The 55,382-nt window shown below is 63.1% G+C and carries 58 protein-coding genes and 1 tRNA gene (2 of these 59 running past the window's edge); 42 read left to right on the top strand and 17 right to left on the bottom strand.

Translation table 11 applies throughout. The annotated features are described in order from the left end of the window. Positions 1–161, bottom strand: the 5' end (the start) of a protein-coding gene (locus WOB96_RS06685) for a dienelactone hydrolase family protein (protein ID WP_341370508.1). Its footprint begins 1,015 nt before the window's first position; only the first 161 of its 1,176 coding nucleotides appear in the window; the start codon lies at positions 159–161; its stop codon lies off the left edge, out of view. A gap of 329 nt (positions 162–490) precedes the next feature. On the opposite strand from WOB96_RS06685, the gene WOB96_RS06680 reads away from it, so the two are divergent. From WOB96_RS06680 to WOB96_RS06610, 15 genes are all read left to right on the top strand, one after another. Then, a complete protein-coding gene (locus WOB96_RS06680; RefSeq protein WP_423229722.1) occupies positions 491–1,537 on the top strand; it encodes a rod shape-determining protein in 1,047 nt (348 codons plus the stop codon). A gap of 97 nt (positions 1,538–1,634) precedes the next feature. Beyond that, on the top strand, positions 1,635–2,495 hold the full coding sequence (mreC, locus tag WOB96_RS06675) for a rod shape-determining protein MreC (RefSeq protein WP_341370507.1): 861 nt from the start codon (positions 1,635–1,637) through the stop codon (positions 2,493–2,495). Next, complete coding sequence (mreD, locus tag WOB96_RS06670; RefSeq protein WP_341370506.1) at positions 2,492–2,962, top strand: rod shape-determining protein MreD; 471 nt, start codon at positions 2,492–2,494, stop codon at positions 2,960–2,962. Before mreC ends, mreD begins: the two co-directional genes overlap by 4 nt. A gap of 18 nt (positions 2,963–2,980) precedes the next feature. Continuing rightward, positions 2,981–4,936: a penicillin-binding protein 2 gene (gene mrdA / locus WOB96_RS06665; RefSeq protein ID WP_341370505.1), complete on the top strand. Its 1,956-nt coding sequence runs from the start codon at positions 2,981–2,983 to the stop codon at positions 4,934–4,936. Next, positions 4,933–6,015: a rod shape-determining protein RodA gene (rodA, locus tag WOB96_RS06660; protein WP_341370504.1), complete on the top strand. Its 1,083-nt coding sequence runs from the start codon at positions 4,933–4,935 to the stop codon at positions 6,013–6,015. The genes mrdA and rodA overlap by 4 nt, the downstream gene beginning before the upstream one ends. A gap of 11 nt (positions 6,016–6,026) precedes the next feature. Continuing rightward, on the top strand, positions 6,027–7,187 hold the full coding sequence (gene mltB / locus WOB96_RS06655; protein ID WP_341370503.1) for a lytic murein transglycosylase B: 1,161 nt from the start codon (positions 6,027–6,029) through the stop codon (positions 7,185–7,187). Positions 7,188–7,202: 15 nt separating this feature from the next. Continuing rightward, complete coding sequence (locus WOB96_RS06650; protein ID WP_341370502.1) at positions 7,203–8,063, top strand: septal ring lytic transglycosylase RlpA family protein; 861 nt, start codon at positions 7,203–7,205, stop codon at positions 8,061–8,063. Positions 8,064–8,113: 50 nt separating this feature from the next. Continuing rightward, positions 8,114–9,286, top strand: coding sequence for a D-alanyl-D-alanine carboxypeptidase family protein (locus tag WOB96_RS06645; RefSeq protein ID WP_341370501.1), 1,173 nt, complete (start codon positions 8,114–8,116; stop codon positions 9,284–9,286). A gap of 31 nt (positions 9,287–9,317) precedes the next feature. Further along, entirely contained in the window at positions 9,318–10,211 is an 894-nt protein-coding gene (locus WOB96_RS06640; RefSeq protein WP_341370500.1) for a D-amino acid aminotransferase, read from the top strand. After that, complete coding sequence (locus WOB96_RS06635; RefSeq protein ID WP_341370499.1) at positions 10,208–10,513, top strand: YbeD family protein; 306 nt, start codon at positions 10,208–10,210, stop codon at positions 10,511–10,513. The genes WOB96_RS06640 and WOB96_RS06635 overlap by 4 nt, the downstream gene beginning before the upstream one ends. Positions 10,514–10,532: 19 nt before the next feature. Next, positions 10,533–11,225: a lipoyl(octanoyl) transferase LipB gene (gene lipB, locus WOB96_RS06630; protein ID WP_341370498.1), complete on the top strand. Its 693-nt coding sequence runs from the start codon at positions 10,533–10,535 to the stop codon at positions 11,223–11,225. 1 nt (position 11,226) lies between these two features. After that, on the top strand, positions 11,227–12,180 hold the full coding sequence (gene lipA / locus WOB96_RS06625; protein ID WP_341370497.1) for a lipoyl synthase: 954 nt from the start codon (positions 11,227–11,229) through the stop codon (positions 12,178–12,180). Between the two features lie 101 nt (positions 12,181–12,281). Next, complete coding sequence (locus WOB96_RS06620) at positions 12,282–13,076, top strand: YdcF family protein (RefSeq protein WP_341370496.1); 795 nt, start codon at positions 12,282–12,284, stop codon at positions 13,074–13,076. A 1-nt stretch (position 13,077) separates the two neighbouring features. Then, the gene (locus WOB96_RS06615; RefSeq protein ID WP_341370495.1) at positions 13,078–13,245 is read left to right on the top strand and encodes a DUF1016 N-terminal domain-containing protein; all 168 of its coding nucleotides are present in this window, start codon (positions 13,078–13,080) and stop codon (positions 13,243–13,245) included. Next, complete coding sequence (locus tag WOB96_RS06610) at positions 13,179–13,637, top strand: DUF1016 N-terminal domain-containing protein (protein ID WP_341370562.1); 459 nt, start codon at positions 13,179–13,181, stop codon at positions 13,635–13,637. The genes WOB96_RS06615 and WOB96_RS06610 overlap by 67 nt, the downstream gene beginning before the upstream one ends. 76 nt (positions 13,638–13,713) lie before the next feature. Here WOB96_RS06610 and WOB96_RS06605 read toward each other — a convergent pair whose 3' ends face one another. Genes WOB96_RS06605 through WOB96_RS06590 form a run of 4 tightly spaced genes read right to left on the bottom strand, consistent with a single transcriptional unit; the run spans position 13,714 to position 16,994 of the window. Beyond that, entirely contained in the window at positions 13,714–14,877 is a 1,164-nt protein-coding gene (locus WOB96_RS06605) for a phospholipase A (protein ID WP_341370494.1), read from the bottom strand. Beyond that, on the bottom strand, positions 14,874–15,314 hold the full coding sequence (locus WOB96_RS06600; protein ID WP_341370493.1) for a hypothetical protein: 441 nt from the start codon (positions 15,312–15,314) through the stop codon (positions 14,874–14,876). The genes WOB96_RS06605 and WOB96_RS06600 overlap by 4 nt, the downstream gene beginning before the upstream one ends. Further along, positions 15,304–15,978: an N-acetylmuramate alpha-1-phosphate uridylyltransferase MurU gene (murU, locus tag WOB96_RS06595; protein WP_341370492.1), complete on the bottom strand. Its 675-nt coding sequence runs from the start codon at positions 15,976–15,978 to the stop codon at positions 15,304–15,306. The genes WOB96_RS06600 and murU overlap by 11 nt, the downstream gene beginning before the upstream one ends. Further along, complete coding sequence (locus WOB96_RS06590) at positions 15,966–16,994, bottom strand: aminoglycoside phosphotransferase family protein (protein ID WP_341370491.1); 1,029 nt, start codon at positions 16,992–16,994, stop codon at positions 15,966–15,968. Before WOB96_RS06590 ends, murU begins: the two co-directional genes overlap by 13 nt. Positions 16,995–17,082: 88 nt before the next feature. Here WOB96_RS06590 and WOB96_RS06585 point away from each other — a divergent pair, with 88 nt between their 5' ends. From WOB96_RS06585 to yjgA, 7 genes are all read left to right on the top strand, one after another. Then, positions 17,083–19,191 carry an LPS-assembly protein LptD gene (locus WOB96_RS06585; protein ID WP_341370490.1) on the top strand — a complete coding sequence of 703 codons (2,109 nt, stop codon included), beginning with the start codon at positions 17,083–17,085 and terminating at the stop codon, positions 19,189–19,191. Then, positions 19,191–20,639, top strand: coding sequence for a peptidylprolyl isomerase (locus WOB96_RS06580; RefSeq protein WP_341370489.1), 1,449 nt, complete (start codon positions 19,191–19,193; stop codon positions 20,637–20,639). The genes WOB96_RS06585 and WOB96_RS06580 overlap by 1 nt, the downstream gene beginning before the upstream one ends. Continuing rightward, positions 20,629–20,898 (top strand): RNA-binding S4 domain-containing protein, encoded by a 270-nt coding sequence (locus WOB96_RS06575; protein ID WP_341370488.1) that lies wholly within the window; start codon positions 20,629–20,631, stop codon positions 20,896–20,898. The genes WOB96_RS06580 and WOB96_RS06575 overlap by 11 nt, the downstream gene beginning before the upstream one ends. Then, positions 20,898–21,893, top strand: a complete 996-nt coding sequence (pdxA, locus tag WOB96_RS06570; RefSeq protein ID WP_341370487.1) for a 4-hydroxythreonine-4-phosphate dehydrogenase PdxA — start codon at positions 20,898–20,900, stop codon at positions 21,891–21,893. The genes WOB96_RS06575 and pdxA overlap by 1 nt, the downstream gene beginning before the upstream one ends. Next, complete coding sequence (gene rsmA, locus WOB96_RS06565; protein ID WP_341370486.1) at positions 21,890–22,681, top strand: 16S rRNA (adenine(1518)-N(6)/adenine(1519)-N(6))-dimethyltransferase RsmA; 792 nt, start codon at positions 21,890–21,892, stop codon at positions 22,679–22,681. The genes pdxA and rsmA overlap by 4 nt, the downstream gene beginning before the upstream one ends. A gap of 65 nt (positions 22,682–22,746) precedes the next feature. Next, positions 22,747–23,202, top strand: a complete 456-nt coding sequence (locus WOB96_RS06560) for a YbjN domain-containing protein (RefSeq protein WP_341370485.1) — start codon at positions 22,747–22,749, stop codon at positions 23,200–23,202. A 15-nt stretch (positions 23,203–23,217) separates the two neighbouring features. Continuing rightward, positions 23,218–23,742, top strand: a complete 525-nt coding sequence (gene yjgA, locus WOB96_RS06555; protein ID WP_341370484.1) for a ribosome biogenesis factor YjgA — start codon at positions 23,218–23,220, stop codon at positions 23,740–23,742. On the opposite strand, the gene WOB96_RS06550 is transcribed toward yjgA, so the two are convergent. After that, on the bottom strand, positions 23,739–25,478 hold the full coding sequence (locus tag WOB96_RS06550; RefSeq protein ID WP_341370483.1) for a potassium/proton antiporter: 1,740 nt from the start codon (positions 25,476–25,478) through the stop codon (positions 23,739–23,741). The genes yjgA and WOB96_RS06550 overlap by 4 nt on opposite strands. A gap of 112 nt (positions 25,479–25,590) precedes the next feature. Between WOB96_RS06550 and WOB96_RS06545 the strand changes: the two genes are divergently transcribed. The 4 genes from WOB96_RS06545 to WOB96_RS06530 are packed head-to-tail and all read left to right on the top strand — an operon-like array spanning position 25,591 to position 28,038. Further along, positions 25,591–26,112 carry a TlpA disulfide reductase family protein gene (locus tag WOB96_RS06545; protein WP_341370482.1) on the top strand — a complete coding sequence of 174 codons (522 nt, stop codon included), beginning with the start codon at positions 25,591–25,593 and terminating at the stop codon, positions 26,110–26,112. After that, complete coding sequence (gene hemJ, locus WOB96_RS06540; protein ID WP_341370481.1) at positions 26,112–26,537, top strand: protoporphyrinogen oxidase HemJ; 426 nt, start codon at positions 26,112–26,114, stop codon at positions 26,535–26,537. The genes WOB96_RS06545 and hemJ overlap by 1 nt, the downstream gene beginning before the upstream one ends. Positions 26,538–26,594: 57 nt before the next feature. Next, positions 26,595–27,005, top strand: coding sequence for a PA2779 family protein (locus WOB96_RS06535; protein WP_341370480.1), 411 nt, complete (start codon positions 26,595–26,597; stop codon positions 27,003–27,005). Then, positions 26,986–28,038 carry a PA2778 family cysteine peptidase gene (locus WOB96_RS06530; RefSeq protein WP_341370479.1) on the top strand — a complete coding sequence of 351 codons (1,053 nt, stop codon included), beginning with the start codon at positions 26,986–26,988 and terminating at the stop codon, positions 28,036–28,038. The genes WOB96_RS06535 and WOB96_RS06530 overlap by 20 nt, the downstream gene beginning before the upstream one ends. A gap of 66 nt (positions 28,039–28,104) precedes the next feature. On the opposite strand, the gene WOB96_RS06525 is transcribed toward WOB96_RS06530, so the two are convergent. Further along, positions 28,105–29,685 carry a methyl-accepting chemotaxis protein gene (locus WOB96_RS06525; RefSeq protein ID WP_341370478.1) on the bottom strand — a complete coding sequence of 527 codons (1,581 nt, stop codon included), beginning with the start codon at positions 29,683–29,685 and terminating at the stop codon, positions 28,105–28,107. Positions 29,686–29,711: 26 nt separating this feature from the next. Between WOB96_RS06525 and WOB96_RS06520 the strand changes: the two genes are divergently transcribed. The 10 genes from WOB96_RS06520 (at position 29,712) to WOB96_RS06475 (ending at position 42,442) form a co-directional block, all read left to right on the top strand. Continuing rightward, complete coding sequence (locus tag WOB96_RS06520) at positions 29,712–30,149, top strand: hypothetical protein (protein WP_341370477.1); 438 nt, start codon at positions 29,712–29,714, stop codon at positions 30,147–30,149. A 21-nt stretch (positions 30,150–30,170) separates the two neighbouring features. After that, positions 30,171–30,803, top strand: coding sequence for a YsnF/AvaK domain-containing protein (locus WOB96_RS06515; RefSeq protein WP_341370476.1), 633 nt, complete (start codon positions 30,171–30,173; stop codon positions 30,801–30,803). Between the two features lie 23 nt (positions 30,804–30,826). Then, a complete protein-coding gene (locus tag WOB96_RS06510; protein WP_341370475.1) occupies positions 30,827–32,284 on the top strand; it encodes a DUF2382 domain-containing protein in 1,458 nt (485 codons plus the stop codon). A 133-nt stretch (positions 32,285–32,417) separates the two neighbouring features. After that, positions 32,418–32,972 (top strand): general stress protein, encoded by a 555-nt coding sequence (locus WOB96_RS06505; RefSeq protein ID WP_341370474.1) that lies wholly within the window; start codon positions 32,418–32,420, stop codon positions 32,970–32,972. Between the two features lie 224 nt (positions 32,973–33,196). After that, entirely contained in the window at positions 33,197–35,395 is a 2,199-nt protein-coding gene (locus WOB96_RS06500) for a phosphoketolase family protein (protein ID WP_341370473.1), read from the top strand. A gap of 10 nt (positions 35,396–35,405) precedes the next feature. Further along, positions 35,406–36,731 carry a four-carbon acid sugar kinase family protein gene (locus WOB96_RS06495; RefSeq protein WP_341370472.1) on the top strand — a complete coding sequence of 442 codons (1,326 nt, stop codon included), beginning with the start codon at positions 35,406–35,408 and terminating at the stop codon, positions 36,729–36,731. Positions 36,732–36,740: 9 nt separating this feature from the next. Next, a complete protein-coding gene (locus WOB96_RS06490; protein ID WP_341370471.1) occupies positions 36,741–38,222 on the top strand; it encodes an FAD-linked oxidase C-terminal domain-containing protein in 1,482 nt (493 codons plus the stop codon). Next, a complete protein-coding gene (gene glcE, locus WOB96_RS06485) occupies positions 38,222–39,283 on the top strand; it encodes a glycolate oxidase subunit GlcE (RefSeq protein WP_341370470.1) in 1,062 nt (353 codons plus the stop codon). Before WOB96_RS06490 ends, glcE begins: the two co-directional genes overlap by 1 nt. A 2-nt stretch (positions 39,284–39,285) precedes the next feature. Next, the gene (glcF, locus tag WOB96_RS06480; RefSeq protein WP_341370469.1) at positions 39,286–40,509 is read left to right on the top strand and encodes a glycolate oxidase subunit GlcF; all 1,224 of its coding nucleotides are present in this window, start codon (positions 39,286–39,288) and stop codon (positions 40,507–40,509) included. A gap of 151 nt (positions 40,510–40,660) precedes the next feature. Beyond that, the gene (locus WOB96_RS06475; protein ID WP_341370468.1) at positions 40,661–42,442 is read left to right on the top strand and encodes a putative bifunctional diguanylate cyclase/phosphodiesterase; all 1,782 of its coding nucleotides are present in this window, start codon (positions 40,661–40,663) and stop codon (positions 42,440–42,442) included. A 60-nt stretch (positions 42,443–42,502) separates the two neighbouring features. On the opposite strand, the gene WOB96_RS06470 is transcribed toward WOB96_RS06475, so the two are convergent. After that, positions 42,503–42,676, bottom strand: a complete 174-nt coding sequence (locus WOB96_RS06470) for a hypothetical protein (RefSeq protein WP_341370467.1) — start codon at positions 42,674–42,676, stop codon at positions 42,503–42,505. Between the two features lie 354 nt (positions 42,677–43,030). On the opposite strand from WOB96_RS06470, the gene WOB96_RS06465 reads away from it, so the two are divergent. Beyond that, the gene (locus WOB96_RS06465) at positions 43,031–44,179 is read left to right on the top strand and encodes an SRPBCC family protein (RefSeq protein ID WP_341370466.1); all 1,149 of its coding nucleotides are present in this window, start codon (positions 43,031–43,033) and stop codon (positions 44,177–44,179) included. A gap of 56 nt (positions 44,180–44,235) precedes the next feature. On the opposite strand, the gene rpiA is transcribed toward WOB96_RS06465, so the two are convergent. Both rpiA and WOB96_RS06455 read right to left on the bottom strand, forming a co-directional pair. After that, entirely contained in the window at positions 44,236–44,901 is a 666-nt protein-coding gene (gene rpiA, locus WOB96_RS06460; RefSeq protein WP_341370465.1) for a ribose-5-phosphate isomerase RpiA, read from the bottom strand. A gap of 39 nt (positions 44,902–44,940) precedes the next feature. After that, on the bottom strand, positions 44,941–45,678 hold the full coding sequence (locus tag WOB96_RS06455) for a type 1 glutamine amidotransferase domain-containing protein (RefSeq protein ID WP_341370464.1): 738 nt from the start codon (positions 45,676–45,678) through the stop codon (positions 44,941–44,943). 66 nt (positions 45,679–45,744) lie between these two features. On the opposite strand from WOB96_RS06455, the gene WOB96_RS06450 reads away from it, so the two are divergent. From WOB96_RS06450 to WOB96_RS06430, 5 genes are all read left to right on the top strand, one after another. Beyond that, positions 45,745–46,407, top strand: a complete 663-nt coding sequence (locus tag WOB96_RS06450) for a pseudouridine synthase (protein WP_341370463.1) — start codon at positions 45,745–45,747, stop codon at positions 46,405–46,407. Positions 46,408–46,505: 98 nt separating this feature from the next. After that, positions 46,506–46,898: a TraR/DksA family transcriptional regulator gene (locus tag WOB96_RS06445; RefSeq protein ID WP_341370462.1), complete on the top strand. Its 393-nt coding sequence runs from the start codon at positions 46,506–46,508 to the stop codon at positions 46,896–46,898. Positions 46,899–46,955: 57 nt separating this feature from the next. Beyond that, positions 46,956–47,030: transfer RNA gene (locus WOB96_RS06440), tRNA-Gly, on the top strand. Positions 47,031–47,094: 64 nt separating this feature from the next. Further along, complete coding sequence (locus WOB96_RS06435) at positions 47,095–48,798, top strand: hypothetical protein (protein ID WP_341370461.1); 1,704 nt, start codon at positions 47,095–47,097, stop codon at positions 48,796–48,798. Further along, positions 48,795–50,003, top strand: coding sequence for an HAD-IIIA family hydrolase (locus tag WOB96_RS06430; protein ID WP_341370460.1), 1,209 nt, complete (start codon positions 48,795–48,797; stop codon positions 50,001–50,003). Before WOB96_RS06435 ends, WOB96_RS06430 begins: the two co-directional genes overlap by 4 nt. Before the next feature lie 61 nt (positions 50,004–50,064). Here the strand turns inward: WOB96_RS06430 and WOB96_RS06425 are convergent, their stop codons facing one another. The 7 genes from WOB96_RS06425 to WOB96_RS06395 form a co-directional block, all read right to left on the bottom strand. Continuing rightward, positions 50,065–50,397: a four-helix bundle copper-binding protein gene (locus WOB96_RS06425; protein WP_341370459.1), complete on the bottom strand. Its 333-nt coding sequence runs from the start codon at positions 50,395–50,397 to the stop codon at positions 50,065–50,067. Between the two features lie 288 nt (positions 50,398–50,685). Further along, positions 50,686–51,417: a ZIP family metal transporter gene (locus WOB96_RS06420; protein WP_341370458.1), complete on the bottom strand. Its 732-nt coding sequence runs from the start codon at positions 51,415–51,417 to the stop codon at positions 50,686–50,688. A 66-nt stretch (positions 51,418–51,483) separates the two neighbouring features. Continuing rightward, positions 51,484–52,059, bottom strand: coding sequence for a YqaA family protein (locus WOB96_RS06415; protein WP_341370457.1), 576 nt, complete (start codon positions 52,057–52,059; stop codon positions 51,484–51,486). A gap of 94 nt (positions 52,060–52,153) precedes the next feature. Beyond that, complete coding sequence (locus WOB96_RS06410; protein WP_341370456.1) at positions 52,154–52,690, bottom strand: c-type cytochrome; 537 nt, start codon at positions 52,688–52,690, stop codon at positions 52,154–52,156. Positions 52,691–52,818: 128 nt separating this feature from the next. Beyond that, complete coding sequence (locus WOB96_RS06405; protein WP_341370455.1) at positions 52,819–53,745, bottom strand: cation diffusion facilitator family transporter; 927 nt, start codon at positions 53,743–53,745, stop codon at positions 52,819–52,821. A 14-nt stretch (positions 53,746–53,759) separates the two neighbouring features. Continuing rightward, positions 53,760–54,086 (bottom strand): P-II family nitrogen regulator, encoded by a 327-nt coding sequence (locus WOB96_RS06400; protein ID WP_341370454.1) that lies wholly within the window; start codon positions 54,084–54,086, stop codon positions 53,760–53,762. A 50-nt stretch (positions 54,087–54,136) separates the two neighbouring features. Further along, on the bottom strand, positions 54,137–55,382 hold the 3' portion of the coding sequence (locus tag WOB96_RS06395; RefSeq protein ID WP_341370453.1) for an efflux RND transporter permease subunit. It continues 1,853 nt past the right edge of the window; the window shows 1,246 of its 3,099 coding nt (coding positions 1,854–3,099); the start codon falls outside the window, past its right edge; the stop codon is at positions 54,137–54,139.

Below are 55,382 nucleotides of genomic sequence, written 5' to 3'. Positions count from 1 at the left end.
GGCGTGCGTAGTTTGAACGGTGAGGATGACGGGCCTGCCGCGATATCGGACAGCACCAGCAGGGTCTGATAACCGCGCTCCAGCGGCTGATGCAGGAGGACGCCCAGCAGCAGGAGCGATGCCGCAATTCCGAAACCCAGATACCAGCGACGCCGGTACATGCCACCTCCTCTTGCGGGAGCTGCTGACCAGCTGCCCGGCGCAGGGCTTGAGAAAGTTTACTGAACTATCATCCGTGCCAAGCGCACGATGTCCAGGGGCGGGAGTTGGCCACCCACTTCGGTCTGGCGGGTGGCAGGCCCGGCCGAGGCCTGAGAAAAATCGTTTGCCGGCAATCGATGCGGCTTTCTTGACAGGCCAGCTTTATGAGCTATCTATGGATGAGACCGCATATATAAGCTGATGCCTGATCTCCCGCGTGTTGAACCCGGATCAGAGCGCTGATAGAGTATGCCAAATTTTTGTCACCCTTCCGGAAATCCTGCTCCTCATGATCTTTAATCGCTTTCTTGGTCTTTTCTCCAGCGATCTCGCCATTGACCTGGGCACCGCCAATACGCTGATCTACGTGCGTGGCAAGGGAATCGTACTTTCTGAACCCTCGGTGGTGGCCATTCGGACCGGCCGGGGAAACAACAATGGCATGCGCATCCAGGCCGTTGGCGAGGATGCCAAAAAGATGCTGGGTCGCACGCCGGCCAACATCACGGCCATCCGGCCCATGAGGGATGGTGTGATTGCCGATTTCCAGGTGACCGAGGCCATGCTGAAGTACTTCATCAAGAAGGTGCATCAGCAACGCTTTCTGCGCCCGAGCCCCCGCATCATCATCTGCGTGCCCTTCGGGGCGACACAGGTGGAGCGGCGGGCGATCCGCGAGTCTGCCCAGAGTGCCGGCGCGCGCGAGGTGCACTTGATCGAGGAGCCCATGGCCGCAGCCATCGGTGCCGGACTGCCGGTTGCCGAGGCCACCGGTTCGATGGTGGTGGACATCGGTGGCGGCACCACCGAGGTGGGCGTCATCGCCCTGGGCGGCGTGGTCTATTCCCAGAGCGTGCGTGTAGGTGGCGACAAACTCGATGAAGCCATCACCAACTATATTCGCCGCCATTACGGCATGCTGATTGGCGAGGCCACGGCCGAGCACATCAAGAAGACCATTGGTTGCGCCTACCCCAGCTCCGAAGTGCTCGAGATCGAGGTACGGGGACGCAATCTGGCCGAAGGCATTCCCAGGAGTTTCCGCATTTCCAGCGCCGAGGTGCTGGAAGCCCTGTCCGATCCGCTCACGGCGGTGTTGGACGCCATCAAGGTGGCCCTGGAGCAGGCCCCACCCGAACTCGGCGCGGACATTGCCGAACGCGGTCTGGTGCTGACCGGCGGTGGCGCGCTGCTGCGGGATATCGACAAGCTCATCGAGGAAGAAACCCGTCTGCCGGTAGTCATCGCGGAAGACCCGCTGACCTGCGTGGCGCGTGGTGGCGGGCGGGCGCTGGAAGAAATGGAGCGTCTCGGCGACGTGTTCACGGACGAATGAGTCCTGGGCTGCTGGCGGGTGACTGGTCAGACCATCGCCCACCAGCAGACCCGCCAGTCTGTTTCACCTCCCTTCAGCGTATTTGGCCCTAGGTCCCATGGCCCAGTTTTCCCTGCTTCGTCCCGCGCCGCTGCTGGCCAGACTGATCTTCTTTCTGGCGCTGGCATTGCTGTTGCTGTTCTTCGATCAGCGCGACCAGAGTTTCAAGCGGGGCTGGTTGCTCGCCGTGGTTTATCCGATCCAGGCCGCTGCGCAGGCACCGGAACAGCTCTGGCTGGATGCCCAGGATGGTTTGCGCAGCAATCGCAGTCTGCACGAGGAGAACCAGCGCATGAAGCAGGCGCTGGAACTGGTGAAGCCGAAGCTTGTGCGCCTGAGGGCCCTGGAACAGGAAAATCGCCGGCTGCAGGACCTGCTGGATGCCGCCCGGCGCATGCCCGGTCGTACCCGCATGGCACGGGTGGTGGGCGCCAGCCATGATGCCTCGACGCACATGCTGACGGTAGACCTTGGCAGTCGCGACGGTGTTTTCGTTGGCCAGGGCGTGATCGCCGCCAGCGGCATCGTCGGCCAGGTGGTGCGCATCGGGCCATTCAGCAGCCAGGTGGCCCTGCTGACCGATGCCGGTCAGAGCCTGCCGGCCCAGGTCTTGCGTACCCGCAAGAATGTGCTCGTCAATGGCAATGGCAATCCGGTTTATCTGAGCATTCCGTTTCTGCCGCACAATGCGGACCTGAGGAAAGGGGACGTCATTCTCTCTTCCGGTTTGGGCGGAGTCTTCCCGAAGGGGCTGCCGATCGGGCAGGTGGTTTCGATCAGGGTGGGGAAGGGCACGGCTTTCTCGGAAGTGAGGGTACGCCCCTGGGTGCAGATGGATCGCCTGGAAGAAGTGTTGCTGGCCTGGGCGCCGCAGCCGGGTGCTCAGGCTGGCAGTGCCGCCGAGGGCCCGGCATCGTGAACTACTTGCTGATTCCCTTGTCTCTGCTGGTGGGAATGATTGCCGACAATCTGGCGTTGCCGCTCGATGTGGCGCAGTTCCGGCCTGACTTCACCTTGCTGATTCTGATCTACTGGGTGCTGATGATGCCGCGCCTGGCGGGAATCGGCACTGCCTGGGTAGTCGGTCTGTTGCAGGACACCCTCAGCGGTGGCTGGCTCGGTCTGCATGCCTTCACCAAGTCCCTGTTGGCTTATTTTACCTTGCGTCTGCACCTGCAGATTCAGATCTTTCCGCCCTGGCAGCAGATGGCGATCATTCTGTTCTACTCCTATCTGGAACATGTATTCGTGTGGCTTGTACGCAGTGCCTGGGTTCCGACTTCCCTGCAGATGTCCGATTTCATCCAGCCGCTGACCACCGCGCTGTTCTGGCCGCTGGTCTTTCTGGCCCTCTCCGCCGTGAAACGCCGCGCGAAACTTGATTGAGGAAAAGTCCTTCGCCAGATGAATCTCCAGAATGAACGGGATCTGCGGCGCTTCAGCGTACGTGTGACGCAAGCCTTCATCGGCCTGCTGATCCTGACGGCGCTGTTGCTGACCCGCCTGAGTTATCTGCAGGTGGTCCAGCACGAGCATTACAGCACGCTCTCGACCCAGAATCGCATTGCCGTGGTGCCCATTCCGCCGACCCGTGGCCTGATCCTGGATCGCAAGGGCCGGATCCTGGCGGAAAACCGGCCCATGTACACGCTGGAGCTGGTGACCGAGCGCGTGCCGGATCTGGATCGCACCCTGCAGGGCCTGCAGCGCCTGCTGCCGATCAGCGCGGATGACGTCAAGAGCTTCCGGCGCAATGTAAAGCGCAAGCGTGCCTTCGAAGGTGTCGTGCTGCGCAGTGATCTGAGCGACGAGGAGGTCGGCACCTTCGCCATTCATCGGCATGAGTTTCCGGGCGTGGCGGTCAATGCCCGCCTGCGGAGAATCTATCCCCATGGCATGCTGGCGTCCCATCTGCTTGGCTATGTCGGCCGCCTCAATGGTCAGGATCTCAAGCGCATCAACCCCGATGAGTATGCCGGCCTGGACTACATCGGCAAGGATGGCGTCGAAAAGGCCTATGAATCCCTGTTGCGAGGGCAGGCAGGCTACAAGCAGGTAGAGATCAACTCCCATGGTCGGGTGATCCGCGATCTCGATGTCGTCCCGGCGGTACCGGGGCAGAACCTGGTGCTGAGCATCGACCTGGATGTCCAGCGTGCCGCCGAGACGGCCATTGGTGAACGCCAGGGTGCCGCCGTCGCCATGGATACCGAGACCGGCGAGCTGCTGGCCCTGGCCAGCATGCCGGGCTACGATCCCAATTGGTTCGTGGATGGCATCAGCAACGGCTTGTGGAACGCCCTGCAGAAGGACCCTTATCATCCGATGACCAACCGCTTCCTGCGCGGCATGTTCCCGCCAGGCTCGACGCTCAAGCCCTTCGTGGCCATGGCGGGCCTGGAAACCGGAGTGGTGACACCGGAAACCCCCATCTACTGTCCCGGTTATTTCCGCCTGCCCGGCAAGAGTCACAAGTATCACTGCTGGAAGCATGGCGGTCATGGCAATGAAGACGCGCGCAGTGCCATCGCGCAATCCTGCGATGTGTATTTCTATACCGTGGCCATGAATCTCGGCATCCAGCGCATGCACGACTCCCTGCAGCAGTTCGGTTTTGGTCAGAAGACCGGCATCGATCTGCTGGGCGAGAAATCCGGTTTGCTGCCCTCGCCGGACTGGAAGCGCAAGCGCTTCAAGCAGATCTGGTACCCCGGAGAGACCGTGATCGCCGGTATCGGCCAAGGCTATATGCTGACCACGCCCCTGCAACTGGCGCGCGCCACGGCCATGGTGGCAAATGGCGGGGTTGCAGTGCAGCCCCGGGTCGGGCGTTTTCTGCAGGACCAGGCCAGTGGCAGGCGGCAATCGCTGCTGGCCCGGCCTGGGCAGGTCCAGCATATGTCCCAGCGTGATCTGCAGGTCGTGCGCGAGGGCATGGAGCTGGTTGTGACGGGTGGCACGGCCACCAACATCAACCGGGGAGCGGTCACGATCGCCGGCAAGACCGGCTCGGCCCAGGTGGCGGGCCTGCGCCGCGACGCCAGCGGGCGCGCCATCAATCACACCGCCGAAGAGCTCAAGGATCACGCGCTTTTCATTGCCTATGCGCCCGTCGAACAGCCGCGAATCGCGGTGTCGGTCATCATCGAGCACGGCGCGCATGGCAATACGGCTGCAGCGCCGGTGGCACGTACCATCGTGGACGCCTACCTGGCGCCGCCAGTGCCGTCTCTTGCGCCAAAAATGCCGCTGACGGCGCAGGCGGCTGGCAACCCAGCGGCTGAACCTGTGCCGCCGGCAGACAATCGAAGGGTGGTCCTGCCATCCACTGGCCCGGCACCCCTTGCAGGAGATGAATGATGCAGGTCCGAGGTTTTTTCCGCAGCCTTGATATTGGATTGATCCTGCTGGTGGTGATGCTGATGATGGTCAGCATGCTCGCGCTCTATAGTGCTTCCGGACAGGATACCGCCATGGTGCTGCGCCAGCTGATGCGCTATGGGCTGGGATTTGCGGTGGTGCTGCTCATTGCCCGCATGCCACCACGCATCCTCTATGCCTGGGCCCCTTACTTGTATTTCCTGGGGCTTGTCCTATTAATACTGGTAGCAGTGGCCGGGGAGATCCGGCTGGGGGCCCGGCGCTGGCTCGATCTCGGTTTCATGAGCTTCCAGCCTTCCGAGATCATGAAGCTGGCCCTGCCAATGTTCCTGGCGCGTTACTATTCCCAGGAATCGGCCCGCAATACCAAGTCGGTGCTGATTGGACTGCTGCTGATGGGCCTGCCCTTCGTACTGGTGCTGAAACAGCCGGATCTGGGCACCGCCAGCCTGATCGCCGCCGCCGGTTTCTTCGTGCTCTGGCTGGCTGGCGTGCCCTTTGTCTGGTTCGCCGGGCTTGGTACCCTGCTGCTGGCCAGTGCCCCGGTGCTGTGGCATTTTTTGCATGAGTACCAGCGCCAGCGTATCCTGACCCTGCTCGATCCCCAGGCAGATCCCCTGGGGTCCGGCTATCACATCATCCAGAGCATGATAGCCATTGGGTCGGGTGGGGTGATGGGCAAGGGTTGGCTCCAGGGTACGCAGGCGCGGCTGGATTTCATCCCGGAAAGCCATACGGACTTCATCTTCGCGGTGTTTGCCGAGGAGTTCGGCCTGGCCGGGGAGATCGTGCTCCTGTCCCTGTACCTACTGGTGATCGGCCGGGGGCTCATCATTGCCTTTGAGAACAAGGATCCCTTTGCCCGCATTCTGTCCGGCGCCCTGAGTCTGACCTTGTTCGTTTATGTTTTCGCCAACATGGGCATGGTATCCGGTATTTTGCCGGTGGTTGGCGTACCCTTGCCGTTCATCAGTTATGGCGGCACCTCGATGATCACCCTGATGGCGACCTTCGGTATCCTGATGTCCGTCCATGCCCATCGCCGCATCAACGCCTGAGAGAGTTTGCTGTGAATTCAAAATCCCTTGCATTCCTGACCCTGATCCTGAGCCTTGGCGGATGCGCCAGCGCACCGACCGAGACGAGTTCCGCCGCATCCGGCACCGTCCTGGCCAAGATTCCAGCCAATCCCGGGGCACCGACGGCCACCGGCAAGTCCGCGCCGGCTCAGGGTTCCGCCTCCTTGCAGCTTGCCTCCGCCGCCAGCGGGCCGGATCTGAGCCTGAACCAGCAATCCGCGGTCGAGCTCTTCATCAATGATCTGGTGAGCAAGCAGGGCTTTGCCGCCGACGAACTCGAACCCCTGTTCGAGGGCTTCACGCCGGATCAGAAGATCCTGAGCACCATGACCAAGCCCGCCGAGGGCATGCCCTGGTACCGCTATCGCAAGATCTTCATCACCCCCAAGCGCATCGAAGCCGGCCGGGAATTCTGGCACAAGCATCAGAACGTGCTCGCCCAGGTCAGCAAGGAGTATCAGGTGGAGGAAGAGGTCATCCTGAGTATTCTCGGGATCGAGACCTTCTACGGCAGGAACATGGGTACCTATCCGGTGTTCCAGGCCAATGCCACGCTGTTTCTCGGCTTTCCGCGGCGCTCGGACTTCTTCCGCGGCCAACTCGCCGATTTCCTGGTGCTGAGCCGCGAGGAGGGTCTGGACCCCATGCGTACCAAGGGCTCCTACGCTGGTGCCATGGGCATGCCGCAGTTCATCAGCAGCAGCTATCAGCACTATGCCGTGGATGCCGATGGAGACGGCCGACGCGACCTCTGGCACTCCATCCCGGATATCGCAGGGTCGGTGGCCAACTATTTTCGCCAGCACGACTGGCATGCCGGCGAGCCGGTTGCCGTGCCCGCGCGTTTGACCGCGGACGCCGATCCCGGTAAATTCCTGTCCAATGACCTCCGTCCCCGTTACACCTTGAACGATCTGGCCAGTGCCGGGATCTACCCGGAAACCGACCTGAATGGCAGCGCTGCGGCGAATCTGCCGGTATCCCTGCTGGAGCTCGAAGGCGAGGACGGCCCGCAATATTTTGTGACTTTTCACAACTTCTACGTGATCACCCGCTACAACCGCAGCCCACTCTATGCCATGGCGGCGCTGGAAATGATGCAGCGGTTGCGGAGCCCCGATGAAGCGGTTGTGGAGAGTCCGCCAGGATGAGCGCGGAGGAACCGGATGACTTTCCTGCCGGAACGCAAGGAACCATGTAAGCTGCTGTTGCTGACACTCCTGCTACTGTTGGGACTGCCGCATTCACGAACGGCCCAGGCGGATTCGCCTGGGCTGGAAACCCGGCTGGAGAAGGTCTCCAAGACAGCCTCCTCCAAACTCAAGAAGTTTTCCCGAGCAGCGGCCTATTATGCGGAAGGGATCGCCTCCTACTATGGCAAGGCCTTCCACGGACGCAAGACGGCCTCTGGAGATGTATTCAACATGCATGCCCTGACTGCGGCGCACAAGACCCTGCCCCTGAACTCGCTGGTGCGGGTAACCAATCTGGATAATGGCCTGTCCGTGATCGTGCGGATCACAGATCGCGGCCCCTATCACGGCAACCGGCTGATCGATCTGTCCTATGGCGCCGCCAAGAAGCTTGGCATGGTCCGCAAGGGTACGGCCAAGGTGGAGCTGACGCGCATCCGGCCGGATGATCTGCCACAGAAAGCCCCGACAGTCTCGCCCTTGACGCCGGTAATGGCTTCCCTGCAAGGTTCCGCGGCCCCCCAGCTCTATGTCGGCATTGCCGAATTCGGCAGTCAAGCCGCTGCGGACCACTTTGCTGCTGAACTGCGCCAGGCGGGCATCATGCCAGTGGCTGCCAAGGAAACCCAGGGGGGCTTCTATCCGCGCTTCCAAGTCCGCCTCGGCCCGCTGGATACCATTTCCGAAGCGGCCCACTGGAAGGCCCGGCTCAATGAGCAGGGCATGGCGGATGCCGAAATCATCGAGGAAAATACCGGGCCTGCTCTGCAGGTGGGTGATATGCCCACGGCACCCCACCCAAGCCGTCTTGAAGCATTGCTGAGAAATTCCTGAATTTACAAGTTGTTGATCCCCTACAAATATGCGTGGTGAAAAGGTCGTTTATGCGCTCTCGTGATGCCCTGTTTGCAGTCCTGTACCAGTTCCGCCTGCTGATCCTGATGCTCTTTCTGGCACCCGGGCTTGCCCAGGCAGTCCCCAGCCCCGTCCTGCCCATTCCTGCAGCCCCCGACATTGGGGCCCGCTCTTATCTGCTGATGGACTACGTTTCCGGCCAGATCATTGCTTCCCGCGCGCCCAATGAACGCATGGAACCGGCCAGCCTCACCAAGCTGATGAGCGACTATGTGGTCTTCAACGAGCTCAAGAAAGGTCGGCTCAAGCTCGACGAGTACGTCACCGTGAGCACGCATGCCTGGCGCACGGGCGGCTCGCGCATGTTCATCGAGCCCAACAAGCCAGTGAAGGTGGTGGACCTGATCCAGGGCATGAACGTGGTATCCGGCAATGATGCCACCGTGGCCCTGGCCGAGCGCATAGCCGGAAGCGAGTCGGCCTTTGCCGACCTGATGAATGCCTATGCCCGCATGCTTGGCATGCGCAACACGCACTTCACCAATCCGACCGGCCTGCCGGATCCGAACCATTACACCACGGCCTACGACCTGTCCCTCCTGGCGCGGGCGATCATTCGAGACTTCCCGCAGTATTATCGCTGGTACTCGCAGAAGTCCTTTACCTACAACAACATTACCCAGCCGAACCGTAACCTGCTGCTCGACTGGGACCCTACCGTGGATGGCATGAAGACCGGCTTCACGGACAAGGCCCAATACTGCCTGGTGGCCACGGCCAAGCGTACCGATATGCGCCTGATCTCGGTGGTGCTGGGCACGGATAGCCCCAAGGCGCGCGCCCAGCAGGCCCAGTCCCTGCTCAACTACGGCTTCCGCTTCTACGAAAGCCGCAAGCTCTACAGCGCCAACCAGCCGGTCACCAAGGTCAAGGTCTGGAAGGGCAGTAGTGACGAGGTGAAGATCGGCGCGGCGCATGACTACTATGTGCTGGTTCCGCGTGGCCGTGGGCAGATCTCCGCCAGCGTCCAGCTCAACCCGCAGGTGATTGCCCCGGTGAAAAAGCATCAGCAGCTCGGTACCATCATCGTCCGCAACGGTGACAAGGTTCTGGCGCGGATTCCGGCCGTGGCCATGCATGGTGTCAGTGAAGGCGGCCTGATCGCCCGGACCATCGACACCGTTCGTCTGCGCTTTCAGTAAGCCCTGAGCCGCGCCATTCAGGAGAACCGGCATGAACTTCTTTGATGATGCTCTGGACGATCAGTTGATCGTCCACCTCAACGGGGAGTTCCTGCCGCTGCCCGCGGCGCGCATCTCGCCCCTGGACCGTGGCTTCGTGTTTGCTGATGGCGTCTATGAGGTCATTCCGGCCTATGGTGGGCGCCTGCTGCGGCTGCAGGAGCACTTGCAACGGCTGGACAACAGCCTGTCCGGCATCCGCATGGACAATCCCCTGCCACACCATGCCTGGCAGGAGATGCTGATGGAATTGCTGCGCCGTAACGGTAATGGCGACCAGAGCGTATATCTGCAAGTCACCCGTGGCCCGGCCTTTCCCCGCGAACACGCCTTTCCGGCGCATCCCCGCCCGACGGTCTTTGCCATGTGCACGCCCATTCGCGAGAGTGATCCCGCGCTGCGGGAAGCCGGGGTGCCGGTCATCTCGCATCCCGATATCCGCTGGGACCGCTGCGACCTGAAGACCGTCTCGCTGTTGCCGGCCGTACTCATGAAGCAACTGGCCAAGGACCGGGGTGCCTTTGAAACCTTGCTGATCCGTCAGGGTCTGGTATTGGAGGGAGCCGCGAGCAATGTCTTTGCCGTGCTCGATGGTGTCCTGACGACGCCACCCAAGGGGCCCTTCCTGTTGCCCGGTATCACCCGCGATCTGGTGCTGGAGCTGGCGGCCGAGCACGGCTTTCCGGCGCAGGAAAGGGATATTCCGCTGGAACGGTTGCTGTCAGCGGATGAGGTGTGGATCACCAGTTCCACGCGTGCCATCGTGCCGGTCACCAGGGTGGATGAGCAATCCATCGCCAGCGGCCGGCCCGGCCCGGTGTTCGCGCAGTTCCATGACTGGTATCAGGCACGGCTGGCGGCGCTACGCACAGGAGAGAAGCAATGAGTGAGGATTCCAGACAGTCACAGGGAACACCCGTGGGACCCGATGGCGAGAGCCTGCTCAAATTTCCCGATACCTTTCACATCAAGGCCATGGGCAAGAATGAGCCGCACTTGCTGGACCATATCCAGGGGATCATCGCGCGTCACGCCCAGGGGCTGCCCGAGGATGCCTTCCAGTGCCGTGAAAGCCGGGATGGCAACTACCTGTCGGTGACCTGCAGCTTCATGGCCCAGAGCCGGGAACAGCTCGATGCGATCTATAAGGATCTGAGCGCCGACGAAAAGGTCATCATTGCGCTCTGAGGTCCTGCCTGCCGAGGTCATGACGACTTGCCCCGGGGAACCGGGGCCAGCCATGCAGGTGCGCCTGTTCCCCGGTCTGCAGGACTATGCCACCGTGCAGGCAGCCATGCAGGCCTTCACCAGTGCCCGCATGTCGGACAGCAGCGATGAGATCTGGGTGCTGCAACACGCGCCGGTCTATACCCTGGGTCTCAACGGCAAGGCGGAGCACATCTTGAATCCGGGCGGTATTCCCGTTTGCAACAGTGATCGCGGCGGCCAGGTGACCTATCACGGCCCCGGCCAGTGGGTGTTCTATCTGCTGCTGGATCTGCGCCGGCGCCAGATCGGCGTGCGCGAGCTGGTGGACAGGATGGAGCAGGCGGTGATCGATCTGCTGGCCGCATCCGGGGTGGCGGCCGGGCGGCACGAGGGCGCGCCTGGCGTCTATGTACAAGGCGCCAAGCTCGCATCCCTCGGGCTTCGCATCCGCAGGGGATGCAGCTATCATGGCCTCGCCCTGAACACGGCCATGGACCTTTCCCCCTTCGCCGGCATCAATCCCTGCGGCTACCAGAACCTGCCGGTGACTCAATTGGCCGATCTGCTGCCGGATCTCGATCCACAGGAAATTCCGGCGCGGTTTCTGGCGCAACTCGGGGCAGGGCTGCCGGGTATCCCGCTTGGGCAGGCACTCACCGATCCAGCCGGCTTTTTCGGCGCAAAGAGTTGATATGAACGACAAGACAGTAGAGCGCCCCGACGGCAAGGCCGGGCGCGGCGCGGCCAAGACAGCGCGCAATCCCATCCCCATCGTGCCCGTCACTACCCGGCTGCCCAAGCCGCAGTGGCTGCGCGTGCGCTCCACCAATGACCCGGAAGTCGGGCGGCTCAAGGCCGTGCTGCGCGAGGCCGGACTGCACACGGTCTGCGAAGAGGCCTCCTGCCCCAATATCGGCGAGTGCTTTGGTTCCGGGACTGCCACCTTCATGATCCTCGGCGACATCTGCACCCGCCGCTGCCCATTCTGCGACGTCGCCCACGGCCGCCCGCAGGCCCCGGACGCCGATGAACCGGTCCACCTTGCCGAAACCCTTGCCAAGATGGGCCTGCGTTTCGCCGTCATCACCTCGGTGGATCGCGATGACCTGCGCGATGGTGGGGCAGGCCACTTTCGGGCGGTAATCGAGGCGGTACGCCAGCGCAACCCTGGTACCGGCATCGAGATCCTGGTGCCGGACTTTCGCGGGCGCATGGACAAGGCGCTGGACATCCTCGTGCAGTCGCCGCCCGATGTCTTCAATCACAATCTCGAAACCGTGCCGCGCCTCTACAAGCTGGCGCGCCCCGGTGCGGACTATGCTCATAGCCTCAAGCTGCTGGCGGCCTTCAAGGCGCGTTGTCCCAATGTGCCGACCAAGTCCGGCCTGATGCTCGGTATTGGCGAAACGCTGGATGAGATCCGGGCCGTCATGCGCGACCTGCGGGCACATGGCTGTGACCTGCTGACGCTAGGGCAGTACCTCGCTCCCTCCGGGCATCACCTGCCGGTCGCCCGCTACGTGACGCCCGAGGAGTTCGCTATACTCAAGGCAGAAGGTGAGGCCATGGGCTTTCAGAATGTGGCCAGCGGCCCGCTGGTGCGTTCTTCCTATCACGCCGAGGCCCAGGCCAGACAACACGGATAAAAGTGCCTGGTTGCTGAAACCACTCCGGAGGGTGCCGCTCGCCCGGAACGGCTGGCGCATCTTCGCTTCGCTTTCTTATCAATGAAGGGGATTCAAGCGCGATGAGCTATGCCGCCCTGCTGACCACGGCAGCCGCCTTTCTCCAGCCACCAGGCATCCTGCTGGTGCTGGGTGGCGCGGCCATTGCCCTGGCCCTGCTCGGCTTGCGCTATTCCGCGGCTTTCATGGTGCTGCTGGTCATACTCGGGCTCTATGCACTGTCCATCGGGCCGGTGGCGCGTGCCCTGGTCTATCCCCTGGAAGATAAATATCCCCCTCTGCGAGCCCAGAAGCTGAGCGGCCCGCCGCCGCAGGCCATCGTGGTGCTCGCCGGGGGCACGGTGGGCAATGCGCCCGATGCCGGCAAAACCGTGCTCAGCGCGCGTACCTATGCCCGGGTGCGTGCTGCGGCGATGCTGGCGCGCGAGACCCGGCTGCCGGTGGTGGTGACCGGTGGGCGGCCGCGCTGGGGCGATCCCGCCGAAGCGGTCCTGATGGCCCAGGCATTGCGGGAAGACTTTCAGATCGACAATCCGATCTGGATCGAGGACAAGTCCTTCAATACCGCCCAGAATGCCAGCTTCAGCTTGGCTCTGCTGCGCCGGCAAGACATCCGCCGGATCTATCTCGTCACCTCGGCACTGCACATGCCGCGCGCCATGGAGTGGTTCCAGCATGTGGAATTCCAGGTCGTGCCGGTTCCCACGGACTATCGGCTGGATCGGGGCACGCGCCAGACCTGGGCGCGCTGGTTGCCGCGGGCACTCTATCTGGGTGTCAGCAGCGAGGCCGTGCACGAATATGTCGGGCAGGGCTGGAAATGGTTCCGGACCCAGGCGGCCGACCCGGAGATCTAATGTGCCAGACTCAACCAGCCTGCTGGGCGATATCCGGCAACTGATCGAAGCCAGCCGCGCCGCCCTTGCCACCACCGTCAACAGCGCCCTGACCCTGCTGTACTGGCAGGTCGGCCAGCGCATCCGCAACGAAGTGCTGCAAGGCGAACGGGGGAATACGGCGAGCTGATCGTCTCCACGCTGGCCAGGCAACTGGAAGCCGACTACGGGCGTGGCTTCTCCAGCAAAAACCTGCGCCACATGCTGCGCTTTGCCGAGGTCTATCCCGACCAGGACATTGTCTACGCAGTGAGTAGACAATTGGCATGGAGTCATTTTCTGGAGCTGATCTACCTGAAAGACCCGCTGCAGCGCGACTTCTACACGCAGATGTGCAGCCAGGAACGCTGGAGCGTGCGGCGCTTGCGTGAGCGCAAAAACATCTTGCTGTTCGAGCGCACAGCCCTATCCCGCCAGCCCGAAGAACTGCTCGCCACGGAACTCGCAAACTTGCGCCAGAGCGGGGAAGTGACGCCACCACTGGCTTGTGAAAAAGCTGCAGACAATGCACCGGGAGCATGACGGACAAGCAAGACGGTGGCTGGTCTTGGTGGCCTGGGAATAGTGGCGCCCGATCTCTGCTTCCAGCAGAGACTCCCTAGTACCAATCCATCAGGGAAATGCCTAAACCCAGGTAAGTGGCACGGTGATTGTAATCGATCAGGCTCTCGCCATAGCCATCGAACACCTGTACATATCCTCGCAGCTTGTTGTGGATCGGGAAGGCCCAATCAAGCTGCAATGCACCATGCGAGTGGGCGCCGCCGCGCAGTGAGTGGCGTGCCAGCAGCGAGAATTCATGGTCGCCATGCTTATGCACCAGCAGGATGTCACCGCGCCCCATGTAGTCTTCGATGCCGGGATTGTCATCGGTATTGCCACCGTCGGTGATTCGCACCCAGGGGCGCAAGGTCAGCGCCCAATCGTCACGATCCAGGCCGACATTGAAGGTCAGGCGGTTCCAGCTACGTGACAGGGGGTCGGCGCGGCCGTTGGATTGGTGATTGAAGCCGAGCCCCAGCATCCGTCCGTTCCAGTCGAGCAGGTTGTAGTGGCTGCGGAACACCAGCAGGACTTCCGGCTCGTAATCGGTCTCGCGAAAAGGGCGCGACTGATCCCCATTGTAGACTTGCCATCTCGAACTCTGGGTGTAGCCAAGCCAGAGATCGCCATTGCTGCCAACCAGGTTTTCCAGCATCTTGGTCTTGAAGCTGAGCTGGAATTTGGCTTCCAGGTTGTCCAGCGGCAGCGCCGAGTAGACCGTATTGTCCGGATTGGGAGATTGGGGCCGGGTATTTGGGTTGCTGCTCCAGAACACCGGCAAGAGATAGATCGGCTTGTAGGCGCGAAAACTGAAAGTGCCCAGTTTCGAGTCCTTGGCCAGTTCCCAGCGGCTGTCGAGCAGCGATCCCTTGCCGGCATTGGCAATGGCTTCGCCGGCGCGGTCCTTGGGCTGGGTGGCAAACAGATCGCTGGACGTCTGACTTTTCGGCTCGCCTGCGGGCGGGTTGGCGGACTGGGCATGCTTGGCGATCCTGGCAAAGTCGGCCTGTCTGTCAGCATCGGCGACTGCGGGCGCCTGCCGCCCTACAGCGGCGTCATAGCAGGCCAACCTGTCCGCGTCGTTCTCCACTGCGGCGCAGGCGTCGATGGTGGCGGGTTTCGGCGCCGTCTGCGCCAAGGCTGTCGTCACTGGCAGCAGACCATACACCAGCAGAAAACCCAGGCTCAGACACGGCTTCTGATAGTCTCCAGCATTCAATTTTCATCCTCCTCTTGATACTGGCTGTCGAGCAGGGCGGCAAGCTGGCTGTCGCGGGGGATGAGGGTCTGATCGATGGCCTTGCGCAGGGCGCGCAGGGCGTTCTGAAAGATTTCGAGATCCGCGCCGCCTTCGAGCGCCGTCGCGCTTTCTTCGAGCTTGCTCAGGGAGTCCAGCAGGTTGAGGCTCGAGCCCAGGGCATTCTTGATCTGCTCGCGCGGGTGCGGGATCCAGCCGCGGTCATTGCAGACCGATCGCAGCTTCTCGCCCAGGTCCAGCACGCGCTTGCGCAGCTTTGGCAATAGGCCGATCTGGCTGCTCTTGAGATCCCCCCAGACGGCGAGATCCTGCAAGTGCAGCCACTGGGTGTGAATGCCGGCCTGCCAGTCGGCGGGCGGGTTGACGAGCTGGTTGACGGCTTGTGCATCAAAGGGCATGGAGTCGCTCCGCTTGTCGTTGGGCGCGGGCCAGGCGCTCGGGGGTGCCGACGTCGATCCAGCAGCCGGTAAAGCATTCGCCACTGACCTCTCCAGCGGCAATGGCCACTTTCAGCAAGGGGGCCAGCGGCCGGCGGCCGGGCGGCAGGTCGTGAAACAGCCTGGGGTCATAGACGCCGATGCCGGCATAGGTCAGGCGCTCGCCTTCCAGTGCGACCTGGCCGCTGGCATCCAGGGCGAAGTCACCGTTGGGGTGATGGTCGGGGTTGGGGATCAGCACCAGGTGCATTAGCCCTTTCAGTGGCTGGCGCAGGGTTTCAAAGGGAAAATCGGTGTACACGTCGCCATTGACCAGCAGAAAGGGCGCATCGCCCAGCAGATGCAGGGCATGGCGGATGCCGCCGGCGGTCTCCAGCGCACCTTCGGGCTCGGGGCTGTAGTGGATGCGCAGGCCATAGCGGCTGCCGTCGCCGAGTGCGGCCGGTAGCTGCTCGCCGAGATGCGCGAGATTGATGACGACATCCTCGATGCCCGCAGACCGCAGGCGTCGCAGGTGGTGTCCGATCAGGGGCTCGGGGCCGACCGGCAGCAGGGGCTTGGGGGTATGGTCGGTGAGGGGTCGCATGCGCTCCCCGCGCCCGGCGGCAAGGATCATGGCACGCATGCAATGTTCTCCGGTTGCGGCAGGCTCGCCAGCCAGTCGCTGAATGCGGCGAGTTCGGGGTCCTGGCGTGCGGCTTCAAGCACGTAATGCCAGAAGCGCGGGATCATCTCGATATAGCCCTGTTTGTCATCGCGATAGCGCAGCCGGGCGAAGATGCCGACGATCTTGAGGTTGCGCTGCAGACCCATGCGCCCGAGCCATTGCCGGAACTGCACGTCACTGCCCACCGGCAGGCCGGCCGCGCGCGCCAGCGAGAGATAGTCCTGGATGCGGGCGTTGAGCCAGTCCGTCGGCCAGTCCCAGTAGCGATCCTGCAGCAGGGAGACCAGATCATAACTGATGGGGCCGAGCACGGCGTCCTGGAAGTCCAGAATGCCGACCTCGCCGTCGGCCAGGCACATCAGGTTGCGGGCATGATAATCTCGATGCACCCAGACCTGCGGCTGCGCCAGGGCATTGTCGATCAGCTTGCCGAAGGCCTCATCGAGCAGGGCGCGTTCGCCAGCGTTCAATTCGCGCCCGAGATGGCGCTGCAGATACCAGTCCGGGAAGAGCTCGAGCTCGGTTTTAAGGCGCGCAGCGTCGAAGGGCGGCAGGGGCGGGCTGGCGTGATACGCGCGCCCGCCCGCCTGCATGCGCACGATGGCCTCGATGGCGGTCTGATACCAGGGGGTGGGGTCCGTGCCGAGATCGATGGCGCCTTTGAGGTCCAGGCTGCCGAAATCCTCCAGCAGCAGGAATCCCTGGGCCGTGTCGGCGGCGAGAATCCCGGGAGCGCGCAGACCGATCTCGCGCAAGCGGTGCGCCATGCGGATGAAGGGCAGGGTGTCTTCCACTGCCGGTGGCGCATCCATGACGATGCGCGGCGGGTTCAACAGGCGCCAGTAATGCCGCAGGCTGGCGTCGCCGGGGATGGCCTGTAGCTGGGCCGGGTCGAGCCCCAGCGAGCCGATCCAGTGACGCAGGGCCGCCGGGCGGCCTGTGGCGTCATCGGCCTTGAATCGAGCAGCAGCCAATCTCTTCTCCTTGCCCGCATGTCGGGTTTGCGTGTTCTGGTTGATTGTGCGATTTTAACGCGACTTCAAATGGATGCCAGTATTGGACATGTCTCTGCCTTCCCGCCTTTTTGCTGCCCTGCTGGGCGCGCTTGCCATCCAGGCCCATGCGGCCGATGAATCGGTGGTGCTCTATGCCGAGCAGATCAGCGGCGCGGATCCCGCGCACTGGTCGGCCCAGGGCAATGTCGAGGTCCATTACCAAGGCCGCACCCTGTATGCCGACCAGGTCGATTATGATCGCAATGACAATCAAATCGTGGCGCGCGGAAATGTCAAGCTGGTGGCACCTGGCCTGATCACCGAAGCGCCCGAGGCACGGGTCTGGGTGGATCAGGACCGGGGTATCGTGCTATCGCCGCGTTATCAACTGGCCGATCGCCAGGCGCAGGGCAAGGCCGAAAAGGCCGAGCAGCTCGGGCCGGGGGAATACCGCCTTACCGAGGGCGACTATAGCAGTTGCCCGGGACCAAATCCGGCCTGGCGCATTCAGGCGCGCAACATTCTCTTGGATCAGAAGAAGGAAAAGATCACGGTGCGGAGCGGGCGGCTGGAGTTCTTTTCGCTGCCTGTCGCCTATCTGCCCATCCTGAGCTTTCCCACCTCAGATCGGGCCACGGGTTTCCTGGCGCCGAGCTTTGGTAGTTCCGACATCAATGGCGCCATCGTTTCCGCGCCTTTCTACTGGAACATCGCCCCCAACCAGGATGCGACCATCACCCCGCGTTTGCTGAGCCAGCGCGGGGTGCAACTGCAGACCGAGTATCGATATCTCGGCGAGACATCCAGTGGGGTTGGGCATCTGGATGTGCTACCTGGTGACAAGCTGACCGGGGAAACGGTCTATGCCGGTGACCTGCGCCACCAGAAGCAGTATGGCAAAGGTGTCAGCACCGCGCTGGATCTCCATTATGTCAGCTATCCCAACTACCTGTCGGATTTCGGTGGCGTAACTTCCGGCAATTTGCCTTTAGGTAACCTTCCCTATCTGGCCTCCAGTGCGCGACTGGATTATGTCGGTGACAAGGTGACGGCTGGCGTGGCCCTGCGCGGCTACCAGGAACTGGCGCAGTCCAGCATCAACCCCTATCAGCAGTTGCCGCAAGCCTTCGTGCAGGGATACTGGCCCCTGGAGAAGGGATTCTATGGCCGGATTTACAGTGACTTCAACTACTTCCTGCGCAGCGAGGGCGTCATCGGCCAGCGTTTCCACAATGTGCCCCGTTTCGGCTGGCGGGTCGAGCGGCCCTACGGCAGCTTCGGTGCCGAGCTCGGCGCCTATGCCACCCATTATCAATTGCAGCGTACGGATTCAGGGCTGGATCATAATGTGGATCGGGTTCTGCCGCTTGCCAGTCTGCGTGGTGGCCTGGTGTTCGAGCGTGACCTGGGTCGGCGTCTGACCCAGACCATCGAGCCTGAATTCCGCTATACCTATATTCCAGCGCGCGACCAGAGCGACATTCCGCTGTTTGACACCGATGTCCGGCAACTGAGTTATCCCATCCTCTTCGCGGACAATCTGTATGCCGGCGCGGACCGCATCAATGCGGCCAACCGTGTGACCCTGGGTCTGAGCAGCAGCATCCTCAACCCGAATGGGCGCGAGCTGCTGCGTGCCGCGGTCGGCCAGATCCGCAACTTCGATGACCGGCAGGTCGACCTCGCGGGCCAGGTGGTGGATGATCGCGAGCAGTCGGACTATTTCGCCCTGCTGCGCTGGCAGCCACGTCAGGATCTGCGGCTTTTCAGTGAAGCCCAGTATGATCCCAAAGCGAGCCGTATGTCCCGTTACAATCTCGGTGCCCAGTACCAGCCCGGCGCCCGGCGCGTGCTGAATCTGAGTTACCGGTACTCGCGGGATCTGGTGGATCAGGTCGTGCTTTCCGGACAGATGCCGCTGGGCCGCCGCTGGGAAGCGCTGGCCAGCTATCGCTACAGCCTGCGCGATGACAGCGCCCTGGAGCAATTGCTGGGCCTGGGCTATGATGGTGGCTGCTGGGCCACCCGGCTGATGGTTTACGATCAGATCCGGCTGGGTGGCGAGAAAAACAGCGCGATCTTTTTCCAGATTTTACTGCGCGGCCTGACGAATCTGGGCAATCAACCGACCGGCGTGCTGACGCAGATGGTGCCGGGCGCGCAAATGGAGTTTTAATGATGCTGAAAGCTTCAAGGCAGCATGGCCTGCAAATCGGTCTGGCGCTGCTGCTGGGCTGTCTGGCCGCCCAGACCGGCCTGGCTGCGGATGATTTCGTGGACCGCAACACGCGGATTGCCCCTGCCCCGGGCAGCCAGCCGGTGGCACCCGCCGAAGCGGCGCCGACGCAAGCTGCTCCGGCCATCCAGGGTTTGCAGGCACCCGTCGAGCCCCTGGATCGCGTGGAGGCCGTGGTCAATACCGATATCATCACTGCCTCCGAGCTCAACGAGCGGGTGGCGGCCATCGCTGCAAGCCTGAGTGCCGAGGGGGCCGATCGTCTGCCGCCCGAAAACGTCCTGCGTCGCCAGGTGCTGGATCGCATGATCCTGGACCGCATCCAGTTGCAACTGGCCGAGCGCAGTGGCATCCGCGTGGATGATGCGTCCATTGACCAGGCCATCCAGAACATCGCCCGCCAGAACAATCTCAGTGTCGAGCAGTTCCGCGAGGAACTGGGCCGGGAAGGCAGGGATTATGCCCGCTTCCGCCAGGAGATCCGCGACCGCATCGCCCTGGCGCGGCTGGCGCAGCGCGAAGTGGAGAGCCGCGTCACGGTGACCGCGGATGAGGAAAACACCCTGGTCAAACAGGCTGGTGCCCAGTGGGGCAACAGCTATGACCTGCAGCACCTGTTCATCGCCCTGCCCGACAACGCCAGTCCAGCCCAGGTCAGCCAGGCCCAGTCCAAGGCCGAGGCTCTGCGGGCGCGCCTGGAGCGCGGCGAGGATTTCGCGAAACTGGCGCTGGCCGAGGGGGATGGCCAGGATGCGCTGCAGGGGGGGCGGCTCGGCGAGAAACGGGCCGGCGAGCTGCCGCCGGAGTTCGTGCGGGTCTTCAATACCATGCAGGCGGGGCAGATCAGTCCGGTGCTGCGCACCCCGATCGGCTTTCACATCTTCAAGCTGCTCGACAAGAAAGAAGGCAAGCCCACGGTTCCCGAGATGGCGGCCCGCCATATCCTGATCCAGGCCAAGACTCCGGAAGAGTTTGCCGAGGCGGAAAGGAAGATCGGCCAGATACAGCGCCAGCTCCTGCAGGGCAGGGACTTTGCAACGCTGGCCCGGGAATACAGTCAGGATCCGGGTTCGGCCAGCAAGGGCGGGGATCTTGGCTGGGTACGTCCGGGCGTCATGGTGCCAAGCTTCGAGCAGGCCCTGTTTGCCCTCAAGCCCGGAGAAATCAGCGGGCCGGTGCGCAGCACTTACGGCATTCACCTGATCCAGGCCATTGCCCAGCGTCAACAGGAAGTGCCGGAAAAGGACATCCGCCAGGCCGCACGTAGTCAGCTGCAGAACCGCAAGACCCAGGAGCGCATGGAGCAGTGGCTGCGGGAGATCCGGGCCGAATCCTACGTGAAGATCCTCGATCCCGCCCTGCAGGGCGGGGCGGCCGATGCGGCTTGATCTCTTCCTCAAGGCAACACGCCTGATCAAGCGCCGCACCCTGGCCAAGGAGGTCTGCGATGCCGGCTGCGCGACCATCAATGGCCGGCCTGCCAAGGCAGGCGACAGCGTCAAGCCGGGAGACAGCATCGTGCTCGACCTCGCCCGCCGCCGGGTGGAAGCGCGGGTGCTGGCCCTGCCACCCAAGCAGCCTGGCAAGACTGACATGAGCGCCTACCTGGACATTCTCAAGGTCGAGGAAAAGGAACGGGACTTCTGATGCCGCCGCGTCTGGCCCTGAGCATGGGTGAGCCGGCCGGCATCGGCCCGGATATCACGCTGGCACTGGCTGCCGGGGATCTGCCCGCAGCCCTGCTGGTCATTGGCGACATTGACTGTCTGCGTGCCCGCGCCAGCTTGCTTGGTCTGTCGGTTGATCTGCGGGAATGGCAGCCGGGCATGGCCTTGGCGGCGCACCAAGCTGATACGCTCTGGGTGCGCCACCTGCCGCTTGCTGTGCCCTGCGAGCCGGGGCGTCTCGATCCGGCCAATGCCCCTGCGGTGCTGGGCTGGCTCGACGAGGCCATGGACCTGATACGCCAGGGCGAGATGGACGCCCTGGTCACGGCCCCGGTGCAGAAATCGGTCATCAACGAGGCCGGCATTCCCTTTACCGGCCACACCGAGTATCTCGCCGAGCGCACCGGCACGCCCAAGGTCGTCATGCTGCTGACCGGGCGCGGGCTGCGGGTGGCGCTGGCGACCACCCACCTGCCGCTGTCCGAAGTCGCGGGCGCCCTGTCCATGGCTGAACTGCAGCAGGTGCTGCGCATACTCAACACCTCCCTGCAGCGGGATTTCGGCATTCCAGTGCCGCGCATCCTGGTGGCCGGCCTCAATCCCCATGCCGGCGAAAGTGGACATCTGGGGCGTGAGGAAATCACGCTGATCCGCCCGGCGCTGGACGCCCTGCGCGCGGAGGGCCTGCAACTGACCGGGCCCTTGCCTGCCGATACCCTGTTCACGCCGCGTTATCTCGATCAGCATGATGCTGTACTGGCCATGTATCACGATCAGGGCCTGCCGGTACTGAAATATCATGCCTTTGGCGAGGCGGTGAACGTCACGCTCGGCCTGCCGCTGGTGCGTACCAGCGTCGATCATGGCACGGCGCTGGATCTCGCCGGCACGGGGCGGGCCGAGGCGGGCAGCCTGCTGGCCGCCATCGAGCTTGCCATCGACATGGTGGCGCACCGGCGGGCAGCCACTCCATGAGCACGCACCGTCCGCGCAAGCGCTTCGGCCAGCATTTCCTCGCCAGTCCCGGCGTCATCCACAAAATCGTCGAGGTGATCCGCCCCCGGCGCTCAGACCCGATGCTCGAGATCGGCCCAGGCCAGGGGGCCCTGACCCGAGCCCTGTTGCCGCATCTGGATGTCCTGCAGGTGGTGGAACTGGACCGCGATCTGATTCCGGGGCTGGTGGCGTTGCGCGATGCCAGTGCCAGCAGGCTGGAGATCCACGCAGGCGACGCCCTGGCCTTTGATTACGCGGGATTGGCGCGGACCCTGGATCAACCCCTGCGGGTGGTGGGCAATCTGCCCTACAACATCTCCACGCCCCTGATCTTTCATCTGCTGGATGCCGGCGCGTGGATCCGCGACATGCACTTCATGCTGCAAAAGGAAGTGGTCGATCGCCTGGCGGCCCGCCCCGGCGGCCGGGATTACGGGCGGCTGTCGGTGATGGTGCAGGTGGCCTGCGAGGTCCACAGCCTGTTTGAGGTGCCGCCCGGCGCCTTCAATCCGCCGCCGAAGGTGGATTCCGCGGTGGTGCGGCTGGTGCGCCGCGAGACGCCGCTGGTGCCGGCCGGCCTGCAGAACGAATTCGCAAGACTGGTGAGTGCCGCCTTCGCCAGCCGCCGCAAGACCCTGTCCAACAACCTCAAGGGCCTGCTGGATGCCGCAGCCATCAAACAATGCGGGGTGGACCCCGGCGCCCGCGCCGAGACCCTGGATGTCGAAGCATTCGTGCGCCTGGCGCAGCGGTTTCACCCCGACTGAAGCCACTGTGCCGGTGCCGGTGGAATTGTGAAATAATGCCGGCAAGCACACACAAGGAGAGCGAAATGAGCCTGATCGATCCGGTGAACGCATTTTTCAAGGAGATGGGCTGGGAGGCCACCCGTCTGGAGAAGGTGCCGGTGGTGACCACCGGCCTGCAACTGCCCACGGGCGAGGTGGAGATCTTCGCCCATGCCCACGATGAGCAGAATCGCATCCTGATCTACGTCCGCCCGCGGGGCCTGGACATCCCGGCCGAGCGGATGCTGGCGGTCGCCGAGTTCCTGACCCGCGCCAACTACGGCCTGCCGCTGGGCAATTTCGAGATGGATCTGCAGGACGGCGAGATCAATTTCAAGAACAGTATCGAAATTGTGGATTGCCAGGTCAGCGTGGCGCTGGTGCGCCCAATGGTGATCGGCGCGGTGGAAACGGTGAACCGCTACCTGCCGGGCCTGCAGCAGGTAGTGGCCGGGGCCGATCCGGCGCAGGCCATCGCCGCCGTCGAAGCCCCGCAGTAAGCGCAGGTATCGCTGATGACGCAGCCACCCCAGGCCCCGGACGAGTTCAACAGCCGCAGCCTGCGCAAGCGCGAGGCCCATGCCCGCGAGGCGCTGGCGTCCATCCTCGCCGAGCTGAATCCGGTCCAGCGCGGCCAGTTGCCGCTGCCGGAACATCTGGCCCATGCCGTGACGGAACTGGACCGCGTCCGCGAGCACGGGGCCCGCAAGCGCCAGCTCAAGTACGTGGGCCGGTTGCTGCGCGAGCTCGATGAGGCTGCCTTCGAGGCGATCCAGGCCCGGCTCGATGCCATCCGCCAGGATCGCAACCGCGCTGCCGCCGCCTTTCACGCCCTGGAGCGCTGGCGCGAGCGCCTGCTGCAGGAAGGACAACCGGCCCTGGATGCCTGGTGTGCCCGCTATCCCGCCACGGATCGGGCGCTGCTCATGCAGCGGTTAGCCGAGGTCAAGGCAGCGCAGGGCGCGACGACACCGGATCCGGCGCCGGCACGCCAGCTGTTTCGCGATTTGCGCAGCTGGATGGATGCCGGAACTGTCTAGACCGGGTTCTCGCCGCTCTGCCCCAGGCGCAGGCCCACCCGCTTGATCTGATTGCCCTCCATTTCCTTGACCACCAGACTGACCGGGCCCAGGGTGACGGCATCGCCCACCACCGGGCGAGTATGCAGTTGCCCGTCGATGAATTCCGCCAGGGAGCAGTCTGCCTGCTGGGGATCGACTGGCAGGTTGTAAAGACCCGCGAGGTCCGACAGCAGGGCATCGCCGTTGATCTCGAACTCCCCGAAGAAGCGCTTCTTGCGCGCGTCGCTGCCCAGCGGCGGCCGGGCAAAGAGCCGGTTCAGACGCGGGATGTCGGCGCCACGGGCGAATACATAAAGAATGTCGCCGGGCTGCAATTGGCCGCTTTCCCGCAGGCGCAGTACCTTCTTGCCGCGCAGCACCACCACTGGCTTGTCGCGCTCGGGCAGGGGCAGTTCGGTGGGCAGGAATTGCAGGGCCCGGCTGTCCTCCTCCAGGCGATAGGCCAGCAGTTCGTAATCCACCTGTCCGACCAGACCGAGATTCAGGCGCTGCAGCGGGCCTTGCACGGGAGGGACTTCGAGGCCGAGCCGACGCGCAAGGGGCGCGACCGTCCAGCCTTGGATGAGCAGGGATACCAGCACGATGAAAAACACCACGTTGAACATCAGGTAGGCGTTCGGCAGGTTCGCCAGCAAGGGAAAGATGGCGAGGATGATGGGCACTGCCCCGCGCAGCCCCACCCAGGATACGAAGATCTGCTCCCGGCGCGGAAAGTGAATGGGCAGCAGGCTGAGATACACCGCCAGCGGACGGGCGACCAGCATCAGCACCAGTGCGATCAGCAGCCCCTGGGGCGCGACCTCCATCAGCCGGGCGGGCGAGGAGAGCAGCCCCAGCGCGAAAAACATCACGATCTGCGCCAGCCAGCCCAGCCCGACATGAAAATTGGAAATGTCCTGCTTCATCTGTACCGGCTGGTTACCGATGATCAGGCCCGCGAGATAAACCGCGAGAAAGCCACTGCCGCCGAGACTGCTGGTCAGGCCGAAGATGCCGAGGGCGCCGCCCAGGGCCAGCAGGGGATAGAGGCCCTTGGCGCTGAGATCGAATCGGTTGAGCAGAAAGACCATTCCAAAGCCCAGCCCTCCGCCGAGCAGGGCACCAAGCCCCATCTGCTGCACGAAAAACAGCAATATGCCCCAGCCGGGGTGATCCAGCCCGGCGGCAATGGTGTTGACCAGGGCGATGGTCAAAAAGACCGCCATCGGATCGTTGGTGCCGGACTCGATTTCAAGCGTGGCGCCGACGCGTTCCTTGAGGGTGATGCCCTGGGTGCCGAGCAGGGAAAACACGGCAGCGGCATCGGTGGAACTGATGATGGCACCGAGCAGCAGGCCCTCCAGCCAGTGCAGGTTCAGGAGCCAGGCGGCAAATGTCCCGGTGATCCCGGCGGTGACCAGAATGCCGATGGTGGCGAGCGACAGGGCTGGTCGCAGCCCCACCCGAAAGACCGCGCGCGGCGTGCGCAGGCCGCCATCGAAAAGGATCACTGCCAGGGCGATGTTGCCCATCACGTGCGCGGCATGATAGTCATAGAAGCGAATGCCGCCTGGGCCATCGACGCCTGCCAGCATCCCCAGCAACAGAAAGATGAGCAGCAGGGGGGTGCCCAGGCGCGAGGAGACCGCGCTGCTGAGAATGCTGATCAGCAACAGCAGGCCGCCACCTAGAATGAGTTGATAACCGCTATCCATGAAGTCTGTTTTTGTTGGCAGGGTGTGAATGCTGCCGGGTTTTGTTCATGCCAAGAGCATAGTATCTTTAAAGCATTGAAACCAACCTTTTTGAACCTCTGCAGGTGGATGCGTGAAAATCAAGGAATTGTTGGGCGGCCTGCTGGTACTCGCCCTGGTTGCCGTGGCGGCCTTTCTCTGGCTCTCGCCGCAGGGCGGCAAGTTCTTCGCGGCCAAGGCCCCCGAGGTCAGCACCCCGACCCTGGATGGCGGGCGCTTCGATCTGGCCAGCTATCGTGGCCGCCCCGTACTGCTTAACTTCTGGGCCACCGATTGCCCCGGCTGCGTCAAGGAGATCCCCATGCTGATTGAACTGCAGCGCGAGTTCGGCCCGCAGGGCTTTCAGGTGATCGGCATGGCCTTGCAATATGACGACCCGCGCCTGGTGCGCAACATGAGCGCGCAGATGGGTATTTCCTATGTCGTGGCCCTGGATCGCCAGGGGCAGGCGGCGCAGGCCTTTGGCGGCATCAACCTGGTGCCGACTTCCTTTCTCATCGATGCCGAGGGGCGCATCGTCGAGCGCAAGCTCGGTGAGATCGACAAGAACGAGATGGCCGAGAAGATCGGCAAGCTGCTGAAAAAAGACGCGTGATGCTCTGGGTCAAGGCCTTTCATATCATCGCCGTGGTGACCTGGTTCTCTGGACTCTTTTATCTGCCGCGTCTCTTTGTCTACCATGCCCTGAGCAGCAATCCCGACTGCCAGGCCACCTATAAGGTGCAGGAGCGTAAGCTCTGGCGCGGTATCACCAACCCGAGCATGATGATTGCCGTGGGGCTTGGGCTCTGGCTGCTGTTTGCCTACGGCTGGACGGCTTACAAGGCGGATGGCTGGCTGCACGCCAAGCTGGCGCTGGTCGTGGTACTGCTGGGCTATCATGTCTATCTTGGATGGTTGGTGCGGGTATTCCAGGCGGACGCCAATACCCGTTCCCACGTCTTCTATCGCTGGATCAATGAATTCCCGGTCCTGATCCTGATTGCCGTGGTGATTCTCGTTGTGGTAAAACCGTTCTGATCCAGCGTAGCAGTCCATGATTTGCAAATAACAACCGGCGCGCCCGAGGAGAAAGCCATGCAAATGATGCCCCGTCTAGCCAAACCCCTCAGTAGTCTCCTGATCGCTGCCACCCTGAGTTTCAGCCTGCAGGTTGGTCCTGCCCAGGCCGCCATGGTCGGTAGCGAGAGCGTCATCGACCAGACCAGCAACAGTGCCGATCGTGAGCGCCTGCGCAGCTTCCTGGCGCGCGAGGACGTGCAGAAGGCCATGGAAAAGCAGGGCGTGAGCCCGGCCGAGGCCCTGGCGCGCGTGGATAGTCTCAGTGATGCGGAAGTGGACCGGATTGCCGGCAAGCTTGATGCCCTCCCCGCAGGCGGTGATGCGGGTTCGATTGTCGGCGCGATCGTGCTGATCTTCTTCGTGTTGCTGATCACTGACCTGCTTGGGCTGACCCACGTCTATCCCTTTGTCTATCATCGCCATTGAACGACTGGCCCTGGCCCTGAAAGCCGCTGGCGGAACACCGCTGGCGGCTTGTCGCTTTCAGCGCCGCGTTCACCTGGGCCTGCTGTCCGGAATCTTGATCCTGCTGGTGCTGGGCGGTTGCGCCAGCACGCCGCAGAGTGATCAGGTACTTGCCTGCGGGGCCACGGCCGACCGGCCTCTGCCGACCCGGATGCTGCTCGATGACGTGCCCTTCTATCCCCAGGAAGCCTTGCAATGTGGCCCGGCGAGCCTGGCCATGGGCCTGAGTCATTTACCGGGCCCTGCGGTCAATCCAGAAGACATCCTCTCGGAGGTTTACACGCCCGGTCGCAAGGGCAGTCTGCAGACCGACCTGATTAGCGCCGCCCGTCGCCATGGCGCACTGGCCTATGTCATCCGGCCGGATCTCAGAGTGCTCCTGCGGGAGGTTGCGGCTGGTCATCCGGTGATCATCCTGCAGAATCTCGCCTTTAACTGGTATCCCAAGTGGCACTATGCCGTGGTCATCGGCTTTGATCTCGATCGGGGTGATCTGATCCTGCATTCCGGCCGGGAGCAAAGACAAACGATGCCGATGCGGGTATTCGAGCGAACCTGGGCGCGAGGCGGGCGCTGGGGGCTTTTGGTGCTGAAACCCGGCGAACTGCCGGCAAATCCGGACGAGCCGGCCTACCTCAACGCAGCGCTGGGGCTGGAGAAGGCAGGTCAGTGGCAGGCGGCCGCACAGGCTTATGGCGCTGCCCTGCTGCGCTGGCCGGCCAGTGTTGGCGCGGCGCTGGGGCTTGGCAACAGCCGCTATGCTGCAGGCGACCTGCCGGGCGCTGCCGCGGCCTTCGAGGCGGGGTTGGCACAGCACCCGGACAGTGCGGTGCTGCACAACAATCTGGCGCAGACCTTGCTGGATCAGGGGCGCAGCCGCGAAGCGCTGCAGCATGCCCAAAAGGCTGTCGCGCTGCAGCCGGACACGGCGGCTTTCCAGGATACCCTGGCGCAGGCACGTAAGGCAGCCAGCAGGAGAGCTGGAAACAGTTAGAGCGCATCGGAGGAATGTGTCTGACCTTGTCCCAATGAACCCAGCGGTTCATCTCCGTCCTTCCCCCTAAGTCAGCTTGAAATGACCAATGCTGGCCTGCAGGCGTCCGGCATTGTTCAGCAGTTCCTGGGTGGCTGCCTGCGTGGCGGTAAATCGGGCCTGCGTGCTTTCAGTGATCCGGGCGGTTTCCGCCATGTGCCCACTCATCTCCCGGCTGACCGCCGACTGTTCTTCCGTGGCCACGGCAATCTGGTCCATCAGTGTCCTGACCATAGTCATTTCCTTGTCCAGGCGCGTGAGCAGATCCTTCATCTGCCGGCCCTGTGCCGTGCCTGATGTGGCCTCCTGACTGGCCACCAGCATACGCTGCGTTACCTCTGCCGTGCCGCCCTGAATGCCGTGTACCAGCCGGCTGATGTCGCCGGTCGAGGCGGCGGTGCGTTCAGCGAGCTTGCGCACCTCGTCGGCCACGACCGCGAAGCCGCGCCCCTGCGGCCCGGCACGGGCAGCTTCGATGGCCGCATTCAGGGCCAGCAGATTGGTCTGGTCGGCGATGTCCTGGATCAGTGCCGTGACGCTGTCGATCTGGCCGAGTGTCGCCGTCAACTGTTGCAGGGTCTTGCTGGCGCTGGTCACGGCATCGTGGATGCGGTCCAGCACCAGCACGGTATGCTGGCCTGCCTCACTGCCGCTGGCCACGAGCTGACTGGCCTGGCGGGCGGCATCGGCGGCGCTGCCGGCGCTCTGTGCGACTTCACGGATGGTGCCGCTCATTTCCTCCAGGGCGGTGTTGGTCTGGAGGATCCTGTCGAGCTGATCCTGGCTGCCCTGGCGCATGGATTCCGCCATGTTGCCGAGGGTATGTGCCGTATCCCGGGTATTCCCCGCCATCCCTCCGGTCTCCTTCAGCACGGAGGCAAGCTCTGCGACGAAACCATTGACGTCCCTTGCCATCTGGCCGAACTCATCGGCTTTGCCCTCAGGCAGGTGCCGGCCCAGATTGCCTCGCTGCAGTTCCTCGATGGCGGCATGCAGTTCCTGCATGCGACGCCGCAGATTGCGATTCAGCCCTGTCTGAAAGACCACGATGATCACGCTTGCCAGGGCCAGTGGTACCAGCACGATCCAGAGGATTTGCCGCAGGGCGTCGGTAACGCGATTCTCCGCCGCCTGCCGGCGCGACTGGTGCTGCTGGGTCCAGCCATCGATTTGCCCGAGCAAAGGCTGAAGTCTCTCTGCGTAGAGTGCTTCCGGCATGCTCAGGGCATCAGCCGGGTTGTCGGCAGCTATGTCGAGCACCTGTCCAAAGTCAGTGACGTACTGCCGCCAGCCTGCCTGTATCTGTCTGCTCAGTTGCTGTTCAGCGGGAGTGGCTGTGTGCTGGCTGATGCGCCTGGACAGTTGTCGGACCTGCTGGTCGGCAGCCCTCAACTGTTCACGGGATTGCGGCAGGATGGGATCGAGCCGGGCTACCGCAAGCGCAACGGCCTTGATTTCAGTGAGGCTGCTGACCAATGCCTCCCGGGACTGATAGTCGGCGAAGTGCTGGCGCAACTGGTACAGCGACATCGCGCTCAGTCCCATGACGAGCAGCAGGCAGGCCAGGGTGGCCAGAGTCAGGAGCCTCAGTTTTTGTTGGATGCTCATGGTGTCTCCGGAAAACTGGAGACCGCATGATGGCAGAGCAAGATGACAGCATGATGACGCGGGCGCGCGAAAGTGCTGCTCCAGGCGCGCCTGGACGGTTGCAGGTGTACTTGATTCCCGGCCTGCACCTTTCGGGCATGGTGCTGGAAATCCGGCCTTCGGGACCGAACCATTCCTCCTCTGGGCACTCGAAATCGAGACAGGTGAACAAGCCCATCCTTGGAGGAGCCATGGAGCAACCGCATACCGATCCACGCAGGTCCGATCCGCAGGTGCCCCCTTCCAGTGGCGAGAGTGGGCAAGCTGAAACGAGCCAGCGGAGCCACAAGTCAGTGGTTTATGACCGACCACTGGTCAGCCGGAAAATGAAGTACCTCCTGTGGGCTGTGCTGATTGCCGCCCTGTTCATGCTTTTCTTCCTGGAACCCTTGCTCCACATCATGCAAGGCTGGGGCAATGACTAGTTGATCCGGAGAGCAGGCCTCATGTCGCAAGATGATCACGCACAGGTTCATGGCAAGGATGGCTGGCAGGGCTGGCTGGAGCAGCCTTTCGATCTCGGGCGCGAAGCGCAGGTCCGGCTGGAGGATGGCACGGTGCTGGTGATGCCCGCCGACTGGCTGGAGGCGCGCGAGGATGGTAGCTATTTCGTGCCGATGGAACGCCCTGATCAGGATGGCGCTGACCAGGATTCTCCGGCCGAGCAGGTGCTGGCGTCCACCGTCGTGCCGGTGATCGAGGAAGTCGCGCGGGTGGACAAGCGTCGGGAAACCACGGGTGGCGTGCGCATCCACAAGCGCGTCCGGGAACGCGAGGAGACGGTCCGGCCCGAGCTGCTGCGCGAATCGGTCTCCGTGGAGCGGGTGGCAATCGGTCAATTCGTGGATGCGCCAAGCGGCCCACATCAGGAAGGCGATACGCTGGTCGTCCCCATTTTCGAAGAAGTGCTGGTAGTGGAAAAACGCCTGCGCCTCAAGGAAGAAGTGCGCATCACCAGGACCCGGCACACCGAAACACAGACACATACCCTGAGACTGCGGGAAGAGCATGTCTCAATCGAAGCCTTGGTGGAAGAGTCCGATAGCGGCGCTACACGGCCGGTCCCACCAAAGCAATAGTGCGATAACCAAGGAGGTCTACGATGACGAAGACAGTAATTGGATTGTTCGATGATCGACGCATGGCGGAAAAGGTGGTCAAGGATCTGACCGATGCCGGCTTTGCGCGGGATGACATCAGCCTGGTTGCCCGTGATGAGCAGAGCGGATCGATTCAGGAGACGGCGGACGACAGCTCGCATGAAAGCAAGGGCGCGCACATTGCCAAGGATGCCGCCGGTGGAGCGGTAATCGGTGGCCTGGGTGGCCTGGTGGTCGGTCTCGCCTCCCTGGCCTTGCCAGGCGTGGGCGGAATCATTGCCGCCGGCCCGATTGCCGCCACCCTCACCGGTGCGGGCATCGGCGCGGTGGCGGGTGGCCTGGTCGGTGCGCTCACGGACGTTGGCGTTCCCGAGGAGCACGCCCACTCCTATGCCGAAGGTGTGCGACGCGGCGGCACCCTGGTGATGGTCAAGACCGCCGATGACCGGGCCGAAGAAGCGGCAGACATCCTCGACCGCCATGGCGCCGCCGACATCGAGGAACGCAGCGCGCAATGGCGACAGGGCGGCTGGACTCCTGGCAGCTCCGCCGATACCGGTACCCGCGTGAGCAGTGCAGGTATTGGTTCAGGCATGACCAGTGGCGCGGCTACCGGCGCGACCCCCGGGATGTCCGGCGGCACCACCCCGGACATCTCCAGGACTGGCAGCACGACCAGCGGCCAGCGCTTTGCCGGCAGCGGCACCGCCGGCCAGTCCGGCATGGCGGCTGATGCTGACAGGTCAGGGAGGGGCACTGCCTCTGGTCAGGGCATTTCCGGCGCTGAGCGCAGTGCCTCGGGCATGGCTGGCGCGCGCGAGGACCAGGTCATCCCGGTGGTGGAAGAGGATCTGCAGATCGACAAGCGAGCCGTGCAGCGCGGTGGCGTGCGTGTCTATACCCACGCGACCGAGCGTCCGGTGACGGAACAGGTGCAGCTGCGTGATGAAGAGGTCAAGGTACAGCGCCGTCCGGTGGACCGTCCGGCCAGCGAGGCGGATCTGCGCGCCTTCCAGGAGGGCAGCATCGAGGTGACCGAAACCGACGAGGTGCTGGTGGTCGCCAAGGAAGCCCGCGTGGTGGAGGAGGTCGAGGTCAGCAAGACCGCCCATATGCACACCGAAACCATCCAGGATACCGTGCGGGGCACCGATGTTTCGGTGGAGCCCCTGGCGGCTGGCGCGGCGGATGATTTCGAGATACATGCCGACGAGTTCCGTACCGACTACCAGAACCGCTACTCCAATCGGGGCATGAGTTATGAACAGCTCAGCCCGGCCTATCGCTATGGATATCACCTGGGCATGGATCAGCGTTACCGTGGCGGTGACTGGGACCGGGTCGAGGCCGATGCCCGGCGCGACTGGGAACAGCAGCACCAGCATGAAGGGCCCTGGGAGCGGTTCAAGGATGCTGTCCGTTATGGCTGGGATCGGGCCCGGACGCCGCATCATCACTGATGTATCGGCAGCGGATCAGGCGGGGGACTTGCTTCTCCCGCCTTTTTCATGTTTTGGGCGAAGGCACGCACACCGGAACTAATTCCAGGCCGGACATTCGAAAATTAGAGTGGCGGAATCAAAGGAGCTTTCCATGAGCAAGACCGTGGCTGCATTATTTGAAAACCGGAAACGGCTGGAGCAGGCCGTTCAGGCGCTGCTGGCGATGGGGATACCGGAAGCGGAAATCAGCCTGCTCGCCCGTCAGGATCTCGATGAAAGCGCCAAGATCACGGGCGATGAGGTCAGCCGCGAGGCTGCTAAGGGTGCGGGGACGGGTGCCGTTGCCGGCATCGTCGGCGGCATTGCCCTGAGCCTTGCGGGCGTGGTCGTCCCGGGCCTGGGTGCCATTGCCGCCGCAGGCCCGGTTGCCGCGCTCGTCACGGGTGCAGGGATCGGTGGCATCGGTGGCGGCCTGATCGGTGCCCTGACCGGCAGGAAATTCTCGGATGAACACGCGCAACGCTATGTCGATGGTGTCCGACGTGGCGGAGTGCTGCTGTTGATCGACAGCAGTGACGAGCGGGCCGGCGAAATCGAGGACGTCCTGCAGCGCCATGGGGGCAGGGACGTGACCGAACATGGCGGCAAGTGGCATCCGCGGGCCGGGCATCCGCAGGGCCTGGAGCCGCATCAGCGACCGCACTGAGCCAGAGACTGCCGGGAGGGGCGCTTCCGTCCCGGCTCATTCACTCGCGCCCGGGCGACGCGAGATTGCTCCTTCCTTACTCCATCCGCACCTCCTTCTGGTTCGAGCCGCATCACATTTACCCCATGTCCTGGCGCCGGTCAGCCAGGCAGTTTTGCTCAGGGCATTGCGCAAGGCCCAGGCCATCGTTACGCTAGGCCAAATACCCACCAATGGAGCGCCCCATGTCGAGCACGCCCAGCATCCCCGCCTTCTGCGAAGGCATCCAGTATTTCGCCGACCCCCTGCCCGGTATGGATCGCCACGCCGCAAGCCCGGTGCTGGCGGAGGGCCAGCATGGCATCGACAATCCCACCGACCCGCGCGCCATCTATCAGACCCTGCTGGCGGCCGATGCCCTGCGCTACCTCACCCTGCAGGTGACCGGTGCCAAGGCCTCGGGGCACCCCGGCGGCTTCGCGTCGAGTGCCGAGGCCTATGCCGCGCTGGTGATGCTCGGGCATACCAATATCGTCACCGAAGTCGGCCATCATGCGCCGGGCTTCTACAGTGCCATGTTCCTGGACCGCTCGCTCGAAGACATGGGCATCCACACCGTGGCCGAGATGCGCCAGCGCTATCGCGAGCGCCACGGCCTCTTGGGCCACCTCTCGGGCGCCGTTCCCGGCATCCTCGCGCCCGCAGGTCCCTTGGGGCAGGGCCAGCACTTCGCCATGGCCGGTGCCCTGTTGCATCCGGGCACGCTGTTTCCCTTCACCCTGGGCGATGGTGGCATGGGCGAGCCCTATATCCTCAACGCCATGATGCACTTCAACACCGCCTTTCCCGGTGTCACCAACTACCTGCCGGTACTGATCTGGAACGGCTACAGCCAGGAGCACCACGCCATGGTGTCGCTGCTCTCGGATGCGGAGATGGTGGCCTACTGGCGCGGGCATGGCTTCGAGAACGTCTATCTGGTGGATGCCAGGAGTTATGACGACAGCGGTCAGGAAGGGGCCTTTGTCGACAGCACCCGCTTTTCACTGGAAAAGCGTCTGGCCTTCACCGGCGCGGTGCTGGAGATGATGTTCGAGGCCTCGCAATCTGCCCTGGGCGGCAAGCGCACGGCATTTATCATCAAGCAGTTGAAGGGCGCCGGCGTGCATGCCCTGGGCGCCAAGTCGCACAACCTCTATGCCCAGCACACCCTGGACCATAATGATGTGATCGAGGGCCTGAAGCGCCGGGCGCTCGCGCCAGAGGCCTGGGCCGTGGTGCGTGCCAACTTCGAACGCGCGGGCGGCGGTCCGGCCGCGCGGACCTCGGTGACCGAACAGGTGCTGGAGCTGGCGCCGGTGCTGCCCCTGCCCCTGAAAGCCTTCGCGATTGGCGAGCAGGCGGTGCCGACCACCGCCATGGGCGCCCTGGTGGGCGAGGTCGGGCGGCGCGATCCGCGCTTCCTGGTCACCAATGCCGACGGCAACGAGGCCTCGGGCATCGGCAACATCAACGAGGCGCTCAAGATCCGCCATCCCACGCCTGATCCGCTCTATCATCAGGCGCCTACCGGTCAGGTCTACGAGCCCTTGAACGAGGACGCCTGTGCGGGGCTGGCGGCGGCTCTGGCGCTGTTTGGCAGCCGCTCCTTGTGGTGCTCCTATGAGAGCTTCGCCATCAACGGCCTGCCGATCTGGCAAACCGTGACCCAGGCCATGGCCGAGCTGCGCCGCAAGACGCCGGCCACGGTCACGCTGTTTACCGCCGGCGCCCTGGAGCAGGGCCGCAATGGCTGGACCCACCAGCGCCCGGAGATCGAGGCCTATTTCGCTGCCATGATGCGCAACGGCAATGTCTTCCCGCTGTTTCCGGTGGACGCCAACATGATTCAGGTGGCCTATGAATGGGCCCTGGGCAGCTACAACAAGGGCATCGTGATCACCGCCTCCAAGAGCCCGCTGCCGATTCGTACCAGCCTGGAACAGGGTCGCCAGGCCCTGGCCGAGGGCGCGATCACCCTGCTCGAGCATCCGGGCGAGCGCATGCTGGTATTGGCGGTGGTCGGTGACATGGTGTTGCTACCGGTGTTCGAGGCGGCCGAGCGCCTGCGTGAGCAGGGATTCGGCGTGCGCGTGGTGGCCGTGGTCAATCCGCGCCGGCTCTATAGATCCTGCGATGTGGCCTGGGATGTCTGCGCCGAAGCCGATCAGGGCTTTCTCGACGATGCGCGCTTCGATGCGTTCTTCGATGGCGATGCACTGCTCGCCATCAGTGGCGGGCCGAGCGCCACGCTGGAACCGGTGCTGCTGCGCAGCCAGGCAAGGCGGCGCGATGTCTTTGCCTGGAAGCGCGGCGAGACCACCTCCAGTCCCGCCGAGCTCATGGGCTTCAACGGGCTGACGGCCGAGGCCATGGTCAGGCGCGCTCAGGATCTGCTGGCTTGAGGGCCTGCTGATGACCACCAGGATCATCGTGCTCGACGACGATCCCACCGGGTCGCAGACGGTACATGGCTGCCTGCTGCTCACTCGCTGGAATGTTGCTACCCTGCGCGAGGCGCTCGCGGATGCTTCGCCGCTCTTCTTCGTGCTCACCAATACCCGCGGCATGGATGCCGAACGTGCCGCCGCCATCACCCGGGAGGTCTGTCGCAATCTGAAAGCCGCTCTGGCGGGGAGCGATATCCAGCCCGTTCTGGTCAGCCGTTCGGATTCCACCCTGCGCGGCCATTACCCTGTCGAGACCGACGTGATCGCCGAGGAACTCGGGCCCTTCGACGCCCACTTTCTGGTGCCGGCCTTTTTCGAGGGCGGGCGGACCACCCGCGACAGCGTGCATTACCTGCGCGTCAACGGCGTGGACGTGCCGGTACACGAAACCGAGTTCGCGAAGGATTCGGTGTTTGGCTACCAGCATAGCTACCTGCCCGATTACGTGGCGGAAAAGACCCAGGGGCGCATCCCAGCCAGTGCGGTCCGGCGCTTTACCCTTGAAGACATCCGCGCCGGGGTTCGGGAGCAGTTGCTGCATCTCGAAAACAATGCCTGCTGCGTGGTGGACGCCGAAGTGCCTGATGATCTCGCGCGTTTCACCCAGGATGTGCTGGCGGCCACCCGGGCCGGCAAACGCTTTCTGTTTCGCAGTGCCGCGAGCCTGCTGACCGCACTGGCGCAACTGCCGCCCCAGCCGGTGGCCGCCGAAGCCATGGGCCAGTACACCCGCAAGGGTCGGCCCGGGGCGGTGATCGTCGGCTCGCATGTCGCGAAATCCAGCCGCCAGCTGGCGCTTCTGCTAGAAGCCCCTGGGGTTGCGGGCGTTGAGGTCGATGTCAGTCGCCTGCCGGATGCGCGTGAAATGGTGCTGGCAGAAGTGCTCGATGCCGTCGAGCGTCACTTTGCCGCCGGCAAAACGGCGGTCGTCTATACCAGCCGCACCGAGCGACAGTTTGCGGATCAGGCGGCGCGGCTGGCTTTTGGGGAGGCCGTTTCGAATCTCCTGATGGACGTGGTGTGCCGGCTGCCCGAGGATCTGGGTTTTCTCATCAGCAAGGGCGGCATCACCTCCAATGAGGTGCTCAGTAGCGGGCTGGCGCTGCGCTCGGCGCGCGTGCTCGGTCAGGTAGCAGCCGGGGTGTCGGTGGTACGTTGTCCCGCTGAGCATCCGCGCTTTCCCGAGCTGCCGGTGGTGATCTTTCCCGGCAATGTCGGCGAGGACGATACCCTGGCGCTGGTGTACCAGCGCTTTGCCGGGCTTCAGGACTTCGGTCAGCAGCCGGTGTAGAATAGGGGCATGCAAGTCCAGAGCCAACCACATAGCCTTCCGCGCGACCGCCTTCTTGAGGCCCTGCGCCGCATCCTGCCCGAGTCGGCCCTGCGTCATACCACCGAGGATCTGCGCCCCTACGAATGCGACGGGCTCTCGGCCTATCGCGCCCTGCCGCTGGTGGTCTGCCTGCCCGATATCATCGAGCAGGTCCAGGCCGTGCTGCGGCTCTGCCATGAGCTTCAGGTACCGGTGGTGGCGCGCGGGGCGGGTACCGGGCTCTCGGGCGGTGCCCTCCCGCTTGAAAACGGCGTGCTGCTCTCGCTTGCCAGGTTCAAGCGCATCATCGACATCGATCTTGAAAATCACGTTGCCCGCGTCGAACCCGGCGTGCGCAATCTCGCCATCTCCCAGGCGGCTGCCCCTTACGGTCTCTACTACGCCCCCGATCCCTCCTCACAGATCGCCTGCAGCATCGGCGGCAATGTCGCGGAAAACTCGGGCGGCGTGCATTGCCTCAAATATGGCCTGACCGTGCACAACGTGCTGGGTCTCAAGGTGCTCACCATCGAGGGCGAGCTGCTGGAACTCGGCGGCAAGGCGCTGGACGCGCCAGGGTATGATCTTCTGGCGCTGATGAGCGGCTCCGAGGGCCTGCTGGGCGTGATCATTGAGATCACGGTCAAGCTCTTGCCAAAACCCGAGCGCGCCCAGGTGCTGCTGGCCGCCTTCGATGACGTGGTCAAGGCCGGTGAGGCGGTCGGCAACATCATCGCCGCCGGCATCATCCCCGGTGGCCTGGAGATGATGGACACGCTCGCCATCCGCGCCGCCGAGGATTTCGTGCATGCCGGCTACCCTGTGGACGCCGCCGCCATTTTGCTCTGCGAGCTCGACGGCAGCAACGCCGAGGTCTCGGAGGAAATTGCCCGCGTGCGCGAGATCCTGCAGGGCAGTGGCGCGACTGAGGTGCGCAGCGCCCGTGATGAGACCGAGCGCCTGAAATTCTGGGCCGGGCGCAAGGCCGCCTTTCCGGCGGTCGGGCGCATCAGCCCCGACTATTACTGCATGGATGGCACCATCCCGCGTGCCCAGTTGCCGCGCGTTCTGGCCGAGATCGCGCGCATGTCTGCCGAATACCATCTGCCGGTCGCCAACGTGTTTCATGCGGGTGATGGCAACCTGCATCCATTGATCCTCTTTGATGCCAATAAGCCCGGCGAGCTGGCGCGCACCGAGGAATTCGGCCAGCGCATCCTGGAGCTTTGCGTGGAAGTAGGTGGCACGGTCACCGGCGAGCATGGCGTGGGCATGGAAAAGCTCGCGCCCATGTGCAGCCAGTTCGCGCCCGCCGAACTCGAGCAGTTTCACGCGGTCAAAAAGGCTTTTGACCCGGACGCTTTGCTCAACCCTGGCAAGGCCGTACCCACGCTGGCGCGTTGCGCCGAATTCGGCGCCATGCACGTCCATCACGGCGAGTTGCCCTTCCCCGAGCTGGAGCGTTTCTGATGGATGCCGACCAGAGCACCCAACTGCAGGAGCAGGTGCGCGATGCCTGTGCCGAGGGCAGGGCGCTGCGCATCCAGGGCGGCGGCAGCAAGGCTTTCTATGGCCGGGAGATACGGGGCGAGCCCCTGGATATGAGTGGACACCGAGGGCTCGTGCATTACCAGTCCAGCGAACTGGTTGTGAGCGCGCGCGCGGGCACGCCGCTTGCTGAGATCGAGGCCCTGCTCGCCCAGCGCAATCAGTTCCTGCCCTTCGAGCCGCCGCATTTCGGCGTCAATGCCACCTTAGGGGGCGCAATCGCCACTGGTCTGTCCGGCCCGCGACGGCCCTATGCCGGCTCGGCGCGCGATTTCGTGCTCGGGGTCAAGATTCTCAACGGCAAAGGCGAGGTCCTCAAGTTCGGTGGCGAGGTCATGAAAAACGTCGCGGGTTTTGACGTCTCGCGCCTGATGGCCGGCAGCCTCGGCACCCTCGGGGTGCTGCTGGAAGTATCGCTCAAGGTCCTGCCGCGGCCCACGCTTGAAGAGACACGGGTGTTTCACTGCGCGCCTCTTGACGCCATCCAGCGCATGAGCCGCTGGGCGGGCCAGCCCCTGCCCATCACGGGCGCGGCGTATCACGGCGAGCGGCTCCATGTGCGCCTGTCCGGCAGCGCGACCGGGGTGCAGGCAGCCGCCCAGACGCTCGGCGGCGAAATACTGGACGGGATGGATGCCTTCTGGCAGGACCTGCGCGAGCAGCGGCTGTCCTTTTTTGACGGCGATGCACCCCTCTGGCGCCTGTCCCTGCCGCCCGCCTGTCCGCCGCTGGACTTGACAGGTGACTGGCTGATCGACTGGGGCGGGGCACAACGCTGGTTGCGGAGCAATCTGCCCGCGGATCGGATACGATCTGCCACCCAAGCCGCCGGCGGCCACGCCACCCTGTTTCGCGGCGGGGACCGTCTTGGCGAGGTGTTTCAGCCCCTGAGCCCGGCGCTGCTGCGCCTGCACCAGCAACTGAAAGCCGCCTTCGATCCCCAGGGGATTTTCAATCCCGGCCGCCTCTACGCGGAATTCTGAACATGCAGACGCAAGTCGAAACCGAGATCCTGAACACGCCCGAGGGGCGCGAGGCCGAAAGTATTCTGCGCTCCTGCGTGCACTGCGGCTTTTGCACCGCCACCTGCCCAACCTATCAATTGCTGGGCGATGAGCTCGACGGCCCGCGTGGACGGATCTATCTGATCAAGCAGATGCTCGAAGGCGAGCAGGTCAGCCGCAGCACCCAGATCCATCTCGATCGCTGCCTGACCTGCCGGGCCTGCGAGAGCACCTGCCCCTCGGGCGTGCAGTACGGGCATCTGGCGGACATCGGCCGGGGCATCCTCGAAGAGCGGGTCGAGCGCCCCGCCGGCGAGCGCCTGCTGCGCCGCGCCCTGCGTAGCGTGCTGCCTTACCGCGAGCGCTTCACGCCGCTCCTGCGTCTGGGCCAGGCGGTGCGGCCCCTGCTGCCTGCAAGGCTCAAGGCCAGCGTGCCAGAGCAACAGCCCAACACGCCCTGGCCCACCGCGCGCCATCAGCGGCGCATGCTCATTCTTGATGGCTGCGTGCAACCCGCCATTGCCCCCAACATCAATGCAGCCACCGCGCGGGTGCTGGATCGCCTGGACATCAGCCTGATCCGCGCCGAGCGCGCCGGCTGCTGTGGCGCAGTGAGCTATCACCTGTCCGCCCACGAGGAAGGCCTGGCATTCATGCGCCGCAACATCGACGCCTGGTGGCCACAGATCGAGGCCGGCGTCGAGGCCATCGTCATCACCGCCAGCGGTTGCGGGGCCATGGTCAAGGGCTACGGGCACCTGCTGCGCACGGACCCCGCCTACGCCGACAAGGCCGCGCGTGTCTCGGCGCTGGCGCGTGACATCGGCGAGGTGCTGGCCGCCGAGGACTTTGGCAAGCTGCGGCCCAAAACGCCACAGAAGATCGCTTTCCATGCCCCCTGCACCCTGCAGCACGGCCAGAAGCTGCCGAATCTGGTCGAAGGCATCCTCACGCGCGCGGGCTTTGAACTCACGCCGGTGCCCGACGCGCACCTTTGCTGCGGCTCGGCTGGTACCTACTCCATCCTCCAGCCCGAACTTTCCACCCAGTTGCGCGACAACAAGCTCGCCGCCCTGCAGTCCGGCGCGCCCACGCTCATCGCCACCGCCAATATCGGCTGCCTGACCCATCTGCAGGGCGGCACGGCGCTCCAGGTGCGGCACTGGATCGAGGTGCTGGAATCCAGTCTGCCCGCCAGTCAATAATCTGGCGGTTCTCGCCGCGCTTGGCTTGACAGGTTTCAGGAGGATGCTACCTTTAGCAGTACGGCCCGCCTGCGTGACAATCGGTGAGCGGTGCCGCAAAAAGACAAAACGGCCGGCCCTGGCCAGCCCGCTCACTCCGCTTCGGGGTTCCATGAGTTCAAAGATTCACAAGGATTTGCTGCACTTTCCTGCTGCATCTCAGGACCGGCAGATTGATGCCATGATGCACGAACTCATGGATCTTTCTCCCGACGCCATTTTTTTCAAGGATGGCGACGGTCGATGGCTCTGGGTCAATGGTGCCGGGGTACAACTATTCGGGCTGGAAGGCATCAGCTACTACGGCCTGTCCGATCAGGAGCTGGCACATCTGCTTGGCCCGGACTCCTGCTTCACCCGGCATCACATGCAGAGCTGCAGTGGCACCGACGAGAAGGCCTGGCAGGCCGGCGCGCCTTGGCGCGGCGAGGAGTGCGTGCTCGTCAACGGTGAACTGACGCGTCATTTCGACGTCATCAAGACCCCGCTGTTTGGTCCGGATGGGGCTCGCCGCGGCCTGCTCGGCATCCGCCGCGACATCTCGGAGCAAATGCAGGCCTATTCCAAGATCCACTATCTGGCCAACTACGACAGCCTCACCGGGCTACCCAATCGCACCCTGTTTCAGGAGCAGTTCGCGCAGGTGCTGGCAACGGCCAAGGCCCAGGAACAACTGCTGGCCATGCTCTTTCTCGATCTGGATCGCTTCAAGGACATCAATGAGGCCCACGGCCATGGCTTTGGCGATACGCTGCTGCAGAGCGTGACCAAGCGCATCAAGGGCTGCATCCGCGCCAGCGACATGCTTGCCCGGCTGGGCGGTGACGAATTCGCGCTCATTCAGGTCAATCCCAGCCATGTCGATGATGCCGAGCGCCTGGCGCAGCGCCTGATCCAGGCCTTTTCCCGGCCTTTCAATATCCATGGCCACGAAATCCACAGCACGGTCAGCATCGGCATCACCCGCTATCCCTTCGATGGCCAGGATGTACAGCAACTGCTGCAGAATGCCGACATCGCCATGTATCGGGCCAAGCGCGAGGGCCGCAATCAGTCACGCATCTACACCGCCGACATGAGTACCCAGACCCAGGCACGCGTGGCCCTGGAAAAGAACCTGCGTCGCGCCCTGGCCAAACGAGAGTTCCTGCTGCATTACCAGCCGCAGGTGGACCTGCAGACCGGCCAGATCGTCGGCATGGAAGCCCTGTTGCGCTGGCAGCGGCCCGGCTTTGGCATCGTCCCGCCCGCGGAGTTCATCCCGGTGGCCGAGGAATCCGGGCTCATCATCCCCATCGGCGAGTGGGTGCTGCGCGAGGCCTGCACCCAGAACAAGCTCTGGCAGGACGCTGGCCTGCCGTCGCTGCGCATGGCCGTGAACATCTCCGCCCGCCAGTTCGGCCTCAATGGCCGCTTCATGACCGAGATGGTCGATCAGGTGCTGAAAGAGAGTGGTCTGATGCCTGAGTATCTCGAACTGGAGCTGACCGAGAGCCTGGTCATGGCCAATCCTGAACAGACCGCGCACATCCTGCATCGCCTGAAGGATCGCGGCATCAGTATCTCGGTGGACGATTTCGGGACGGGTTATTCCTCGCTGTCCTATCTCAAGCGCTTTCCCATCGACAAGCTCAAGATCGACCGCTCCTTCGTGCGTGACATCACCCATGATGATGCCGATGCGGCCATCGTCAACGCCGTGATCAGCCTTGGTCACAGCCTCAACCTGCAGGTCATCGCCGAAGGCGTCGAAACCACCGAACAACTGGAGTACCTGCGCCAGGAAGGTTGTGATGGCATCCAGGGATATCTCTTCAGCCGGCCCATGCCTGCCATTGCGCTCACCCAGATGCTGCGCAAGGTCAGGCCCTTCGAAATCAACTCGTCGAAATAGGGTTTTCACTTCCGTGTTGCCGGTGCCGGCGGCAGGTGCCAATCAGACCGTCCAGCGCCATCAGTAATGCGGCCCCGTCCTGCCCTTGGATGCGGCTTTCATGATGCCGATGCCGATCATGGCCAGTGCGACGATGGCCACCCAGGTGCTGCCTACCCCAAGCAGGATCAGTCCATAACTCACGGCGGCGGTAAAAATGAGCCAGCCGATCAGCATCATCACAACCCATTGCATGTCGATATCTCCCTTTGCTACTCCCCTTTTTGTACTGGATCTACCCGCCGGTGGTGAGGGCATTAAGTCCGAGACAGGCGCGTGCGTTCCACAGCCACGGCCATGACGGGCCATTGGTCGGGTATTGTGCCTGCAATGAAAAGCACCCTGGCTGGTCTATTGTACTTAAGCTGCCAGCACAAGCCGTGGATCTGTGCCGCATCTCAAGGGGGCGGCAGCAGCCCGCGATTGCGTATGCGGATGACGCGCGAGCGTTCCTGACAACCCGGGATCCGTGGCGGGCTTGTCCAGCAGCGTTCAGCTGCATCGAGTTGTTCACAAACGGATAAACCGCTTCACAAGAGGAGGTATGAAATGAAAAAAGTGACAGGCATGATCTTTGGCGCGGGGCTGGGCGCTGGGTTGATGTACATGTTCGATCCCGAGCGCGGTGATGATCGGCGCGCCAAGATACGCGATCAGGCAAACAATGCCGCAAAGAAAACCCGCGAGTCCCTGGATGCCACCAAGCAGGACATGGGTCACCGGGTGCAGGGGCTACGTTCGGAGGTGAGTTATCGCCTCGGCCGCGAAAAGCTGTCGGATGAACGACTGGCTGAGCGCATCCGGGCGACGGTGGGCCGGCTAGTGGGCCATCCGGGTGCCGTGCATGTCGAGGTCGAGGATGCGCATGTCAGGCTCAAGGGACACATCCTGGATGAAGAGGCTGACCGTCTGATCAAGCGAATCAGCTCGTTGCGCGGTGTCAATGGGGTGGAGGATCAGCTGGAACGGCATGACGATCCGGGCAACATCCCGGCCCTGCAGGGCCAGCCGGCTCCAAAGAGCCCTGGACTGCGCGAGGAACTCATGCAGCCGGAGTGGAGTTCGCGCACGCGCGTGATTGCCGGCACGGTCGGTACGACCGCGGCGCTGGGGCTGTTTCGCCATGGCATCATCAGCAAGATGCTAGGTGCGGTCGGGCTGGCGCTCCTGACCCGGTCCGCCACCAACAAGGACTTCAAGAGCCTGGCCAAGATGGCGCCGATCGGGCGTGGCGTGAAGATCCAGAAGAGCATCACCATCAATGTGCCGGTGGAGCGGGTGTTCGCCCTCTGGTCCGATCCGCAGCGTTTTCCGGAATTCATGAGCCATGTGCGCGAGGTCTCGCAACTCGATGATCAGCGCTGGCACTGGGTGATCATCGGGCCCACGGGTACCGAGACCGAGTTCAACACAGCCTTCACGGCCTTCGAGCCCGATCGCCGGCTGGCCTGGCGCAGCGAACCGGACAGCCTGGTGCAGCACGAGGGGGAGGTCATCTTCGAATCCATGGGTGATGACAGCACCCGGGTGGAGGTGCGCATGACCTACAATCCAGTCGCCGGCGCGGCGGGGCATGCCGTGGCCACCATGCTGGGCTCGGACCCCAAGAGCCTGATGGATGACGATCTGGCGCGCCTGAAGGCAGTCATGGAGTCCGGGCAGCCGGTGCCTGACTCAGCGGCCCTGGTACGACACTAGGCTGAAAGAAAAAGCGCCTGCATCCCTCGGGACGCAGGCGCTTTTCCGCGCGCGGGCTATTGCTGCGGCTTGTGGGTCTGGACGCCGTCATTGCCGCCGACCAGCAGCACATCGGCGCGACGCTTGGCGAAGACGCCATTGTCGAGCACGCCGGGGATGTTGTTGATCTCGCGTTCGAGTTCGACCGGGTTGGTGAAGTCCAGCCCGACCACGTCGAGGATGACATTGCCGTTATCGGTGCTGACGCCCTGGCGCAGGGTGGGATTGCCGCCGAGTTTCACCAGTTGGCGGGCGACGAAGGAACGCGCAAAGGGCAGTACCTCGACGGGCAGGGGGAACTTGCCGAGCATGTTCACTTCCTTGCTGTCATCGACGATGCAGACGAACTGCCGGGCGGCCGATGCCACGATCTTCTCGCGGGTCAGGGCCGCGCCACCGCCCTTGATCATGCGAAAGTAGATGTCGATCTCGTCGGCGCCATCGACATAGATGGGGATGTCGCCGGTCTGGTTCAGGTCGAGCACGTTCAGGCCCTGGCTGCGTAGGCGCTGCTCGGTGGCAATGCTGGATGCGACGTAGCCATCCACCTGGACACGGGCCGCTGCCAGCGCCTCGATGAAGAAATTGACGGTGGAGCCCGTGCCCACGCCCACGATCATGCCGGGTTTGACATAGGCAAGGGCGGCTTCGGCGGCGGCTTTTTTCTTCTGGTTGATGTCCATGACTGGCTCCTTGATGGTTTTGGTAAATGACTCGGGCAGCTAGCGCGTGCAGGCCCCACAACCGCTGGGACAGGCCTTCTTGAGTTCGGTGAGCACGGCATAGGCCAGAGCGCGGGCCGAGGCGGGATTCTGGCCGGTATAAAGGTTGCGGTCGATGACGATCCGCTCGCCCCAGGCCGGTCCCGGCTCCGGCTGGCCGCCAGCCTCGCGGATGGCGGTTTCGAGCTCGTATTCCAGCTTGCCGGCGAGCTCGGTCTGGCTCTCTTCGGCATTGCTGAAACAGGTGCTGCGATAGCCTTCGAAAAGCCAGCGGCCTTGCGTGTCGCGGGCGGCGAGCAGGGCTGCCGGCCCATGGCAGAGTGCTGCGATCGGCTTGCCGGTTGCCTGCATGGCACGCAGGATCCGCGCAACATCGCCATTGCGATCCAGATCCGCCATGGGGCCATGACCGCCAGGGAAGAACACGGTGTCATACTGGTTCGGGTCGGTGTGGGCCAGATCCAGCGGCGCGTCCAGGCCCTCGATCATGTCGAGCTGGTCCTTGAGATTGGCGACCTTGCCGCGATCCCCCCCGAACTGGGATGGATCGAGGCTCAGGGGATCGGCGCTGGGCGGCACGGCACCTGGCGTGGCGATATCGACCTGAATGCCATTTTCAGCGAAGCTATAGTAGGGTTCGACCACTTCCTCGGCCCAGTAGCCGGTAGGGTGTGCCGTGCCATCTTTCAGCGGGATGTGATCAACGGCGCTGAGAACCATGAGTATCTTAAGCTGCATGCCTGTCTCCCGGGAGCCGCCCCTTCGGCGGTATTACGAATAGCTTTACGAAAATTAGACCATTATATGCCGCGCCTGATCCTTCTGAACAAGCCTTTCAACGTGCTTTGCCAGTTTACCGACACCGAAGGCCGGAAAACGCTGGCGGATTTCGTGCCGGTGGCGGGGGTTTATCCGGCCGGGCGGCTGGATCGCGACAGCGAGGGCCTGTTGCTGCTGACTAATGACGGGCGCCTGCAGGCAGCCCTGAGTGACCCGCGTTACAAGCTGCCCAAGACCTACTGGGTGCAGGTGGAGGGCGAGATCAGCGACGCGGCGCTGGTACAGTTTGAGCAGGGCGTGCTGCTGGATGGGGAAATGACCCGTCCGGCCCAGGCGCGGCGCATCCCGGAACCCACGCTGCCGCCCCGCGATCCGCCAGTGCGCTTTCGTCAGCACATACCGACTTCCTGGATCGAGATCGTGCTGCGCGAGGGGCGCAACCGGCAGGTGCGGCGCATGACGGCCAGCGTGGATTTTCCCACCCTGCGCCTGTGGCGCCAGGGCATCGGGCCTTTGACCGGGGCGGATCTGACGCCAGGTGCCTGTCGGGATGCGACATCGGCAGAATGGGACAGCCTGGCGGCCCTGATAGCCCCGGCTTTCTCCACGAAGCGCCGCCACGAAGCCGGAACTGCTGCGGCCCGGCGCGGCCCGAGCCGGCGGCAGCCGTGGAAATCCAGCCGCTGATGCAAGCATCGGTCATTCGGCACTGGCCGGCCTGCGGTCGTCGGGATACCTTGGCTGACAGGATGGCGCGCGGCGCCTGCTCTCATAAGGACAGATGAATGGACAAGGCAACCGAAAACGAGCTGCGGGAGCTGCTTGAGCATCGCCGCCAGGACCTGACCCAGACAGTGCGCGAGCACTTGCTCAGCGGCGATTATCTGGGCGGGATGCGAACGAATACTGATGATGGTGCCAAGGATGTGGGGGATGCCAGTGTCATTGATCTGACCGAGGACATGACGCTGGAGCGTAGCGTGAGCGAGGCCCTGGAATTGGCTGAGGTGCAACGCGCCCTGGAACGCATGGACCGTGGCGAATATGGTATCTGTGTCGATTGCGGCGATGAAATCCCGGTGGAGCGGCTGAAGGTGCAACCGACTGCTACCCGCGATGTAGTCTGCCAGGAGCGCTTTGAGGCGCTCACGGAAAGCGGCAATCCGCCAACCCTGTAATGTACGGCGATATGCCTTGCTTTCAGGCGATCGGCAGGGATAATATTGGATGTTCACGCGGGCGTCGTATAATGGTCATTACCCCAGCTTCCCAAGCTGGAGATGACGGTTCGATTCCGTTCGCCCGCTCCAGATTTCAGGGGACCCTTTCGGGTCCCTTTTTCATGCGCGGTTCTGGCCGCTCCTGAGCGCTGCCATGCTGATTTACCGCGAATCTTCCCGCCAGATCGACCCTGCCGCCAAGCTTGCAGGCTTGCGAGAGGACCTGATGCAGACCGGGCACCCTAGCCCTGAGCAGGCCACCCGCTGGCTCATTGATTTCGGGATGCTGGAGGCGGCGGTGGTGGACGCCCGCTGCCCCGAGCGCGACGCCAATTCACACTGGCTGCAGGCTTGGCGGGATGCTGCCCTGGCTCTGGGGCGGCTTTTTGCCGCTGGCACCGATCCGCTGCTGGGAGAACAGGTGCCGGCTGCCCTGGCTGCCTGCCGGCAATCCCTCGTTGTACTTGCTGAGCAGGAATTACCCGCAGTGGTGCAGGTGCGCGAGCCGGAGGGTTACGCCTATTACGCGCTCTACCCGCAAAGCTATCTGCTCGCCGCCCAGCGCTTCCTGACGGAGCAGCGACCCCGCTCGGTGATTTGTATCGGCATCCGCTCCATCGGCACGAGCCTCTCGGCAGTGGTGGGTGGCGCCCTGCAGGCCGCAGGCGTGCCGGTTGAGCTGTTCTCAGTGCGCCCGCGGGGCCACCCCTTCTCGCGTGAACTGCTGCTGGATGCTGACCTTGCGGATCACTGGCGGGCGGCGCGTGACCGCCATTTCCTGCTGGTGGATGAGGGGCCGGGGCTGAGCGGCTCGTCTTTTGCCGGCAGCACCGAAGCCCTCTCAAGGCTCGGGATTCCCGATGATCGCATCGTTCTGTTCCCAAGCTGGTTGCCTGATGGCGGGCAGTTCTGCTCGGATCTGGCCCGCGCGCGCTGGCCGCGCCATGCCAAGTATTGCGTGAGCTTCGAGGAGGCAGATCTGGCCCGTCAACTGCTCGGCGATAACCTGCGCGATCTCTCGGGTGGGGGCTGGCGCAAGCTGGTTTATGGTGACGCGGTGGATTGGCCGGTGGTTCAGCCCCAGCATGAGCGGCGTAAATATCTCGACGCCGATGGACGCTTGTGGAAATTTGCTGGGCTCGGTGAACCGGGCGAACGTGCCCTTGCGCGCGGGCAGGTGCTATCAGAGGCGGGCTTGATCCCGCCGGTGCTTGAGCTGCGCCAGGGTTTTCTGGCCAGCAAATGGCTGGCAGGCCGGCCGTTGCGTGCGGTGGATTATGATCGCCAGTTTGCCACCTGTGTGGCTGAATATCTCGCCTTTCGCCGCCAGGCCTTGCCGCTGGCAGGTGGCGCGGATTTTGAGGAGCTTCTGACCCTGATCCGGGTGAATGTCGCTGAGGCCTTTGGCGAATCCGGGGCCGAGCGCTGCGAATCCTTGCGGGGTTTCGAGTCTCTCGTAAAGGATGCGCCCACAGTCGCGATAGATGGACGGATGATGCCGCATGAGTGGCTGCGGACCAGTTCCGGCTTTCTCAAGACCGATGCGCTGGATCATACTGAAGATCACTTCTATCCGGGCCCGCTGGACATCGCCTGGGATCTGGCAGGCTGCGCCCTGGAGTTCGGGCTGGATGCTCCGGCTTTGGCAAGCCTGGCGCGGGATTATGCGCGACGAGCCGATGATCCTGACATTTTGCGCCGGCTGCCTTTTTATCAACTCGCCTATGCCGCTTTTCGCCTGGGTTATGCCACCCTGGCCACACAGGCCCTGCAGGGCGATCCGGAAGGCCTGCGCTGGTCAGATGAGGTCTTGCGCTATGGCAAGGCAGTGCAGAACGCACTGGCGCTTTGTGCATGAGCACGAACGCACGCATGGATGGCTGGCTTGCGAATATGCGCCTGTTCATCTTCGATGCTGATGACACCCTGCGCCGGACTATCGTGCCCGGCAAGCCCTGTCCGCACCGGCCGGGAGAATGGGAACTCTTGCCCGGCGTGGCGGCTGTGCTGCGGGCCATCCCCTGGGACCCGGACGGGCCTTTTCTGGGCATTGCCTCGAATCAGGATCAGGTGGCCTATGGCTGGTTGAGCGCGGCCATGGCGCAGCGACTGCTGCGGGACATGATGCATGAGGCCGTCGGCGAGATCCGCCCCCGGCCCTGTATCCGCTTTTGTCCCCATGCGCTGGAAGTGGATTGCGACTGTCGCAAGCCTGCACCGGGCATGTTGCAGTCGATCATGGCGCATTTTGGTGTGGGGGCGGGGGAGACGGTTTTCGTCGGCAATGCAGAGACTGATCGCGAGGCGGCAGCGCGGGCGGGGGTGGGGTTTGCATGGGCCTGGGAGTTTTTTGAAGGAAATCTTCCCGCTGTCCTCCGGTCTAATCCTGTATCCAGCAAGCAAAAGGAATCCGCCATGCCATTCAGGGACCGAATCGAGGCTGCCCATAAACTCGCTGAGAGGCTTGTCGAATATCGCGGCAGGAACCCTCTGGTGCTGGCCATTCCACGCGGCGCCGTGCCGATGGCTGCAGTGATTGCCGAGGCGCTGAACGGTGAGCTGGATGTGGTGCTGGTGCGTAAGCTCGGTGCGCCGGGCAATCCGGAGTTCGCCATCGGCTCCGTGGATGAGAGCGGACGCGTGACACTGAACGAGGTTGTCCAGCGCTACAATATCAGCTCGGCCTATATCGCTGAGGAGGTGGCGACGCAGAAGGAGATCATGCTGCGGCGTCGGACGGCGTACACGCCCATCCGTCCGCCCATTGATCCCGCCGGACGCACCGTGATCATCGTGGATGATGGCATTGCTACCGGGTCGACGATGATCTCGGCGCTGGAATCCGTGCGCGCGAAGGGACCAGAAAAGCTCATAGCAGCCACGGCTGTGCTACCGGCGGATACTGTGCGCCGCCTACGGAATCATGCGGATGAGTTGGTCTATCTGGAAGCGCCAATGGACTTCGGCGCGGTGGGCCAGTTCTTCAGGCATTTTGATCAGGTTGCTGATGAAGAAGTCATCGAGACCCTGAAGCAGCGCGGGCGAGGCCCCGGGCTGGCCTGAGCCAGAACGCCGCGAGAGGCCACGGCCTGGATGCTCCCCTCTAACGTGACTGTGGCTTGTTTCAGGCAGTCATGGACCGGCAGGCCTCTGCGCAGCGGCGGCAGGCCTCGGCACACTCGCGGCAGTGATCATGATGCTGATGCTTTCCGCATTCCGCGCCGCAGGCATCACAGATAGCGGCGCAGAGCGCGGTCAGGCGCTGGGTGAAGTGGCTGTCACGGGCGATCCACTGGGCGGTGAGCGCGCAGATGTCAGCGCAGTCGCGGTCGAGGCGAATACACTCGGTCATCTTGGCGACATCGGGCTCATTGAGGCAGGCATTGGCGCAGTGCTCACAGGCGGCGACGCAGGCATTGAGGACTTGCAACAGTTCCTGATGGGCTTGATGGGCCATGGAAATCTCCTCTGTCAAAAACTTGACGGAGTAACAGGGTAGGAGGTTCGCCCTGATATGCCTATCCGGCCTGGGGCGGAGCGCAGCTCAGGCTGGTTCAAGGCCAAGCCGGGCCTGGAGAGCCGGACGATCCAGTTGCCTGGGTTCGCGGATGAATTCGAGCGCATGTCGGCTATGTGTTTTCTTCATGGGCAATTCTGAATCAGGCAGTCTGCGGGAGTTTTGCTCCTGGTCCAATCCGCCGAGGGTTCCGTAGGAACTCTCGGGCTTGTCCACTAAGCGGCTTTTTCAGACTGCCATTCCCAGTTCCAGAAAGACGAGAAAGCCCAGAAAGAAGGCTGCCGTCAGCCAGGGTGTTTCCGGGACCTCATGTGCTTCCACCAGCAGCTCCTCGGTGACGAGATACAGTAGCGCCGCGCTACCGAAGGCGAGCACGCCGGCCAGAATCGGCCCTTTCAACCCCCCCAGAAGCAGTATCCCGATACTGGCGCCCAGAGCGACCAGGCCACCGAGCAAGAGAGTAACCCCAACGACTCTTGCACGTGCCACGCCAGCCTGGATTTGGCTGCTAGCGGCTGACAGGCCCAGGAAAAGCAGTTCGAGCGTCAGTGCAAAGGTGAGCATCTTGCCCTGTTCCGCACCGGCGGCGAAACCCACCCCGATCAATAGCCCGTCAATGAATACATCAATGGCGACGGTCGCCACCAGGCCTAGCGGACTGGCCGTACCACCTGCTGGCAGCACTGTCTTTGCTCCCAAGCGTGCAGTCAATGCCTTCATGCCCAGCATGAGCAGCACCCCCAGCGCAAAACCGACCATGACAGCGAAAGGCGCATGCTCACCAACCAGTTCCGGCAGCAACTCCACCGCAATGGCGGCAAACACCACCCCGGCCGCGAAATGCTGGATGGCGCTGGTCAGGCGGGGGCCTGGCGCTCGGAAGATGGCGGCAATACCACCAAGGATCATGAAGGCGACTGGCCAAAGAATGTAGCTGAGGGTAGTGGAAAGCTCGTTCACGTAACTTCCTCCAGGTAAGTTGGCCAACTCTGGGTAAATCAGTGGAAGATGTTCCGACAGCTAAACTTATCCATACCTGAGCGCGATGAAGGCAAGCAAGGCAAGCATCACCGTCGCCCAGCCGATCCGGTCGATGTAGAGTCTTAACTTGGCTTCCATGGGCGCGCCGCCCCATTTCATCAAACCGGCCACCATGAAGAACCGCGCTCCCCGGCCTATGGTAGATGCGATCAGAAAGGGGAGAAAGGCCATGCCGATCACCCCGGCCGCGATGGTGAACACCTTGTAGGGGATGGGCGAGAAGCCGGCGATGAAGATGGCCCAGAAGCCCCATTTGTCGAACCAGTCATTCGCCTGCTGGTACTGGCTCCAGTAGCCAGCGTCACGGATCAGGGGTTCGATGACATCGAAGGCGAACATGCCGAGCAGATAGCCAAAGGCGCCGCCAAGCACCGAAGCGACGGTGGTGAGCAGCGCGTATCTCCAGGCTTTCCCGGGTTGCGCCAAGGCCATCGGCGCGAGCATGACGTCAGGCGGAATCGGGAAAAACGAGGATTCGGCAAAGCTGATGCCGGCCAGATAACGCGGTGCGTGCGGATGGACGGCCCACTGCATCACCTTGGCGTAAAGGGTCGAAAACACGGCGGCTCCTCTGGGGCGGGCAAAAAGCCCATCATAGCAAAGAGGGGCTCGCGGCCAGAAAACAAGGATCCCCTCTCAGCCGCGGCACCGGCATTCAGCCCGCTTGCGGAAAGCCCGCGCGCAGATAGCGGATGATCTGCCAGCGCTCGGTGTTGGACAGTACGCCCTTGAAAGCGGGCATGGCCGAACCGACCGGCGCGCCGCCTTCCGAAATCGTCCAGAAGAGATAGGGGTCATTGGCCATGGGAGAGCGAACAAACCTGGCGATATTTGCCGGTGGCGGATTCAGATCGCGCCCAGCGGGGCCATTGCCCAGCCCCTGAGGCCCATGGCAGGTCGCGCAATTCGAAGCGAACAGCCGGCCTCCGGCACGGATGTTGTCCGCCGTGGCGGGCAGGGGATTGCTGGCGTCGCGATAGGCCGCCGGGATGCCATTGCGCATCACGTACTGATGCCGCAGCATGCTCGGCATGCCGCTCATACCTCCCATCCCGCGGTTCATGCCGTTCATGGGTATGTCATGCATCATGGCAGCCGCAGGCGCACCGCCGCGCCAAGAAAAAGGTCCAAACAGAAACATCCCGCCGATCAGCAGCAAGAGCAGCGCAAATACGATGATGCCTATCCGCATTTCATACCTCCTTTTGGTGATGGAGCGCGGGCGACAGATTGAACGAAAGGAGACTGATCCCCGGTTGTTAATCTGATCCTGAACTTTATGAAAGGCCGGATCGAAATGAACACGGCCGGGCCGGAACTTCATACGCAATGCTCTGGTGCCTGTTGGCAGGATTGCTGGGAACCGCCAACTTCAATTTGTAAGGTAAGGTGCTGGATCTTAAAGCGCCGCTGCATCTTTTCGGCGGCATCGGACAAAAATGCATCGCCCGGATGCCCGGCCGGGCAGACTAGATGCGCAGTCAGTGTCCATTCAGTCGTGCTCATGGCCCAGATGTGCAAGTCATGGACCTCTGCCACACCCGGTAGGCCGGCCAGGAAGGCCTTTACCGCGCCTGGATCCACCCCCTTTGGCACTGCCTGCAAAGCCAGCCCCAGTGACTCGCGCAGCAGTCCCCAGGTACCTGCCAGAATGACCACAACAATCGTGAGACTGATAGCCGGATCAAGCCATAGCCAGCCCGTCGCAAGAATGCCAATGCCCGCGAGCACGACCCCCAAGGATACACCGGCATCCGCAGCCATATGCAGGAAGGCGCCACGGATGTTCACATCATGTTTGCGGCCTGCCATGAACAGTAAGGCTGTCACGGTGTTGATCACCACTCCCAGTGCAGCCACAGCAATGACAGTTATTCCGTTCACCGGTTCGGGATGTCCAAATCGCTGGATGGCCTCCCAGGCGATGGCACCAATGGCTATCAACAGAAGAATGGCATTGAACAGTGCTGCCAGAATGGTTGAGCTACGCAGCCCATAGGTAAAACGTTGAGAAGGGATGCGTTTGGCCAGGATGCTGGCACCCCAAGCCAGCAGCAATCCCAGTACATCGCTCAGATTATGGCCGGCATCAGCCAGCAAGGCCAATGAGTTCGACAGTACGCCAAAAACGGCCTCTGCCACGACAAACCCAAGGTTCAGCGTTACCCCGATAGCGAAGGCGCGCCCAAAGTCGGCTGGAGCATGGGCATGCCCACTTGCATGATCGTGGCTATGGTTGTGTGCCATTTTTTGTCCTTAATTTACATTACATACGGGCCAGTGATCGTTACCGCCTTGAGCACATCCGTGACGTACACCACGCCGGCCTGGTCCTGACCAGTGCGGCCGACACGCGCAATGATTTCCACCAGACGGTCCGCTTGATCGTCCTCGCACAGAAGTTGCAGTTTGGATTCCACAATCACTTCCTCGGCGATTTCCAAGGAGTAATGCCGTTCCTGGGGATCAATGCGTTTCAGCAGTCCTTTGACATCCACGACGCTGACATTACGGCAGCCAGCGCCTTTGATAGCTGCAACAACATCTGCAATCCGATGGCTGTGAATGAAGGCGTTAATCTCTTTCATGGATCCCTCCAAAATGAGTGTGGGCGGCCTTGGAGCCGCCCGATGTAGTACTACCCGTTCTGCTGGTTCTGCTGTTTACGCTCCTTGCGCAATTCCACCCATTCATACATCAGTGGCAGCAGGAGCAAGGTCAGCGCGGTGGAGGTAAACAGCCCGCCCACCACCACTGTCGCCAGGGGCCGCTGGGTCTCCGCTCCCACGCCTGTGGACAGCAGCATGGGAATGAGGCCGAGGATGGCCACCGATGCGGTGATCAGCACCGGTCTCAGCCGTAGCGCCGCCCCCTGACGCACCGTCTCACGTATTGAATAGCCTTGCCGTCGCAAGTCGTTGAGGAAGGTTATCAGTACGATGCCGTTGAGCATTGCCACACCAAACACCGCGATGAATCCGATGGCCGAGGGCACCGAGACGTATTGCCCGGTGACAAAGAGCCCGACCACACCGCCGATAATGGCGAAAGGTACATTGGCGATGATGAGCGTGGCATAAGTCAGCGAGTTGAAGGCCGTGTAGAGCAGGATGAAGATCAGAGCGATGGTCAGCGGCACGATGATGGCGAGCGTAGCCATGGCGCGCTGCTGGTTCTCGAAGGCGCCGCCCCACTCGATCCAGTAGCCGGCCGGCATTTTCACCTGCTGCTTGATCGCAGCGTCGGCATCCTGCACGAAGCTGTTGACGTCGCGCCCTTTCACGTCCATCTGGATCACGGCATAGCGTTGCAGGGCCTCGCGCCGCACGAAGGAGTAGCCTTCATCTTGGGTGATGGTTGCTACTCTCGATAACGGCACGATCACTCCACCCTGGGTTCGCAGCGGAATGTTCTGAATGGCGGCAATGTTGCTGCGCGCCTGCGGGTTGAGCCAGACCACGATGTCGAAGCGCTTGACGCCATCGATCAGTGTGCTGACCGCCTTGCCGCCGATCCCTGCCTGCACCACTTCCATCACGTCATCGGCGTTGACGCCAAAGCGGGCCGCGGCCTCACGATCGACCCGGATGATCAGTTGCGGCTTGCCCTTGTTGGCCTCCAGGGACAGATCCGCCACCCCCGGCACTTTCTCCAGGGTGGTCTTGAGCTGATTGGACAAACGGTCCAGAGTCGTCAGATCTTCGCCATAGAGCTTCAGGGCCAGGGTGGCACGCACGCCCGAGATCAGTTCCTCGACGCGCATCTGGATCGGCTGGGTGGCGCCGATCACGGCAGTCGGCACCACCTTTTCCAGGCGCTTCTGCATCTGCTGGCTCAGATCCGGAATGGCGATGTCGCTTGGCCATTGATCTTGCGGCTTCAGA

Source organism: Thermithiobacillus plumbiphilus (genome assembly GCF_038070005.1).
GTDB lineage: Bacteria > Pseudomonadota > Gammaproteobacteria > Acidithiobacillales > Thermithiobacillaceae > JBBPCO01.
Note: the sequence above shows the minus strand (reverse complement) of the source record. Positions and strands in the feature narration are given on the sequence as shown.

Excerpts from the sequence above, each read along its gene's own strand:
- WOB96_RS06465 (WP_341370466.1), top strand. The coding sequence starts at position 43,031 with ATGAAAAAAGTGACAGGCATGATCTTTGGCGCGGGGCTGGGCGCTGGG.
- glcE (WP_341370470.1), top strand. The coding sequence starts at position 38,222 with ATGGATGCCGACCAGAGCACCCAACTGCAGGAGCAGGTGCGCGATGCC.
- WOB96_RS06405 (WP_341370455.1), bottom strand. The coding sequence starts at position 53,745 with ATGGCACACAACCATAGCCACGATCATGCAAGTGGGCATGCCCATGCT.
- WOB96_RS06410 (WP_341370456.1), bottom strand. The coding sequence starts at position 52,690 with ATGCGGATAGGCATCATCGTATTTGCGCTGCTCTTGCTGCTGATCGGC.
- WOB96_RS06450 (WP_341370463.1), top strand. The coding sequence starts at position 45,745 with ATGCCGCGCCTGATCCTTCTGAACAAGCCTTTCAACGTGCTTTGCCAG.
- WOB96_RS06455 (WP_341370464.1), bottom strand. The coding sequence starts at position 45,678 with ATGCAGCTTAAGATACTCATGGTTCTCAGCGCCGTTGATCACATCCCG.
- WOB96_RS06510 (WP_341370475.1), top strand. The coding sequence starts at position 30,827 with ATGACGAAGACAGTAATTGGATTGTTCGATGATCGACGCATGGCGGAA.
- WOB96_RS06635 (WP_341370499.1), top strand. The coding sequence starts at position 10,208 with ATGAGTGAGGATTCCAGACAGTCACAGGGAACACCCGTGGGACCCGAT.
- lipB (WP_341370498.1), top strand. The coding sequence starts at position 10,533 with ATGACGACTTGCCCCGGGGAACCGGGGCCAGCCATGCAGGTGCGCCTG.
- WOB96_RS06560 (WP_341370485.1), top strand. The coding sequence starts at position 22,747 with ATGAGCCTGATCGATCCGGTGAACGCATTTTTCAAGGAGATGGGCTGG.
- yjgA (WP_341370484.1), top strand. The coding sequence starts at position 23,218 with ATGACGCAGCCACCCCAGGCCCCGGACGAGTTCAACAGCCGCAGCCTG.
- WOB96_RS06430 (WP_341370460.1), top strand. The coding sequence starts at position 48,795 with ATGAGCACGAACGCACGCATGGATGGCTGGCTTGCGAATATGCGCCTG.
- WOB96_RS06650 (WP_341370502.1), top strand. The coding sequence starts at position 7,203 with ATGACTTTCCTGCCGGAACGCAAGGAACCATGTAAGCTGCTGTTGCTG.
- WOB96_RS06525 (WP_341370478.1), bottom strand. The coding sequence starts at position 29,685 with ATGAGCATCCAACAAAAACTGAGGCTCCTGACTCTGGCCACCCTGGCC.
- WOB96_RS06575 (WP_341370488.1), top strand. The coding sequence starts at position 20,629 with ATGCGGCTTGATCTCTTCCTCAAGGCAACACGCCTGATCAAGCGCCGC.
- WOB96_RS06475 (WP_341370468.1), top strand. The coding sequence starts at position 40,661 with ATGAGTTCAAAGATTCACAAGGATTTGCTGCACTTTCCTGCTGCATCT.
- rsmA (WP_341370486.1), top strand. The coding sequence starts at position 21,890 with ATGAGCACGCACCGTCCGCGCAAGCGCTTCGGCCAGCATTTCCTCGCC.
- WOB96_RS06425 (WP_341370459.1), bottom strand. The coding sequence starts at position 50,397 with ATGGCCCATCAAGCCCATCAGGAACTGTTGCAAGTCCTCAATGCCTGC.
- WOB96_RS06640 (WP_341370500.1), top strand. The coding sequence starts at position 9,318 with ATGAACTTCTTTGATGATGCTCTGGACGATCAGTTGATCGTCCACCTC.
- pdxA (WP_341370487.1), top strand. The coding sequence starts at position 20,898 with ATGCCGCCGCGTCTGGCCCTGAGCATGGGTGAGCCGGCCGGCATCGGC.
- WOB96_RS06490 (WP_341370471.1), top strand. The coding sequence starts at position 36,741 with ATGCAAGTCCAGAGCCAACCACATAGCCTTCCGCGCGACCGCCTTCTT.
- WOB96_RS06600 (WP_341370493.1), bottom strand. The coding sequence starts at position 15,314 with ATGCCCTTTGATGCACAAGCCGTCAACCAGCTCGTCAACCCGCCCGCC.
- lipA (WP_341370497.1), top strand. The coding sequence starts at position 11,227 with ATGAACGACAAGACAGTAGAGCGCCCCGACGGCAAGGCCGGGCGCGGC.
- WOB96_RS06585 (WP_341370490.1), top strand. The coding sequence starts at position 17,083 with ATGTCTCTGCCTTCCCGCCTTTTTGCTGCCCTGCTGGGCGCGCTTGCC.
- hemJ (WP_341370481.1), top strand. The coding sequence starts at position 26,112 with ATGCTCTGGGTCAAGGCCTTTCATATCATCGCCGTGGTGACCTGGTTC.
- WOB96_RS06470 (WP_341370467.1), bottom strand. The coding sequence starts at position 42,676 with ATGCAATGGGTTGTGATGATGCTGATCGGCTGGCTCATTTTTACCGCC.
- WOB96_RS06500 (WP_341370473.1), top strand. The coding sequence starts at position 33,197 with ATGTCGAGCACGCCCAGCATCCCCGCCTTCTGCGAAGGCATCCAGTAT.
- rpiA (WP_341370465.1), bottom strand. The coding sequence starts at position 44,901 with ATGGACATCAACCAGAAGAAAAAAGCCGCCGCCGAAGCCGCCCTTGCC.
- WOB96_RS06620 (WP_341370496.1), top strand. The coding sequence starts at position 12,282 with ATGAGCTATGCCGCCCTGCTGACCACGGCAGCCGCCTTTCTCCAGCCA.
- WOB96_RS06515 (WP_341370476.1), top strand. The coding sequence starts at position 30,171 with ATGTCGCAAGATGATCACGCACAGGTTCATGGCAAGGATGGCTGGCAG.
- murU (WP_341370492.1), bottom strand. The coding sequence starts at position 15,978 with ATGCGTGCCATGATCCTTGCCGCCGGGCGCGGGGAGCGCATGCGACCC.
- WOB96_RS06445 (WP_341370462.1), top strand. The coding sequence starts at position 46,506 with ATGGACAAGGCAACCGAAAACGAGCTGCGGGAGCTGCTTGAGCATCGC.
- glcF (WP_341370469.1), top strand. The coding sequence starts at position 39,286 with ATGCAGACGCAAGTCGAAACCGAGATCCTGAACACGCCCGAGGGGCGC.
- WOB96_RS06645 (WP_341370501.1), top strand. The coding sequence starts at position 8,114 with ATGCGCTCTCGTGATGCCCTGTTTGCAGTCCTGTACCAGTTCCGCCTG.
- WOB96_RS06400 (WP_341370454.1), bottom strand. The coding sequence starts at position 54,086 with ATGAAAGAGATTAACGCCTTCATTCACAGCCATCGGATTGCAGATGTT.
- mreC (WP_341370507.1), top strand. The coding sequence starts at position 1,635 with ATGGCCCAGTTTTCCCTGCTTCGTCCCGCGCCGCTGCTGGCCAGACTG.
- WOB96_RS06495 (WP_341370472.1), top strand. The coding sequence starts at position 35,406 with ATGACCACCAGGATCATCGTGCTCGACGACGATCCCACCGGGTCGCAG.
- WOB96_RS06535 (WP_341370480.1), top strand. The coding sequence starts at position 26,595 with ATGCAAATGATGCCCCGTCTAGCCAAACCCCTCAGTAGTCTCCTGATC.
- WOB96_RS06520 (WP_341370477.1), top strand. The coding sequence starts at position 29,712 with ATGATGGCAGAGCAAGATGACAGCATGATGACGCGGGCGCGCGAAAGT.
- rodA (WP_341370504.1), top strand. The coding sequence starts at position 4,933 with ATGATGCAGGTCCGAGGTTTTTTCCGCAGCCTTGATATTGGATTGATC.
- WOB96_RS06435 (WP_341370461.1), top strand. The coding sequence starts at position 47,095 with ATGCTGATTTACCGCGAATCTTCCCGCCAGATCGACCCTGCCGCCAAG.
- mrdA (WP_341370505.1), top strand. The coding sequence starts at position 2,981 with ATGAATCTCCAGAATGAACGGGATCTGCGGCGCTTCAGCGTACGTGTG.
- WOB96_RS06550 (WP_341370483.1), bottom strand. The coding sequence starts at position 25,478 with ATGGATAGCGGTTATCAACTCATTCTAGGTGGCGGCCTGCTGTTGCTG.
- WOB96_RS06680 (WP_423229722.1), top strand. The coding sequence starts at position 491 with ATGATCTTTAATCGCTTTCTTGGTCTTTTCTCCAGCGATCTCGCCATT.
- WOB96_RS06580 (WP_341370489.1), top strand. The coding sequence starts at position 19,191 with ATGATGCTGAAAGCTTCAAGGCAGCATGGCCTGCAAATCGGTCTGGCG.
- WOB96_RS06505 (WP_341370474.1), top strand. The coding sequence starts at position 32,418 with ATGAGCAAGACCGTGGCTGCATTATTTGAAAACCGGAAACGGCTGGAG.